Source organism: Pseudoalteromonas sp. NSLLW24 (assembly GCF_015864725.1).
GTDB classification, from domain to species: domain Bacteria; phylum Pseudomonadota; class Gammaproteobacteria; order Enterobacterales; family Alteromonadaceae; genus Pseudoalteromonas; species Pseudoalteromonas arctica.
In genome coordinates, this window is record NZ_JADYWQ010000026.1 from 1 (window position 1) to 41915 (window position 41915).

General features: G+C 38.3%; 36 protein-coding genes and 2 pseudogenes. 19 read left to right on the forward strand and 19 right to left on the reverse strand.

Going from position 1 to position 41915, the window contains the following annotated elements:
- Positions 1–162 precede the first annotated feature (162 nt).
- From I6E72_RS18595 to I6E72_RS18615, 5 genes are all read left to right on the forward strand, one after another.
- Positions 163–510 (forward strand): hypothetical protein, encoded by a 348-nt coding sequence (locus I6E72_RS18595; RefSeq protein ID WP_197113682.1) that lies wholly within the window; start codon positions 163–165, stop codon positions 508–510.
- 90 nt (positions 511–600) lie between these two features.
- A complete protein-coding gene (locus tag I6E72_RS18600; protein WP_197113684.1) occupies positions 601–1044 on the forward strand; it encodes a hypothetical protein in 444 nt (147 codons plus the stop codon).
- A gap of 74 nt (positions 1045–1118) precedes the next feature.
- The gene (locus I6E72_RS18605; RefSeq protein WP_197113686.1) at positions 1119–1643 is read left to right on the forward strand and encodes a hypothetical protein; all 525 of its coding nucleotides are present in this window, start codon (positions 1119–1121) and stop codon (positions 1641–1643) included.
- 273 nt (positions 1644–1916) lie between these two features.
- Positions 1917–2468, forward strand: a complete 552-nt coding sequence (locus I6E72_RS18610; RefSeq protein WP_197113689.1) for a hypothetical protein — start codon at positions 1917–1919, stop codon at positions 2466–2468.
- Between the two features lie 399 nt (positions 2469–2867).
- Positions 2868–3299 (forward strand): universal stress protein, encoded by a 432-nt coding sequence (locus tag I6E72_RS18615; RefSeq protein ID WP_008165663.1) that lies wholly within the window; start codon positions 2868–2870, stop codon positions 3297–3299.
- Between the two features lie 349 nt (positions 3300–3648).
- On the opposite strand, the gene I6E72_RS18620 is transcribed toward I6E72_RS18615, so the two are convergent.
- Both I6E72_RS18620 and I6E72_RS18625 read right to left on the reverse strand, forming a co-directional pair.
- Positions 3649–5232, reverse strand: a complete 1584-nt coding sequence (locus I6E72_RS18620; RefSeq protein ID WP_197113692.1) for a tetratricopeptide repeat-containing sulfotransferase family protein — start codon at positions 5230–5232, stop codon at positions 3649–3651.
- Between the two features lie 101 nt (positions 5233–5333).
- A complete protein-coding gene (locus I6E72_RS18625; RefSeq protein WP_197113695.1) occupies positions 5334–7748 on the reverse strand; it encodes a TonB-dependent receptor in 2415 nt (804 codons plus the stop codon).
- Between the two features lie 476 nt (positions 7749–8224).
- Between I6E72_RS18625 and I6E72_RS18630 the strand changes: the two genes are divergently transcribed.
- Together I6E72_RS18630 and I6E72_RS18635 are read left to right on the forward strand one after the other, a co-directional pair.
- Positions 8225–9319 carry an NADH:flavin oxidoreductase/NADH oxidase gene (locus I6E72_RS18630; RefSeq protein WP_169044644.1) on the forward strand — a complete coding sequence of 365 codons (1095 nt, stop codon included), beginning with the start codon at positions 8225–8227 and terminating at the stop codon, positions 9317–9319.
- A gap of 74 nt (positions 9320–9393) precedes the next feature.
- The gene (locus tag I6E72_RS18635; protein WP_007581814.1) at positions 9394–10590 is read left to right on the forward strand and encodes an MFS transporter; all 1197 of its coding nucleotides are present in this window, start codon (positions 9394–9396) and stop codon (positions 10588–10590) included.
- A 72-nt stretch (positions 10591–10662) separates the two neighbouring features.
- Here I6E72_RS18635 and I6E72_RS18640 read toward each other — a convergent pair whose 3' ends face one another.
- The 4 genes from I6E72_RS18640 to I6E72_RS18655 all read right to left on the reverse strand — a co-directional run bounded on the left by I6E72_RS18640 (position 10663) and on the right by I6E72_RS18655 (position 15247).
- Positions 10663–11526, reverse strand: coding sequence for an EamA family transporter (locus I6E72_RS18640; RefSeq protein WP_007375633.1), 864 nt, complete (start codon positions 11524–11526; stop codon positions 10663–10665).
- Between the two features lie 232 nt (positions 11527–11758).
- Positions 11759–12502 (reverse strand): FadR/GntR family transcriptional regulator, encoded by a 744-nt coding sequence (locus tag I6E72_RS18645; protein ID WP_024591884.1) that lies wholly within the window; start codon positions 12500–12502, stop codon positions 11759–11761.
- Positions 12503–12945: 443 nt separating this feature from the next.
- Positions 12946–13932: a Gfo/Idh/MocA family protein gene (locus I6E72_RS18650; RefSeq protein ID WP_197113698.1), complete on the reverse strand. Its 987-nt coding sequence runs from the start codon at positions 13930–13932 to the stop codon at positions 12946–12948.
- A 295-nt stretch (positions 13933–14227) separates the two neighbouring features.
- The gene (locus tag I6E72_RS18655) at positions 14228–15247 is read right to left on the reverse strand and encodes an AraC family transcriptional regulator (RefSeq protein ID WP_197113701.1); all 1020 of its coding nucleotides are present in this window, start codon (positions 15245–15247) and stop codon (positions 14228–14230) included.
- Between the two features lie 102 nt (positions 15248–15349).
- Between I6E72_RS18655 and I6E72_RS18660 the strand changes: the two genes are divergently transcribed.
- Positions 15350–16954 carry a GMC family oxidoreductase gene (locus I6E72_RS18660; protein WP_197113704.1) on the forward strand — a complete coding sequence of 535 codons (1605 nt, stop codon included), beginning with the start codon at positions 15350–15352 and terminating at the stop codon, positions 16952–16954.
- Between the two features lie 27 nt (positions 16955–16981).
- On the opposite strand, the gene I6E72_RS18665 is transcribed toward I6E72_RS18660, so the two are convergent.
- The 3 genes from I6E72_RS18665 to I6E72_RS18675 form a co-directional block, all read right to left on the reverse strand.
- Positions 16982–17797: a class I SAM-dependent methyltransferase gene (locus I6E72_RS18665; RefSeq protein WP_165721661.1), complete on the reverse strand. Its 816-nt coding sequence runs from the start codon at positions 17795–17797 to the stop codon at positions 16982–16984.
- 3 nt (positions 17798–17800) lie between these two features.
- On the reverse strand, positions 17801–18202 hold the full coding sequence (locus tag I6E72_RS18670; RefSeq protein ID WP_002960599.1) for a hypothetical protein: 402 nt from the start codon (positions 18200–18202) through the stop codon (positions 17801–17803).
- Positions 18203–18269: 67 nt separating this feature from the next.
- Positions 18270–18689, reverse strand: a complete 420-nt coding sequence (locus tag I6E72_RS18675) for a DUF3429 domain-containing protein (RefSeq protein ID WP_165725021.1) — start codon at positions 18687–18689, stop codon at positions 18270–18272.
- A 282-nt stretch (positions 18690–18971) separates the two neighbouring features.
- Between I6E72_RS18675 and ahpC the strand changes: the two genes are divergently transcribed.
- Both ahpC and ahpF read left to right on the forward strand, forming a co-directional pair.
- Positions 18972–19541, forward strand: coding sequence for an alkyl hydroperoxide reductase subunit C (gene ahpC / locus I6E72_RS18680; protein WP_007581822.1), 570 nt, complete (start codon positions 18972–18974; stop codon positions 19539–19541).
- Positions 19542–19695: 154 nt separating this feature from the next.
- Positions 19696–21270, forward strand: coding sequence for an alkyl hydroperoxide reductase subunit F (ahpF, locus tag I6E72_RS18685; protein WP_197113709.1), 1575 nt, complete (start codon positions 19696–19698; stop codon positions 21268–21270).
- Between the two features lie 130 nt (positions 21271–21400).
- On the opposite strand, the gene I6E72_RS18690 is transcribed toward ahpF, so the two are convergent.
- The 4 genes from I6E72_RS18690 to I6E72_RS18705 form a co-directional block, all read right to left on the reverse strand.
- Positions 21401–21661, reverse strand: coding sequence for a hypothetical protein (locus tag I6E72_RS18690; RefSeq protein ID WP_197113712.1), 261 nt, complete (start codon positions 21659–21661; stop codon positions 21401–21403).
- A 40-nt stretch (positions 21662–21701) separates the two neighbouring features.
- Complete coding sequence (locus tag I6E72_RS18695) at positions 21702–23723, reverse strand: GAF domain-containing hybrid sensor histidine kinase/response regulator (protein WP_197113715.1); 2022 nt, start codon at positions 23721–23723, stop codon at positions 21702–21704.
- Between the two features lie 541 nt (positions 23724–24264).
- The gene (locus I6E72_RS18700; RefSeq protein ID WP_007581825.1) at positions 24265–24486 is read right to left on the reverse strand and encodes a hypothetical protein; all 222 of its coding nucleotides are present in this window, start codon (positions 24484–24486) and stop codon (positions 24265–24267) included.
- Between the two features lie 9 nt (positions 24487–24495).
- The gene (locus tag I6E72_RS18705) at positions 24496–25266 is read right to left on the reverse strand and encodes an undecaprenyl-diphosphate phosphatase (protein WP_197113718.1); all 771 of its coding nucleotides are present in this window, start codon (positions 25264–25266) and stop codon (positions 24496–24498) included.
- Positions 25267–25502: 236 nt separating this feature from the next.
- Here I6E72_RS18705 and I6E72_RS18710 point away from each other — a divergent pair, with 236 nt between their 5' ends.
- From I6E72_RS18710 to I6E72_RS18720, 3 genes are read left to right on the forward strand one after another with little or no spacing between them, the layout of a single operon-like run.
- Positions 25503–25790 (forward strand): hypothetical protein, encoded by a 288-nt coding sequence (locus I6E72_RS18710; RefSeq protein WP_033026460.1) that lies wholly within the window; start codon positions 25503–25505, stop codon positions 25788–25790.
- On the forward strand, positions 25787–27382 hold the full coding sequence (locus I6E72_RS18715) for a PepSY-associated TM helix domain-containing protein (RefSeq protein ID WP_197113721.1): 1596 nt from the start codon (positions 25787–25789) through the stop codon (positions 27380–27382). Before I6E72_RS18710 ends, I6E72_RS18715 begins: the two co-directional genes overlap by 4 nt.
- Entirely contained in the window at positions 27379–27624 is a 246-nt protein-coding gene (locus tag I6E72_RS18720; protein WP_197113724.1) for a hypothetical protein, read from the forward strand. Before I6E72_RS18715 ends, I6E72_RS18720 begins: the two co-directional genes overlap by 4 nt.
- Positions 27625–27633: 9 nt before the next feature.
- On the opposite strand, the gene I6E72_RS19805 is transcribed toward I6E72_RS18720, so the two are convergent.
- Both I6E72_RS19805 and I6E72_RS18725 read right to left on the reverse strand, forming a co-directional pair.
- Entirely contained in the window at positions 27634–27753 is a 120-nt protein-coding gene (locus I6E72_RS19805) for a hypothetical protein (RefSeq protein WP_442960309.1), read from the reverse strand.
- Positions 27754–28022: 269 nt separating this feature from the next.
- Positions 28023–28729 (reverse strand): annotated as a pseudogene (locus tag I6E72_RS18725) (patatin-like phospholipase family protein); the annotation flags it as partial.
- A 166-nt stretch (positions 28730–28895) separates the two neighbouring features.
- Between I6E72_RS18725 and I6E72_RS18730 the strand changes: the two are divergent.
- Positions 28896–29768: an SMP-30/gluconolactonase/LRE family protein gene (locus I6E72_RS18730; protein WP_197113727.1), complete on the forward strand. Its 873-nt coding sequence runs from the start codon at positions 28896–28898 to the stop codon at positions 29766–29768.
- A 34-nt stretch (positions 29769–29802) separates the two neighbouring features.
- Here I6E72_RS18730 and I6E72_RS19810 read toward each other — a convergent pair.
- Together I6E72_RS19810 and I6E72_RS18735 are read right to left on the reverse strand one after the other, a co-directional pair.
- Positions 29803–29940: pseudogene (locus I6E72_RS19810) on the reverse strand (NfeD family protein); the annotation flags it as partial.
- 267 nt (positions 29941–30207) lie between these two features.
- Positions 30208–31647 carry a diguanylate cyclase domain-containing protein gene (locus I6E72_RS18735; RefSeq protein ID WP_197113741.1) on the reverse strand — a complete coding sequence of 480 codons (1440 nt, stop codon included), beginning with the start codon at positions 31645–31647 and terminating at the stop codon, positions 30208–30210.
- 383 nt (positions 31648–32030) lie between these two features.
- On the opposite strand from I6E72_RS18735, the gene I6E72_RS18740 reads away from it, so the two are divergent.
- On the forward strand, positions 32031–32924 hold the full coding sequence (locus tag I6E72_RS18740) for a cation diffusion facilitator family transporter (protein WP_007581834.1): 894 nt from the start codon (positions 32031–32033) through the stop codon (positions 32922–32924).
- Between the two features lie 84 nt (positions 32925–33008).
- Here the strand turns inward: I6E72_RS18740 and I6E72_RS18745 are convergent, their stop codons facing one another.
- On the reverse strand, positions 33009–37508 hold the full coding sequence (locus I6E72_RS18745) for an EAL domain-containing protein (protein ID WP_197113743.1): 4500 nt from the start codon (positions 37506–37508) through the stop codon (positions 33009–33011).
- A gap of 166 nt (positions 37509–37674) precedes the next feature.
- Here I6E72_RS18745 and I6E72_RS18750 point away from each other — a divergent pair, with 166 nt between their 5' ends.
- The 3 genes from I6E72_RS18750 to I6E72_RS18760 all read left to right on the forward strand — a co-directional run bounded on the left by I6E72_RS18750 (position 37675) and on the right by I6E72_RS18760 (position 40349).
- On the forward strand, positions 37675–38226 hold the full coding sequence (locus I6E72_RS18750; protein WP_154902941.1) for an isochorismatase family protein: 552 nt from the start codon (positions 37675–37677) through the stop codon (positions 38224–38226).
- A 148-nt stretch (positions 38227–38374) separates the two neighbouring features.
- Positions 38375–39841, forward strand: a complete 1467-nt coding sequence (locus I6E72_RS18755; protein ID WP_197113745.1) for a methyl-accepting chemotaxis protein — start codon at positions 38375–38377, stop codon at positions 39839–39841.
- Positions 39825–40349, forward strand: coding sequence for a DUF6436 domain-containing protein (locus I6E72_RS18760; RefSeq protein ID WP_154902939.1), 525 nt, complete (start codon positions 39825–39827; stop codon positions 40347–40349). Before I6E72_RS18755 ends, I6E72_RS18760 begins: the two co-directional genes overlap by 17 nt.
- A gap of 60 nt (positions 40350–40409) precedes the next feature.
- Here the strand turns inward: I6E72_RS18760 and I6E72_RS18765 are convergent, their stop codons facing one another.
- Complete coding sequence (locus tag I6E72_RS18765; RefSeq protein WP_197113748.1) at positions 40410–40967, reverse strand: TMEM165/GDT1 family protein; 558 nt, start codon at positions 40965–40967, stop codon at positions 40410–40412.
- 518 nt (positions 40968–41485) lie between these two features.
- Between I6E72_RS18765 and I6E72_RS18770 the strand changes: the two genes are divergently transcribed.
- On the forward strand, positions 41486–41887 hold the full coding sequence (locus tag I6E72_RS18770) for a hypothetical protein (RefSeq protein WP_197113751.1): 402 nt from the start codon (positions 41486–41488) through the stop codon (positions 41885–41887).
- The last annotated feature ends 28 nt before the right edge of the window (positions 41888–41915 follow it).

Sequence of the window (41915 nt, forward strand, 5' to 3'; positions counted from 1 at the left end):
CCGAGCAGGTAGCGCCTCAGTCCAACAAGCGATTATGCAACACAAACTGCGTGTCGCATAAATACTAAAGTGTTAGGTGCCGTAATGTTATCGAAGAATTCTATTATTTTTATTACCTTCTGCTTGTTTTTTAGTGTCTCGGCATCATCGTTAGCTAGTGACTTGTCCGGTACATGGAAACTAGAAATAAAAGACTCGACTAAAGAGTCTAAAGTAATTGCAAATGTGCGTTTTGAACATGATATTGCACAATCCTGTATATCTGGTGATTGGAGGGTTGTAACTCTAGTATCAATTGACGCCAGTGATGAAAAACTGTTTCCTATTGAGCAACCATTATCGTACCAAATAGAGGGAGAGGACATAACGATAGGTCGTAATCAAAGATGTGACTCATACCTTCACTTAAATGGTAAACTTGATACGTCAAATATCACTGGTGATTATTATGCTTTCGGATTGAAGCACAACAAATTATATGGACACTTTACATTAAGGCTTATCGACTGATGTTATCAGCACCTAACAAAAAAATTGAAGCGGATATTGGCAAGAGCGGCCAACACAGCTTAATTTGGTGTTAGGGCACCTATTTAAACTATGGATGAATTCTCTAAAGAAATAGAATTGAAATTCAATTCGCGTTTTCCAAAATGGAAGAAGTTTGGCCGACCAACTGAATATGAAGGAGTCACTGTTTTTGAGGCTAAAGTCCCTTGCCCAAGTGGTAAGGCTGAAGAACTCTTAATTTTGGATACTTTTAATGAAGAAGTAACAGTATCTTTTGACGCCTATCACGCCCATTTTGACGACTTTGGAAACAATGATGCTTATGATGAAGCTTTAGAGTTTATCCTTCAAGTTACTAGTGAAGAATGGGCAATTGTAAGTTACTGGTTAGATGAGCGATGGAATGGATCCTCTCTTTTAAAAGTAACAGAATTACCGCATGATAATTCTGACTATCCAGCAGCAAACATAATAAAAGTTAAATCATGGTTAGGTAACTTCGATAAGGAAATTAGATTTTCAGCTAAGAGTTAAAGATGCCCTAACAAACAAATAATGTGTGGGACGCGAAAAAGCCGCGCCCCATATTTGAGAAGTTAAGGCTATACATGCTTCCGAGTATTTTAAAAAAGTCAGACACTCGTTATCAAGGTGACTTGAATTGGGAGTCATACCTAATCCAGGTTGGTGATTTCGCTGAAACAATTGATCGCGATTTTCTTAGCTCTATTTGCTTGGAACACTTTGATAGATTTAATCGATGCTTCCCAGAATTTGACATCAACAAACACAGAGTAGAAAGGGTTTCATTCACGGCTGAGCAGATCTATAGCGAGGTTCGTTACGATGATAATAAGCCTCTAGATTTCTGGTATTTTCAAGTGGATGATTATTTGAATGGTACTAGCAGCCTTACTTATCCACCACTAGAGTATTGTCTTAAAAATAGAACATGGAGCTTTTCCCCAGTGGCTATTGATCATGCATTTGGTTGTGAGCTTGGTGGCTGTCGACTTGGGCATCCGTATCACCTTATAGAAGGGACACATAGAGTGAGCTTTATAAACAGACTACTAGAATTAAATATAATTGATGCTAGTTCAACTCACGAAATGCTTATTATCAGACCTTAACAAACAACTACATTACCCCCCCTCTTGTGCGGGAGTTACCAATATCCGCTCATGGCACTTTTACGAAGTTCGGCTGAGAGCATTGACTAATTATAATAACTAGTTCAGTGGTCGAATTTTTGTATGCTCATACATTCACGGAAATGAGCAACGCGCGCACGTTGTTCTATTTAGCTTTGTTCAAAGAGAAGTAGGAAACTATTTGATAGCAATATGTTGGGTAATTTGTTAAAACTATCTCAAGTATAAAAGTAGCGTGACACGAGCAGACATATGCGCGATCAGCTCACTAGGCTTACAGGAAAGCAAATGCGCGATATCTTCGGTCAGCACAAGCAAGACTTCAATGAAATTAGGCGCTTGTGTTTAATCTGTCATGGATTAGATTTAACAACAAGTAGTCTTTCATCAGAAAATTCTAGATTAGTCATGTCTAAAAATGTTGAAGATACTTTACATAATTTAGTGTCTAGCAATCTTCTTAGTCTAGTAATAGCAATTAGAGTAAATCTCTATCAAAATGCAATCAATCAACCAAATTTGGAATTACCAAATTCATCATGGTTATATTTCGATGATAAGTTAATAGAGAAACCTGCAACTCTTAAGCAGGTCTGCGATAAAATTATTCACGCAGATTCTTTTTTCAAAACAGTTCCACCTAGCGGACTTATTGATCCTGAGTATAAGATTGCGGTTCAATTTAAAGGCGTTGAATATAAAAAATCTTGGACATTAAATTTGGTCCTAGAGTGCTTTGTTGAAGACGTACTTTCTTTGCTTGATAGTATTGAGGAAAGTATGCCTAACGAGTCAATTAACTAGGGCAAGTAACAATTGGCTAGGTTTCACTACACAATTTTAGGCAACTGGTTATTTGGCCAGTTACAAAGGCGTTAAATGTCCGCTTATGGCACTTTTGTGAAGTTCAACTGTGAGCGAAAAACTGACTGTCAGCCCCAATTATTCCAAATATTGATTACCTTATAAAAGAAACAACAACGACAACCAGATTAATAAACCCCGCAATCACAGCCTAATCAATAAGCATAAATTGATGAGGTATTGTTACTTTTAGTGCCTTATTGTTATTTATTGATCGTAATCAATAGATAACCTTTTAATACTCACTACACTTAACTTGCTGAGATGGAGCCGAGTCTATTCTTATGGAGTTGGTAATATCATTGAAAAATATGATTTTAGATTGTGAAGGAGAATAATATGCGAACAGGTAATATTTTATGGCCTACGGATTTTTCTGATACTGCATCACATGCTTTGCAATATGCCATTGAAATGGCGAATTTATATCAAGTAGGCATTCGTATTTTACACATTGTTGATCAGCCTTCAGATAATGAGAACTATATGATCCTCGCGATAACTCCCCAAGAGTTAGCTAAAAATATGGAAGACGCTGCGGCGAGTAAAATGCATGAGTTATTAGGTCAGTTGAATACTGATTTAAAGATTGAAACGGTTATTCGACATGGTGATGCCATTAATGAGATTTTAGATGAGACTAATAGCGGTGATATAGGCATGGTGGTAATTGCCAGTCATGGAAGAACCGGACTTTCTCATTTTTTGAATGTTAACGTTGCAGAAACGATCGCCAATAAAGCTGATTGCCCAGTGTTAATAGTCAAATAAAATTGGCGCGTATCTCTTGTCCCGCTGCGCTCTTAGACGGGACAAAGTGGCCAGCACGTTGGATAAAAATGTGAGTTGTGTAAACGTCAATACACGGTTTAATTGCCCGAAAGTGAACTTTTCATACTGGGGCAGTACCTGTATGTATAACCTGGTCTTTTCCTCTTGAATTGACTGAATAATGAAGGTCCGCTTATGGCCACTCTCCAACCACTCGACAACATAAAATGTTGATAATAATTGGTAAGGTATTTTAATGTGTCGGATGGCGCTTCGCTTATTCGACCTACGCTAGCACAAAGCGGATTATCCCTAAGTCCATCCCTTTAACTCCCAAGCCATAAAACCATTACTCAATACTAATACCTTGTTTTAAAAGGTACTCTTCAATTTCATCAGTATGGGGCCTAAATGCTTTCCAGCGGCCAATTGCTTTATTATTAAGTGGTTGGCGTACTTGCATTTTACTTGCAGTAGAAACTGGTGCGGTGTTTAAGTGAAAATCTATACACTGTTCTTGCCACTCTAAGTTACAAAAGCTGACTAACTCTTTTATTTGTTGCTCGGGCTGTGCGACTAATTGTTCGTATTCTACTAATTTTATATTGCCGTGCAGGGTACTAAAGTGCTGCATTAGTTTGTAAAAACGGCTGTAAAATTTAGCGGTGTCGAGTAAATCGAGCGAGTACGCGTAGTAGGGGTTATTAATGGTAAATAACTGGCGATAGTTACCAATACACGTGTCCATAGGGTCGCGCAGCATGCAAATAATCTTAGCGTTTGGCAGTGCTTTGGTTATTAAGTCGATATAAAAAAAGTTAAACGGGAGCTTATCAATAAAGTGCTTATGGCTGCCTGTTATTACGCGTGTTGCGTTTAAATAGGTTGACCCAAGCTGATTAAAATCAAGCTCGTAGGCTTTACTGAGTGTTTGAGTGTCGAGTACATGCGGTGTTTGCGTTTGGCTTAGCTTTTTAACACTTAGGCCAAAGTCTTGTAATTCACCGGCTGATTGCACGTCGCTGTGGCTCGATAAAATACGCTCAACCAATGTGGTGCCAGAGCGGGGCATGCCTAATACAAAAATAGGCTCTGCCGTTGGGTTACCTTGCACTCGCGCTTGTGTGTGCTGTTCACTTAAGAGTTTAATATGTTCAAATAACTCAGTTGAGCTTTTATGATCAAACGGCTGTACAGCACGTTTTGCTACTTTACCTTGCTCTAACGCGGTAAAAGCCTCTGAAAACTCACCAAGATCTTGATACTCTTTTGCTAAAGCATGGCCAATATGCAGTTTTGCATCGGGGTGTGTTACTTGCTCAAACACGTTTTTTAAGCGTTCAATGTGGTTGTTTTGCCTACTTACTTTAGTTAAATCACTTAATGCAAAGTGACTTTGATGATGCAGCGGGTTAAGCGCTATGGCATTTTCAAAAGCGTGTTGGGCTTTATCAAATAGTCCTAAAAATTTAGCGCTTACACCGTAGTTATAATAAAGCGGGGGTTGAGCTTTGTTAGCTGCTGTAGCCAGTTTAATAGCGCACTCAAAGTAGTTAAGTGCTTGTTCGTGAATGCCTGCTTGAGTAAGGGCTACGCCGAGTGTGTCGGCATCAGGTGCTTTAGTTATTTGATTTAATGGCACCGAGAATGCGGTGTTTTTTGCTTTTTTTAATTCGCCAGTAAGTGCGTAACATTTAGCAAGTTGCGCGGTGTATTCAATACTTTGGCCAAGGGTGAGGGCTTTTTCGATGAGCTTTATTGCTTTGTGTATTTGCCCAACAGTTAAATTAACCATGGCCAGCAAAAAGTACCCATCGGCAAAGTCTGGTTTGAGTGTAACTAACTCCACTAGGGCTTTGTGTGCTTGCTCTATTTTACCTTGGTTTAGGGAGTGTATTGCGCTTTGATGAAGTTGCTTTAAATTTGGCTGCATGGTTTTTGGTAATTATTTTGTAAAAGAAAATAAAAAGGCTCAAATAAATTTGAGCCTTAAAACAGTGTTTAAAAAGTGAGACTGTTTAAAAGTCGCTTAAATTATATTTCAAATTTGTAGTTAAATTTAACACCTACCGTTAGCGGGCGATTAATGTAATGGCCGTAGTTACGTTGTATATCGGCGCCATTAGCTGATGTTATATCGGCATCTGAACGACGAACTGACGTAACTGCGTATTTGTTGAATAGGTTATCAACATATAGGGTAGTTGACCATGCATCAGCTGTTAATTTAGCTGATATATTACTTAAGCTGTAACCTGGTAGTGTTTCGCCGTTATCACGAAGCCCAACTCTTGAAAGCACGTCGCTTTGCGCGGTTAAACCGTAGTTAATATCGAGTGTTTTGTCGTTAAATACGTCTGTTTGATAGTTTACACCCATCGAAAATTGGTTTTCAGGTGAACCAGGTAAACGGTCGCCGTCTTCTGCGCCATCGGTACCATCAGCATTAAACAAAAATGGTGCATCTGATGTTAGCTCTGCTTTTGTATAAGCATAGGTTGCATAAACCGAGAACGAGTCAGATAAAATGGCACGGGTAGATATTTCAATCCCTTTTGCGTTAGCGCTACCTGCGTTAGATAAGTATGGTAGTTGGCCTACATTAGTAGCGCCTGCAATTTGTGCATCATCCCAATCTACGTTAAATAGCGCGGCGTTAAAGTGAAGTTGGCTTCTAAACCAGGTGCTTTTAAAGCCTAACTCGTAGTTTGTTGTTGTATCGGCATCGTAAAGCATTTCTTCTGAACTACCACAACCTGCTTGGTTAGCTGGTAATGGATCTGGACACGGTGCTAAACCATTTGAACCGCCGATTCTAAATCCTTCACTTACCGTTACATAGCCCATGACTGAATTTGTGAATTGGTATTTAGCATTAAACTTAAAGAGGCTGCCGTTATCGTCAGCTTCATTTTTTTCAAAGTTTAATGAAATAGCATCAGGTGCTGCGTCATCAAATAAGGTATTAAATAATGGGAAATCTACAGCTGACTCAGATTCAACGTCGTATTGGTATAAACGCATACCTAAAGTTACGTCTAGTTTTTCTGTTACTTGGTAGCCTATTTCGCCAAATAAAGCTGATTCTGTTATTTCGGTACGATCTACCGAGAAGTACTCAAGTTGATCTGGGCGAGACTGCGAAGCGCCAAAGTTTTCTACTGCAAAGTCACCAAAGCCAGGCGTAAACTCTTTACTAGAAGCATCCGTTTCTATTTTGTTGTAAAACGCACCAACAATCCAGTTTAAGTCGCTATCGCCTTGCGATACTAAACGTAGCTCTTGGGTGAAAGTGTCTTCTTCTTCAATCTCACGCGTGAAAGATGAAAACGAAGGAAACTCTTCATAGCCGTAATCAAGACGAATTAGTAAATCTGTTTGGTCGCGTTGGCCGTCGGCATCAAAGCTCGAAATACCCGTTGCCGATACTAGCTCAGCAAAACCTAAATCGGCTTTTAGTTCAAGGCTTAGTAATTGGTCTTTTTTCTCGCGAGGCTCTTCAAAGCGATAAGCTGATTCGTATTTACCTATTACATCGCTTAAACCGTTGTTTGCATTAAGGCTGTTGTAATGAACAATCGAGCGGCCTTCGCTGTCTTGGTTTTGGTAAAAGTAGTTAAGCGTACCTTCAAACGATTCATTTGGTTTAAAGCGAACAGAAATACGACCAGTAGTGGTGGTTTCGCCGTTGGCGTCTTTTACATTTTTAAGGTTGTTGTTAACTGCTGAGCTGTCGCTCCAGTCAGGATCTGGCAACGATACGCCAGGCTCACGTACTACATAACCGTAATCGATAAAACCCGGATCTTCATATACGTTTAAGCTGGCGCGTACTGCTAATTTATCTTCAATAATAGGAAGGTTAAATATAAACCCGCCTTCGCCACCTAAAGAGTCACTTTCTTTTGTTTGAAACAGGTCGCCGTAAACTTCAAGCGATGTAAAATCAAGCTCAGGCTGTTTAAGCATGTAACGAATTGCACCACCTAATGTACCTGCACCATAAAGCGTGCCTTGTGGCCCAATTAATACTTCAACACGCTCAATATCTACTAGGCGCATATCTACCGAAACCGGAATTTCGTTAATATAAGTAGATACTGTTCCGCCATCTGACGATGGACCAGATGAATTTGTATTTAAACCACGAACAATAATAGGCGAGCCAGAGCGGCCACCTTGATCGGTAATTGTTAAACCAGGGACCCAGCGTGCTACATCCGCAAGCTCATTGATATTTTGATCTTTCATAATATCTGCATCAAGGGCGGTAATATTTAGCGGTGCATTTTGCACAGAGCCGCTGCGCCTTGTTGCTGTAACTTCGATTACTTCGAGTGATTTGTTTTTAGCTGCAACTTCTTCTTGAGCAAGTGCGGCATTAGGCAATAAAAATACGCTAGAAACAGCGCTCGAAATAGCCAAGGTTAACAAGCTTGGTTTAAACATAAAAAGTGATCCCCAGTTCAAATGTTTTACATTAGTAAATTAAGTTAAGCAGTTTATCAGGGAGTGAAGTAGCTTGGAATATCTAAATTGAATTTTAATTCACTTTTATAGAATAAATATGGTTTGTATGTGGGGTTTTTATTTAGTTAATAGGCAATATAAGCAATAGCTTAGTGCTATTAGGTACAGTTAGGTTAAAAATCACACCCTTGTTTAAAGGTAAATAGTCATTCATTTTTTAAAGATGGCTTTATGACGTGTTCGTTAAACAAATTATTACATTAAAATTGATAGTTTATAATGTCATTAGTTATGCTTTTATCAGCACTATTAAAGTATGTTTTTATCCCCATTAAGAATGGTAGTCGTATTTATAAGTAACTGTGTAAGTTATTGAGTGAGCGTGTTTGATTGCCACTTCGTATTATATTTTTTATTTGTCCGCACTTTTTTGTGCGTGTTTTTAAGGATTAACAATGAGCCAACTATTTTCGCCTTTATCACTTGGGCAAGTAACGTTAGATAACCGTATTATTATTGCACCCATGTGCCAGTACTCAGCAAACAATGGCGCTGCTAGCGATTGGCACACTATTCATTTGGGCCAATTGAGTTTAAGTGGTGCAGGATTGCTAATTTTAGAAGCAACAGCAGTAAACCCAGAAGGGCGTATTAGCTACGGCGATTTAGGGCTTTGGAATAACGAAACCCAGCAAGCCCTAGGCAAAAGCCTAAAAGCAGTAAGGCAATATAGCCCTATGCCTATTGGTATTCAGTTGGCACATGCTGGGCGCAAAGCCTCTACAGGTAAGCCGTGGGAAGATATTGGCGCTATTGCACCTGATGACGTAAATGGCTGGCAAACCGTGGCACCTTCGGCAGTTGCGTACGACGATAGCAGCCCAGTGCCAAAAGCAATGAGCCAAGACGACATAGACTCATTAATTAAAGATTTTGTAAGTGCAGCTAAACGCGCTGATGAACTCGGCCTTGATTTAATCGAGCTACATGGTGCGCACGGTTACCTGTTACACCAGTTTTTGTCGCCACTTTCAAACAAGCGCGATGACAACTACGGTGGTAGCCTAGAAAACAGAATGCGTTTATTGCTTGATGTGTTTAAAGCGGTAAGAGCGGTATTTCCTAGTGAAAAAGCGGTAGGTGTGCGTATTTCGGCAACTGATTGGGTTGAAGGCGGCTGGGATTTAGATCAATCGATAGTGCTTAGTAAAGCGCTTGATGAACTCGGCTGTGACTTTATTCATGTAAGTACTGCGGGTTTAAGTCCTGAGCAACAAATACCAGTAAAACCTAATTTTCAGGTACCGTTTGCAACAGCCATAAAAGAAGCGGTTAAAATGCCTGTTATAGCGGTGGGTTTAATTACACAGGCGCAGCAAGCCGAAGATATTATTAGTGAGCAGCAAGCCGATGGTGTAGCGCTGGCGCGTGGCATTTTATATAACCCGCATTGGCCGTGGCATGCAGCTGCAGAGCTTGGCGCTACAGTAACTGCACCTAAACAGTATTTACGCTCAAGCCCACATGGGCAGCCATCACCAATAAAATAAAACGAAGCTTTTTGTAAAAACCCAACCCGCGTTTGCTGGTTGGGTTTTATTATTTTTATAAAGTAGAGACACACATGACCCAAACAGGCGTTTCAGCGCAACCACTTAGCAATACACTCGTTACTATTATTGCTTTGTGTTGCGGTCTTATTGTTGCCAATATTTACTACGCTCAACCTATTATTGAGTTGCTTGCCCCAGAAGTTGGATTAAGTGCGCACAGTGCTAGCCTTATCGTATCGCTTACACAAATAGGCTACGCTTTGGGGTTGTTTTTTTTAGTGCCATTAGCTGACTTAATTGAAAATAAGCGTTTAATGCTTATTACTTTAGCTGTGTCGTTTTTGAGTTTAGTGGGTACGGCACTTGCTGACTCACCTAATGTAATGCTTATTTTATGTTTAATGATAGGTATGAGCTCGGTTTCTGTTCAGGTGCTTATTCCGCTTGCTGCGCATTTATCGTCTGACGAGAAGCGCGGACAGGTTCTTGGCAATATTATGGCGGGTCTGTTGCTAGGTATTTTGCTGGCAAGACCTATATCGAGCTTAATAGCCGATCACTTTGGTTGGCGCGCTGTATTTTACTTTGCAGCAGGGTGTATGGTGTTTATTGCAGGCGTAATTTATTTTGCTATTCCAAGCAGGCAACCTACCCATAAAACAACGTATTTTAAGTTATTAAAATCGCTTAAACAGTTAATGATAAGCCAACCAGTGCTGCGCCAACGTTCACTTTTTCAAGCATTAATGTTTGCATCGTTCAGTTTATTTTGGACAAGCGTACCGGTTGTGCTTGCCCGTGAGTATGGTTTATCGCAATCAGAAATAGCATTGTTTGCATTAGTGGGTGCGGCAGGTGCTGTAGCAGCCCCTATTGTTGGTCGCTTGGCAGATAAGGGCTATACACATCAGGTATCGTTACTGGCCAAAGTAATTGCAGCAGTGTGCTTTTTACCAAGCTTATTTGAGCTACCTTACGGCATTATAGTATTGGCATTAACCGGTGTGTTTATTGATTTTGCTGTGCAGGCCAATATGGTATTGGGTCAACGTGCAGTGTATGCACTAGAGCCACAAAGCCGTGCGCGTTTAAACGCTATTTACATGACGAGTATATTTGTAGGTGGCGCAGTAGGCTCGCTTATTGCCAGCCCATTATATGAAGCGGGCGGGTGGACAGGTATTGCACTGGTTGCAACGGGCATGCCGCTTATTTCGTTGATTGGCTATTTGGTTACAACTAAAAAGCAAAGTAAGGCTGTGAGTTAAAAAATTACTGGATACAACACAATAAAGTCACCATGTTGCGTGGTGACTTTATTTAGGTTATTTGGTAGTTAATTAAGTAGTCTGTTTTTTTGCGTTTGAAAACGAGCTACCAACAGATGCAATAATTACAAGTAAAATAGCGAGCCACTGCCATAAAGTAAGCAATTCACCCAGTATAATAAACCCTGCGAGCGAAGCTATTGCAGGCTCTAAGCTCATCATTACGCTAAACCCTTGTGAAGGCATGTTACGCAGTGCAACCATTTCAAGTGTGTAAGGCAGTGCGCTTGATAAAATAGCAATACCAATACCCAGTGGGATAATTTCCCACGTAAACGCGGCGCTTTGCAGAATGCCGCCGTAAGGTACTAGCACTATAGCGGCAACGGTCATACCCAACGCAACAGTTGCTCCACCAGAGCTTTGTGTGCCCGTTTTTTTACCAAATAATATATAACCTGCCCAACATGCACCGGCACCAAGCGCAAGCGCTACACCCAATGGATCAAGGCTGTCTTGGCCGCTCATATCAGGAAGCAGAAGTAAAATACCGGCAATAGCACACGCAACCCAAAATAAGTCACGTTTGCGGCGTGATGAAAATAAGGCAACAGCAAGCGGGCCTGTAAATTCAAGCGCTACACCAATGCCTAGTGGAATGCGTTCAATGGCGTAATAAAACAAAATGTTCATGCCGCCTAAACTTAAACCATACACAATTATAGGAATACGATTACCAGAAGTAGGTAAGTGTTTCCAAGGTTTAAACACTAAGCAAAGTATAAAGGCAGAAAAACCAAGCCTAAGGGCAGTTGTACCTTCAGGGCCAACAATAGGAAAAAGCTGCTTTGCAAATGACGCGCCCGTTTGAATGGTCATCATAGCAAGCAGTACACACACTATAGCCAGTAAATAACTTTTTGAAGATGCTTGCATTTTTATCCTTGAGTTGAGTAACTCTATCAATTAGTTATGTAATGCAGGGAGTATAAAAGCTAAACCCGCCCGATATTAATGGCGGCATAGTATCTTTTTTTAAATTTATAGGTAAGTGTTTGCGACCAAAAATAGCGCAATTAAAAGTATATTAAATAGGGCGGGTAAATAAAGTAAGAGGTAAAGTTAGCAAACAGGCGTTTGCTAACTTTAATCAGTTGGTTAAAAGGCCTTAGTGGGCACTTTTATTAACTAAGCCATCAAGCGAGTAGAGGCCTCGTTTTTCATCATTTTTGCGTTTAATTTCTTCAAGTGCACGCGATTCTACAGCGTCAAATAAAGCATTAATTAAGCGGTTAAAATGTTTGTGCATTGCGGTGCGCGCTGCATTTGCATCATGCGACTTTAGGGCTGTATAAATAGCGGTGTGTTCATCCATAACGCACTCGTTATTGTTTTTACACACACTGCCATAGTCAGCAACAATTTGTGGGTTTGTTAAACGTAAATCCCACAAGTTAGACACTGCAAATTCAAGTGCTTTATTGCGCGTTGCTCTAGCTATAATTTCATGAAACTCACGGTCGGCTTGCTCAACATAAAGGCCTTTTTCCATGGCAATTAATGTTTTATTTAGTTGCTCTAGTTCTTCTTCTGTAATGCTTTGAGCAGCTAAAGCGGCAATTTCGCCTTCAATTAATGCGCGAGCTTGAGTAAGTTCAAATGCACTGATCTCTTTTGATTTTATAGATGCATTTTTTTGTTCTACTACGTAAACACCAGAGCCGGTTTTAACTTCAACTCGGCCACGTACTTCTAATGCGATAATAGCTTCTCTAATGGTAGGGCGACTTACATCAAACATTTCTGCAAGTTCACGTTCAGGTGGTAAACGACTCCCAGCAGAAAATTCGCCTTGATTTATTAAAGACTCAATTTTATCAACTATGCGCCAAAATAAGCGACGATTACCCATACTTTACCTTCATTACCTTAAGGAATAATGGCCTCTGGGGCCTAAAAGTCAAAACCAACTGTTAATACCAGAGGTTACCTCAAAATTCACTATTATGTCAAAATTCTAACGCGATGTTATGGTTAAAAACCACTATACACCAATGGTTGCATTCTTGTATTACCAATTTAGTTTAAAATAATGCAATTGGCTAGCTTGATTGGTAATGTTTTTATGTGTTAGGTTAGTTTTAAGGTTATTGAATAATAAATATTGGTAATAAACCGAATTTGGGTTGTTAGTGTTAAGTTTGTTGTAGAAGTATTTGATTGCCCATGGATGGGGATCGCTATTTTTAAATGTGTTTGTAAAGTGTGTTTTGTAAAATGTGTAGTTGTACGAGAGCTATTTAAGCTTTCTTCTGGGCGTTAACTGTCGTTGGTTAACGCCCATATTTTATTTAGTTAGTCGTTAGGGTACACAACCCCAAGCTGTTTGCGCGCTTCATCAAGTACGCTCATTACGTTACTGGCTAAAATATGTGTATTAACGGGTGACTCAAGAATATTTTGCTTCACTAATGCCATAAAATGTTCAACTTCGTATTTCATAAAGTGCTCATCAAACGGCTGGGATATAATCTCTACCTCACCATTATTAGCAATAAACTCCACCTTTTTAAGTTGCGATACGGCTTCTATACGTATGCGTCCAAGTTCGCCTTGTATTTCGGTTATGTTGTCGCCTTGCGATATTTTAGAGTAACTAATAACGGCTTGTTTATCAGCGTAGCTTAGTAATACATCCCCCGCACCATCAACACCTGTATCAAGTAATACGCCACTGGCACTTACGCTTTGCGGCGCTCCCCAAAGTGCAATTAATAAATACAGTGGGTAAATCCCTAAATCAACCAAAGCACCGTTAGCAAACTCGGGTAAAAATGTATTTGGGCGTTCGCCATTTTTATATTTATCGTAACGTGATGAATATTGACTGTACTGGCCAATATATTTACGTGGAGTGCCAATTTTTACCATTGCCTGTTGCAGCCGTGCAAAGTTAGGCAAGTGAGTGGTCATCATGGCTTCCATGTAAAGGCGCTGATGCTTTTTTGCTGTAGCTATAATGCTTGCAAGCTCTTTAGAATTAGCAGCTGATGGTTTTTCGCCAAGGACATGTTTACCTGCTTCTAGGCACATAACGGCATATTGCTTATGTAAGCTGTTAGGGGCGGCTATGTAGACAGCATCAACATTTTGATCTTGGCATACTTGCTCGATTGAGGTGAAAATTTTTGCTTGTGCATTTTGTGGGTGTTTGGCTAAAAATGCTTCGCCGCTTGATACTGCGCGCGAGCACACACCATATAAATTAAAATCGTTTAACGTATTTGCAGCGGCTAACAGTGTGTCGCTAATAAAATTGGTGCCAACAATAACAAAGTTCATGCTCACTCCTTAGCTTAAATAAAAAATAATAAGAGCGTTTAGTTTAACATTTTTTTAGTCCTATATGCTTTAGGGCGTGTTGATCTTTGGTGGTTGAATTTGCAGCAGTATGTTTGGTTTTTAGGCAAGGCAGAGCCTATGTAGTGTGGTTATTCCCCATAAATAGGCGATAACGCAGCATAAAGGCCAAACATGCGCTGCCCTATGGGTTCTTTCTAGGGACGATTGACTCTTTGTTGCTCGATTTTTACTTAGCCCACTAGGTTACAAACCTCGCGCCGCGATTAAATCGCCCCTAGATTGAACAAATTTCAATCCACAAAGTTCGACACGCCCTAGGAGAACATCCAAACCAGCGTTTAACATTAACACTTAGCGTTGCTTGCTCCTGATACCCTAAAAGCTCAGATATGGTTGAGATTGTAAATTGGTTTTGCGCTAAATAGTGTGCAGCTAAAGCGCGACGAGTGGCATCTTTAAGTTTTACAAAGCTCGTATTATGTTTGATAAGTTCTCGATGCAGAGTACGCGGGTGCATACCCAGCGCAGCTGAAATAGTTTGGTTACTACATTGATAAATAGGAAGCATAGGCCTAATTAGTGCACTAACTTGGTTGGGTAATGGTTGTGTGTGTTCTTTGTTTTTTGCCAAGAAGCTTAGCGCTGCTTGTACTTTATTTAGTTCAGGGTGATCAAGCTTAAGAGTTAAATCACTTTTTGAGATTACAATACCAGCGCTGTTGCGATGCTCTACAACGTTACAACCAAGGTAAGTGTTATAGGCACGAGTATTAGTACTTAATTTTTTTGGCAAAAATATATTAATTGGTTTGCAGCGGTTATTACTCAGCTTTTTAATAACAGCCAATGCTAAACCAATGGTTAGCTCAATCACTTGGTTAATGTTCGGTAATGGTTTTAAATTAATTTCGAATGATAAAAACAAGCTTTTATCATTCTCTAAAGGGTGCGAGTTTAAGCTAAGTGCAGGGCTGTGCAAGTGAAGGTATTTAATAACCCAATTAAGTGCATCACCTAAATTAGTACTACTTTTAGCTGCTATTGCAATATGCCCTAAAATATCAAAATTTTGTCTACTTGCGAGCTTAAGGCCAAAACTAGAACAATTGAACTTACAAGCACAGTATTCTAATAGCTCAGCGTAATCTCGATAAGGTAAATATTGGTTATCGAGATTTTTAAAGTCAACGTTATTAATATTATAGTTTTGCATTATTTCATGCGGATCGCCGCCAAATTCGCTAATTAGGGTGTCTATACCTTGTAATGACGTGGCTCTGATTAGGCTGCTCATGGTTAACCTCAAATAAACGATGTCTAAAAATATCAAGTTTTGTTGAATTTTTCTATGCACTATTACTGTTAAAGCCGTTTAAAACTTTTATTAAGGTACACCATGAACAATACAACATTTGATTACATTGTGATTGGCGCAGGTAGTGGCGGCTGCGTTATGGCATCGCGATTGTCTGAGGATAAAAATGTAAGTGTGTGCTTAATTGAAGCTGGCGGCAGTGATAACAGTGTATTTGTGCAAATGCCAGCAGGCATAGCAGCGGGTGTGCCTTATGGCATAAATAGCTGGCATTACAATACGGTGCCACAAAAAGAGCTTAATAACCGATGTGGTTTTGTGCCGCGTGGCAAAGTACTGGGTGGGTCAAGCTCGACTAATGCAATGGTTTACATAAGAGGTAATAAGTACGATTACGACCAATGGGCTGCTAATGGCAACACGGGGTGGGATTTTGATAGTTTACTCCCGTACTTTATTAAAGCTGAGAACAATAAAGCGTTTATAAATAATGAACTGCACGGGACAAAGGGTCTGCTACATGTACAAGAGCTAAATAACCCAAGCGATGTAAACCAATACTTTTTAAATGCCTGTGCTGAGCAGGGCGTTAATTTAAGCGACGATATAAATGGCAAAGAGCAAAGCGGCGCACGTCTATCGCAGGTAACTCAGCGCAATGGCGAGCGTTGTAGTGCAGCAAAAGCGTATTTAACACCGTATTTAAACCGCCCAAATTTAACGGTATTAACCCATAGCCACGTTAATAAAATAAATATAACCAATAAGATAGCGCAAGGCGTGCAAATAGAGCGTAATAAAGAGGTTATTAATTTACGTGCTAAAAAAGAGGTAATACTTAGTGCTGGCGCTATTAATTCGCCGCAAATATTAATGCTTTCAGGTATTGGCCCAAAAGAGCAGTTAAGTGCACATAACATTAATGTTCAGCACGTACTTGAAGGTGTTGGCGCTAATTTACAAGATCATTTAACGGTAGTGCCACTTTATAAATCAAAAACAAGTAAGGGTACATTTGGTATAAGTCCGTTAGGCATTGCCAGCATTATAAAAGGCTGTGTTAACTGGTTTAGTAAACGAGAAGGGCGATTAACCAGTAACTTTGCAGAGTCGCACGCGTTTATTAAATTATTTGAAGGCTCGCCAGCGGCTGATGTGCAACTAGAGTTTGTAATTGGGCTGGTGGACGATCATAGTCGTAAATTACACACTGGGCATGGTTACAGTATACACAGCAGTATTATGCGCCCCAAAAGCCGAGGTACTATTACATTAGCTGATAACAACCCGCGTAGTGCTCCACTTATTGACCCTAATTACTTAAGCCATCCAGATGATTTAACTGTAATGCTTGCTGGTCTTAAAAAAACACTCGCTATTATGCAAAGCAAAGCTTTTGATAACATATGCGGTAAAATGGTCTACCCGCTTGATATAAATAATGATGATCAGCTAATTGAGTTTATACGCCAAACTGCAGATACCGAGTATCACCCAGTCGGGACATGTAAAATGGGGCAAGACTCAATGGCAGTGGTGGATACTAATTTACGAGTACACGGGGTAAGCAATTTACGCGTAGTCGATGCGTCGATTATGCCTACTATTATTACCGGCAACACAAATGCGCCGGTAATTGCGATTGCTGAAAAAGCGGCTGATTTAATTAAACGCGAAAATGTATAATTAAATAAACTGTAGTAGGGCTATTAATTAGCTATAAAACTCATTTAGCCATTGTTGCCAATCGCTTTCCAGGTGCAGCATTTGCTGATGCTTTTTAGCGTTTAGATGCTTGGTTTCGTCCTCGCTTGCCATATAGGGTCCAACGCGGCAAAGGGGGCAATGGTTAGATGTTAAGTATGCAGGTTTGGTAAGACGTGAGCTTAATTCGCTAGTATGTGTATCAATACTTTTTGGGCTGAAAACGTAAGTTATGCCGCTGGTGTCTTTTACGTGTTTATCGCGGTCAACATTACGAATTTTATAACCTTCAAAATGGCTAATATCAAATGGGATTTGGCCTAAATAATCAGCGTTTAAACCGTTATTTAAACTCCCTTCTATATTCCATTCTCGATAAGGTTTTACATCCTTTGAAGTGATATAACACAGCATTGGACCATTTTTATCAAGCGCGTATTCGTTAGCGTATTTAATAAATTGATGCAGCAAAGCGCGGTTTAATACGTTCATACTGGTTTGGCGCGTGTTGTTTTCAAATGCTTCACGGCCAACAAACGCAGGTATAAGCGGAAACTGAAAAATAACCACGTCAAAGCTGTGCTGGTTTTCACTTAGAGTTTGCCAACACGCGGGATTTGTTACATCAAAACTATTAAGTACCTCAACGTTATGCGCTTTTAGGTTACCAAGTGCATTGTGCTGATACTTTTTCTCAATAGTAGTTTGGTCATCGTAAGTGGATGCAACCAAAGCTTTTGGCGATAGATGAGTGTAAATAGCGTTCGAAAACGATAAATCGCCATCGCCTACGGTGAGTATTCGCCATTGAGGATTTAAATACATATTTTATTTAGCGTTTATGTTTGTAGCAGTATTATTTATATCGCTATTTGTTTGTGAGTCTTTTGCTAGTAAACGATGAAACGCAAGTCTGGTTTTTAACCCTTCAATTGCGATTTGTTTAATAATAAGATTAAAGGTAATTAAAATGGCAAAGGCAATATGAATAGGGCCGTGAGTAAATCCTGCATCTGTATCGTAGAGTGTTAAACCGAATAGCAAAAATAAGACGACTAAGAAAATTTCGAGTAATTGACTTGAATAAAAACTTAAACGACCTTCGCTTTTATGATCTTTTTTAATGCGAATAGCACAAAAAAATGGGATCACTTTGATTTTAAATGCAGCGTTTTTTTCTACGTAGTTTTCGCCAAGTTCGTCGAGTTGTTGGCGTAGTTGGTCAATCATGGTGTGTCCTCAAATAGCAGTGCGCGGATATTACCTTATTACCACGCAATATTTAAGTTTACAGCTGCTATTTAGGGTAAATACTCATACCAATAGTCAGAATGTGACAAACAAACACAACAGAGGTAAGTACTACACGCATTTTTTGATAATCTTTATGATAGGTTTGCCATTGCGGCGTGGCTTTTTCAAATATAAGTACTAACCAAAAACTAGCACCTAGCCAAGCCAGTGCCCACTCTACAGGTAAAAATGATAAAAATGGAACTGGGATAACAGGTAATACCGCTTTAATTGCATTGCTATAGCTTTGCTCTCCGGCGCGCCACAAGCTACCTGCCATAAATGCTAAAATGGCGATACTGTAAAAAGTAAAAAACTCTAAGTTAAGGCTATTACTGCCAAACATAAGTGGCCAACCCACACACCCTAAAAACGGGATTAAGCCTAAGTAACCTAGTTGTATGTGGTTAAAAAATTTTTCCATTACGGCGTGCCTTATATTTAATGACTTATTTGAAGCGCGGCTATTGTAGCAGTATTGCGATTAGCGATCTTAATAATTCGCCAGCGTTTACAATCCAAATAATGCTTACGATAAAAGAGATTATATAGTTCAATCCAAAAAACCGATTGTTTTAATCTAAACAATCAATTTTATTTAATTATCCATTAGCCTTATTGTATTAACCAAGCCAACGCAGAAGGTCGTTTTAAACGAGAGCGTTGATTACTTTTTAAATACATTAAATATAGATGAGGAAATACCATGAGCACTTCATTAATCAATACTAAATTACAACCATTCAATGCAACCGCTTACCACAACGGTGACTTTGTAGAATTGTCTGAAAAAGATGTTCTAGGTAAATGGTCAATCTTCTTCTTTTACCCAGCAGACTTTACATTTGTATGTCCTACTGAACTTGGTGATGTTGCAGATTATTACGCACAACTTCAAGAAATGGGCGTAGAAGTTTACTCAGTATCTACTGACACTCACTTCACTCACAAAGCATGGCACGATACGTCAGACACAATTGGTAAAATTACTTACCCAATGATTGGCGACCCAACAGGACGTATTACTCGTAGCTTTGGCGTAATGATTGAAGAAGAAGGCTTAGCACTTCGCGGAACATTTGTAATGAACCCAGAAGGCGAAATTAAAATTATCGAAACTCACGATTTAGGTATTGGTCGAAGCGCTAAAGAACTTGTTCGTAAAGTACAAGCTGCACAATACATTGCAACTCACGACGGTGAAGTTTGTCCTGCATCTTGGCAGCCAGGTGAAGACACACTTGCACCTTCATTAGACCTAGTGGGTAAAATCTAAGTATAGATTTATTCCTACTATAAGGGCAGGTAACTGCCCTTAAATCAACGAACATCCGTTTGTTGGTGCCTCCTATATCAAAATACTTGTTTAAGCACATGCATTATTTGGCATGGGAGGCTTGCTGTTTAAATTTTCCTAAAAGGGTTAAGCCATGTTAGATAACAACATAAAAAATCAATTAAAAAGCCATTTTGAATCGCTTACTCAACCTGTTGAGCTGCTTATTGCCTTGGATGACAGCAAAAAATCAGCAGAAGTAGAAAGCTTAGCGAACGATTTAGCCTCACTGAGCGATAAATTTACGGTAATAAACAACCCCGACACAAGCGCACGTCGCCCGTCAATGGTTGTACATTCACCTATTAAAAACACTCATATTACGTTTGCAGGCGTACCTATGGGCCACGAATTCACAAGTTTAGTGTTAGCGCTTTTACATACTGGCGGACACGCAAGTAAAGCCAAAAGTGAAGACATTGAACAAATACAATCGCTTACTCAAGAACTTAACTTTGAAGTATATATAAGTTTAAGTTGCCAAACGTGCCCGCAAGTAGTCCAAGCACTTAATACTATGGCAGCGACAAACAGCAATATTAAAGCGACCATGATTGATGGCGCATTATTTCAAGATGAAGTAGAAGAGCGAAATATTTTAGCTGTACCGGCTGTATATTTAAATGGCGAACCATTTAGCCAAGGTGCACTAAGCCTTACCGACATACTCAATAAAGTAGATAGCAAAGGGGCACAGCGCCAAGCTGAATCGCTAAGTAAAAAAGATAAATTTGATGTACTTGTAATTGGTGGTGGGCCTGCGGGCGCATCGGCTGCGATTTACTCAGCACGAAAAGGGTTAAATACAGGTATTGTTGCCGACAGATTTGGTGGACAAGTTGCAGATACATTAGCAATAGAAAACTTTATTTCGATTAAGGCGACTGAAGGGCCAAAATTGGTTGCCCAGCTTGAAGAGCACGTTAAAGAATACGATGTAGATGTAATGCATAATCAGCGTGCAGCGGCACTTGGTTATAACAATGGCTACGAAATTACACTAGAAAATGGCGCAGTACTTAAAGCTAAGTCGCTCGTACTTGCCACTGGTGCACGCTGGCGCGAAATGAACGTACCAGGGGAGCAAGAATATCGCGGCCATGGTGTGGCATATTGCCCACATTGTGATGGCCCTTTATTTAAAGGTAAACCTGTTGCCGTAATTGGCGGTGGTAATTCAGGTATAGAAGCAGCAATCGATTTAGCTAATATTGTGCAAAGCGTTACGGTACTTGAATTTGCAGACACACTACGTGCTGATGAAGTGCTTATTCGTAAAGCTAAAAGCATGGCTAATATTACCATTATCAAAAGTGCACAAACTACCGAAGTACTTGGCGATGGTAAAAAAGTAACTGGCTTAATGTACACAGATAGAGTGTCGGGAGAGAGCAAAGAGCTTGAACTTGCCGGTATATTTGTACAAATAGGCTTAATACCAAATACCGAGTGGTTAAAAGACAGCGACCTTGAATTAAGTAAATTTGGTGAAATACTGATTGATGCTAAAGGCGCAACGTCACTACCAGGAATTTACGGCGCGGGGGATGCAACCAATACTCCGTTTAAACAAATTATTATTGCAATGGGCAGCGGTGCAACAGCAAGTTTAGGTGCATTTGATTATTTAATTCGTCACTCTGAAGAAGCTGATCAAAGTGCTGCTTAACATTATTTAATAAAAAATTTAGTAAAAACTCTCTTGATATAACAGCAAGGCTACACCCATAGCTGTTTGTTAACCCAAGCCGCCCTTCTCCAAAGGCGGCTTTTTTAATACTTAAGAATTAGCACACGATTTAATCGCACCCACAGCCAGAATCACCGCCGCTACAATTTGTATGAGAATGCGATGAGTTACTGCTAGAGGAAACTGATGAGTCACTGCCAGTATAAGCTGATGATCCACGTGATGGCTTAGCACTGATAAATGTAACTAACAGCAATACGCCTGATACGATAACTATTGTTATTGATGAGCTCCATTGCCCAGTGGAAACGACTTTAAATACTGCAACAATAAGTACTGTTAGTAATATAGTTCTAATTATGTTTTTCATTTTATGTTCTTATTTTTTACCAGTGGCAGTGCAGTAAAAATTAGCTGATTTTTACGGTATGCTCAAGCGCGTTAATAACTGCCTTTTCAAGTATGGGTAGTTTAAACGGTTTTGATATAAACATATCCATACCGGCTTGTTTGCAGGCAAGTTTGTCTTGTGATGAAGTGTTAGCTGTTATTGCTACTATGTAAGTTTTTTCATGCGAGCAGATGTTTTCTGATCTAAGCTGCTTTGTTGCCTCAAATCCATCGAGTATGGGCATAATGCAGTCCATAAAAATAAGGTCATAATGCTTTTGGCGACATTTTAATACAGCATCTTGGCCATCAACTGCAGAGTCGGCTTTAATATTAAGTTTGCCTAAAGAAGCATGAAGTACTAACCGATTGATGTCGTTATCATCGACTACAAGCACTGATAGTTCACTGCCGTTGATATCTAACGTTGATTTAAGGCTTTCTTGTTTTTGTTCTGTCCCTTTCTCAATAGGAATATTTACTAAAAACGTAGTGCCTTTATTAGGTGTACTTTTTACCTTTATTTTTCCGCCCATATATTCAACAAGCTCTTTTACTATTGCAAGGCCAAGGCCTGTTCCACCTTTTGAATTCTTAGCATCTACTTCTTGAGAAAAAGGAGAAAACAGTGATTCTAAAAAGTTTTTACTCATTCCTCGGCCTGTATCAGACACTTCAATATTTAAACTTAGCTTATTTTTTATTTTAGAAAGGCTGGTGTTTAATGTAACTGAACCATTTTCAGTAAATTTAAGTGCATTACTCAGTAAATTAGAAGCAATCTGGCTAAGGCGTGTGTTGTCGCTAAACGCCCAGCAGTTGTCATCAATTGTATTATTTACTTGTAGCGTTACATGCGTGTTTTTAAATAGAGGTGTATACAAAGAAGTTAAATCGGTAAAAATTGTTTTTAGTAAAAAGTCAGTAGGCTCAAGCTTTAGCTCACCATGATTAATTTTAGAAAAATCGAGCACTTCGTTAATAATACTAAGTAAAATATCGGCGCTTCTAAGTCCTATTTTAATTTTTTCAGCGCGAACTTCTTCACTGTGTTCATCAACTAATGTGGTTAGCATACCTGTAATGCCATTCAGTGGGGTTCTTAATTCGTGGCTGATTTTGGCAAATAGCATGCTTCTGTCTTCAAGTAGGCGCTCTGCTTGAGCTTGCTTTTGTTTAAGCTCTTCTCGAAGCTTGACTGACTCGGTTACATCTTGGCAGGTGCCAAATAATCGGACACATCGGCCTTCATCAAATTCGGCCTCACCAAAGGTAGCCACCCATAAATGTTTATTTTTAGCGGTTACTATTTCTAGTTCTAAATTCCATTTTTTGCCTTTTTCTATGGCTAATTCTACCGCGCGAGTAATGCCTTCACGACTTGGACCTTCTTTATAAAACTCGACTGCAGAATTCATTTGCGGTTGAAATTGTTCATCCACCTCATGTATGAGGTATGTTTGCTCGCTCCAGGTAATTTTATCGGAGACTAGATCAACCTCCCACGTACCTATATTTGCTACATTCTCTAACTTTAATAAAGTATTACTATTTTTTATGAGTTGTTCTTTAGCTTGAGTGCGAGCAAATTCCGATCCAAGCCATTGTGCAAATAACTCAATATAATCATAGGCTGCATCATTAAAAGCTGGAGAGCTGTTTATGGATGAAAAGTTAACGGTACCAAATATTTTTTCACCAATTTTTATTGGCGCGCCAATATAAGACTCTAACTGAAAGTTTATATAACAGGGGTGGTTTGCAATTGCGCTTTGAGATGCTTTATGAAAGGCAAGTGCAGAGCCTGCAGCGAGCGTATGTACGCAATAGGTGCCTTGTAATTCAAACACGGTACCGGGTAAAAGTGAGTTGTCAGGGGTTTTGGCATATAAAACGGTGTAGCTGTTTTCATCTACTTTACTAATAATACCTAGCTCAAGGTCAAATACTTCTAACCCAAACACTAAGAGCTTATTAATTTTATTTTCAAAATCAAGAGATTGATTAGAAACTATATCGTGAAAACATCGTAAAAAATTCAAAAGAAAACACCCCGTAAGCTTTTGTTCAATTTATATAATACATAGGCCAATAAGGGCATTGGTATTAATTTAAAATCCAGTTTAGCAGTTTTAATTACTAATAACTAAAATTGATACGTATTAAATTTTATAACCTTATGTTTTTATGAACTAAGTTAGTGGTTTATTAATAGTAGTAGGGCCTGTTGACCTTTCAGGATTAAAAATTGTTCAATCTAGGGGCGATTTAATCGCGGCGCGAGGTTTGTAACCTAGTGGGCTCGATAACTGCTCCTGCGTTATTCTACTGGCTTACATCCATGTAAGAATAAGTAAAAACCGAGCAACAAAGAGTAAATTGTCCCTAGGCAGAACCCAAAGGGCAACGCATGTTTGGCATTTATGCTGCGTTATCGCCTATTTATGGGGAATAACCACACTACATAGGCTCTGCCTTGCCTAAATACCAAACAGTCTGCTGCAAATTTAACCTCGAAAGATAAACAGGCCCTTGTATATAGCGCAACATGCCGCCGAGCATATAATACTCAGCGGTATACTTTTAATACGTTGAATTTGGGGTATATTGCGGGTTGATATCGCCGCCTACTTCCTCTGGGTCAACATCGTTAATAAGCAGTGTTTCACGTACAGCTTCAATGTGATCAAGTACGCTTTGGTAGCGCTCGCCATATTCATACTTTGTCACTTCAATCGCTTTAGGCATGTAAGTAAAAGCTATTTTTAAGGCGTGGAGTGCTTCTTCGTTTATTTTTTCGCTCATAATATTCTCTTATGTGTAGGCTATAGCTAATAAAATAACACCAAATACGATTCGGTAAAGACCAAAACTAACAAAAGTGAAATTTTCTAGAAAGCGTATGAATAGTTTAATAGTAAAATAAGCAACTATAAAAGATGTTAAAAAGCCAACTGCAAGGGCAGTTAGGTCATCTAAGCTAAACAGTTGGTAATGTTTAAGTAAGTCGTACCCTGAGGCTGCTGCAAGTACAGGTAAACCAAGTAAAAATGAAAATTCAGCGCTGGCTTTTCGGTTTAAACCACACAACATGGCACCAACAATAGAACTTCCAGCACGACTAGTCCCTGGAATTAACGCAAATACTTGTGCTACGCCAATCCAAAGAGCTTGTTTATAAGTAACTTGGGTTACATCGGTAGTTGTGCAGCGAGTCTCTTTATAACTGCGCTCTAATAGTAAAAAAATCACACCGCCTACAATAAACATAACACCTACTACTGGTACGCTAAACAGTGTTTTTATTACATCACTAAATATAAAACCAATAATACCCAAAGGAATAAATGCAATGGCAACTTTCACCCATAAATTGAAATGTTTAGGGCTAAACTTGTCTTTATAGTTGGCTAGTACCGCTAAAATGGCGGCAAGCTGGATAATTACTTCGAAGGCGAGGTTAGCGTCTGTTGATTCAATGCCTAACCACTTTGACGCTACAATTAAGTGCCCAGTTGATGATATGGGTAAAAATTCTGTTATACCTTCAATAATACCTAAAATAATCGCGTTAATTATATCCACGGTTTACTGCTTCCTGAAAAATTAAAAAGCCCGAACTCGGCTTAACTGAAATGACGCATTACTGCGTACCTAAATTGCGAGGCGTAGCATAAAAGCTCTTAAGGTAAACCAACAGTGTTTTTAGACTTAATTTGTTTAATAAATTGCATTAAGTATTAAATGCACAATATAATGACAATTGTTATCATTTGCATGTGCTGTTTTGTATATGTTTGGGCAAATTTATTGAGCGAATAATGAATAATAAAAAAACGTTTACAGCTACACGGCGAAGGCACTTAATTGCGTGTGTATTAGCGCTAGTTACAGCGGTAATAATGATTCCGGGTATGACAACCTATTTACCGTTTCAAATGAATGAACAAATATTACTGCCTATTTTACTCTTTCCTATTATTTGGACTGCGTTGTTTATTTATGCGTATTTGGCGCAAAAAGCATGGCAACCTTTTGTAGTAATGATTGCATTGTGTGTATTACATGGTTTATTGAGTTTTTGGGCGTTAACGCAGGGGCAGGGATGAAGTCGATTACTTTAAAAAAGCTATTTTTATTACATAGTTGGGTAGGAATTATTACTGCGGTACTGCTATTTATTGTTGCATTTAGTGGGGCGTTAGCAGTTCTGTCGCGACCTGAGTTAAAAATATGGGCTAACCCAGAACTGCAATCAAGCCAACACGTTGCCAGCGCGCAAATTAACCGACTAGTAAACGAATACCATAAAAAAGTACCTAGTGAATTTGGCGAAAACATTCATGTGTTTTTACCAAGTGGGCATAACTTTCATTTGTTAACGTTGGTATTTGAATCCCACCATGGCGATGAAAATTACGACCAAGAGGTGGCCAGAGTATTTCAATTTCATCCCGATACGCTGACGCTGGAAAATACTTACTATGGGCCTAGTAAAGAGTTTTACGCCAATAAAAAAACGGATGCGCCAACTTATATAGGTGAGTTTCATGCAGATTTGCATTTAGGGCGACCAATTGGGTTAATACTCACTGGGTTTTTAGGTTTAACGCTTTTAGTAAGTGCAGTGACAGGCTTGTTTATTCATCGCAAATTGATAAAAGAGCTCTTTACGTTTAGGCGAGATAAAGGATTAGATATTGCAGTAAGCGATGCTCATAAGGTTATAGGTATTTGGGGCAGCGTATTTAACATTGTGATTGGTTTTACAGGATCATTTTTAGGGCTCGCGACCATTATTTTACTACCAGCAGCTGCGTTTGTGAGCTTTGGTGGCGATCAAGATAAGTTAATAGAAACGTTTACTGCTATTCCTGAGCCTGTAGTTAGCCACATTAAACAACCTACAAAAATAGACACTATTTTAGAGCATGCTCATAGTCGTTACCCTGAAGCAATAATTAGGGATGTCACAATAATGGCGCATAACGATGCGAATGCGCAGGTATATTTGCGTTTGTTAGGTGGCGAGGCTGTTGCTTCTCAGTTACTGCATTATCAGGGCAATGGTGAGTTTGTACAGTCGATGAGTAGTTTTGGTGATATTTCAGGTGTTTCGATAAAAGTAATTGAGTTGATGTTTCCGCTGCACTTTGGGAACTTTGCAGGGGTGTTTGTAAAATTACTTTGGGTATTGCTTGGCTTAAGTACTGCGCTTTTACCTATTTCGGGCATGATGATGTGGCTAACAAAGCGTACACGTGGCAGTAGCCCTTCACTGAGTATGCAGGCATATGCACGCTGGAATCGTTTTATTATTGGCAGTTGTGGCGGTTTGGTATTAGCAAGCTTTGTGCTATTTCCTGTGCAAGTTGTACTTAATTATACCGTTATTGGTGTGGCGCAAAATAGCTTTTTTGGACCCGTGTTTTTTTATACGTGGTTGGCATGGGTACTCTTAAGCGTATTGCCCATAGGTTATAAAAACTACTTTAAGCTGACACTTTTACTATGCGGCGCTTCGCTTGCTTTGGTGCTGCCACTTAATATTTTACTTGGCGTTAGCAATGTTATTAACCTTAATAGCTCGCTTGTCGCGGTAGTAGATATAAGCTTTATGGTGGTGGGTATCGTGTGTATGTTTGTTGCCTTAAAAATAAAAAACACACAAAAATTACAAGTTGAGGTACAACCCGCATGAACGAGCTACTAATTACAATTGCGATGGTGAGTTTACTACTCATGATGCTCAATATACGAAAAAACACACTTACATTAGCGACTAAAACATTTTTAAGTGCACTGCTATTTGGTTTAGCGCTGATATGTTTTATGAGTGTTTACGGTATTTTAGGCGGTGCAATATGCACCGTTGTGGGAGCAATGTTAGCTGGTTTACTAACCGCAGTTATTGCGGGTAAAGCACCGCAATTATTAGGTTAAATAATGCAGTTATTTAGCTAAAAAGGCCTTAGCAGTATCAACTCCCATGTTGTAACCACTATTAAGTATTTCAAACTTTTTAGTGGTACGCCCAATTTTAAAATTAGCCGGTGGTGCAATGATATTGATTTTTCAGTCACTAGGCCGTGTTGATCTTTGGTGGGTGAATTTGCAGCAGTATGTTTGGTTTTTAGGCAAGGCGGAGCCTATGTAGTGTGGTTATTCCCCATGAATAGGCGATAACGCAGCATAAATACCAAACATGCGCTGCCCAAAGGGTTCTTTCTAGGGACGATTAACTCTTTGTTGCTCGGTTTTTACTTAGCCCACTAGGTTACAAACCTCGCGCCGCGATTTAATCGCCCCTAGATTGAACAAATTTCAATCCACAAAGATCAACACGCCCTAGGTGGATTCATAATAAAATCGATAGACTTATTATAAAAATCAGCCCTGTTTAAGGTCGTTTGAATTAATGCGGGATAGTTTTTATACATTTTTTTAGTGAGCCAAGGTGCCTTACTTGGTTTTTTACGATAGCCTAAACATTGAGACAAAATAACGGTGATTTCGCGTGCACCCATTTCGTAAGCTTTTATTACAGGAATTGAATCAGCAACACCGCCATCGCTATGTCATTAATAATAGGGTAGTCACGATATGCAATGGGTATAGCGCATGATGCTTTTAATTGATGCACCATATCGGCGCTGGTGGCTTTTAAATAGTGTGCTTTGCCTGATTCGATTGCCGTAGATACAATATAAAACTCGTGTGGAGTTTGTTCGAATACCTCTGTATGAAGACGTATTTCGCGAATCGTTTCTTGCCATAACCAATCTAAATCAAATAAATGACCACCTTTAATAAAGCGCGCTAAATTAATAAATTCAGGACGGCATGAGTAGTCAGTAATCACTTTATAATTTCGCATTGGTTGTTTGCATAAAAATGCGGCTATATTAGTTGCCCCGGCTGAAACACCAAAATAGCGTTCAAACGGCTGATATTGCTGTTTTAAAAACTCATCAAGCACACCTGCGGCAAATATACCGCGCATTGCACCGCCTTCAACGACGAGTGTGTTTTTATTATTGTTGTTCATGGTCAATCCTTTTTATTAAATTTGATGTTATCAACTCAGTCTAAAAAATGCGATAGAGATTACTAAATGTGTTGATAAATTAAAGCCAGGTACACATCGCGAAATCAACTGTTTTCTGGTAAGGTTAGGGTTACAAGGCTTTGTTAATAATAAAGAATAAGTATTTATGTTTGACCCTAGCGTAACCATTTTTGAAAGCACACAGAATCAGCTTGCAGAAAGTCCTCTTTGGCACCCTATGCTGAATACTTTTTTTTGGGTCGACATAAATAAAAAATTACTTTTAAGCAAAAAAATACACAGCGAAAGCCAACTAAAAACAGTTAATATTCCCGATACACTCAGTGCAATAGCGTGGATTGATGAGCAGCACTTGTTGCTAGGTACAAGTACTGGTTTATACAAATACCATATTAATTCGAGCACTCGCCACCTTATTTTTAATATTGAAAATACACAACTAAATCGGCGTTCAAACGACGGCCGCGCTGATCCATGGGGTGGTTTTTGGTTAAGTACAATGGACGTAAATGCTAAAAAAGGTGACGGTAAAATATACCGTTATTATAAACACCAGCTTAAAGCCGTTGTAAGTGGTTTGAGTATCCCAAATGGATTGTGCTTTGATAAGCCACGTTTGCGCGGTTATTACTGCGACTCTTTAACGAGTTGTATTTATGTATTAGATTTGGATGAGCAAACTGGCGAACCTTGCTCTGAGCCACGTGTTTTTTATCAATTTAATAATACTGATGTTGACCCCGATGGCTGCGTAACCGACCAATTAGGTAATTTGTGGCTAGCTGTGTGGGGAATGGGGTGTGTTATGTGTTTATCCCCTGGCGGTGAGCTAATTAAAACAATAAAGCTTTGTGCAATAAAACCGACATGCACTGCATTTGGCGGTAAAAATGCTGAATTGTTACTTGTGACATCGGCATTTGATGAATCGATTAATAATACTGTTACTGAACAAGGCGCTGTATTTAAAATCTCAGGCATAAAAAACGGGCAGTTTGAGCCGCCCGTTTTACTGTAATTTATTATACACAGTGCTTGTTTTAAAGTGATAGTTAGCTTTTAGGCTTAACCCACATAACACCCACTTCTTTTTTGGTTACTAAAACCTCAGTACCGGCGCTAATTGGTTGCTCACTTTTGAGTTTCCAGCTAATACCTGAATATTGATGTGTAGTTAAATCTTGTTCTGTACCTGGGGCCTCATTTCAACGCCATACGTTGCTTTGTAAGCGACAATCACTGATAAGTAAATTAACTCCATCAACAATTAGTGAGGTGTTATATTTAGTGATATCTGATTATTACTCCAAAGTACTCTATGAAGAAGGCGCAGTTTTGTGTTAATAATTAAACGCTGAGTGGTTGTATTGTTTATAATTTCAGCGTGTATAGATTATCACTACAGCGAACTTTTAACCACTAAAACTCACTGTAGCGCGCCGACTTAGTCGGTTTTTTTAAAAACTGGCTATTTTATTTCTGCCTGTTTCTTTTGCGTTATAAAGGGCTATGTCGGCGTTAGTTATAACTTCTTTAGGTGTTGTTTTTTGATTGGGTATAAGGCTATAAAATCCGATACTCAAAGTGAGGTATTTACTGGCACTTGAAAAGTTATGTTCAATTGCAAGTTCTGCAATTTTTTCCTGAATAAGAACAGCATATCTTTGGCAGTGATCTGTGTCGACTGCAGGTAAAATTATCGCAAATTCTTCACCACCGAAACGAGCGGCTAAATCACCTTCACGTTTACAAAGATCATGCAGCGCCTTGGCAACTTTTTTTAACACTTCGTCACCTAGCTGATGCCCATAGTTATCGTTATAACGCTTAAAAAAATCAATATCACACATTATTAAACTAATGGGTTCTTTATTACGTGCGCCGCGCTTAATTTCGCATTTTAAAGTTTGATCAAAACAGCGTCGGTTAGCAATGTTTGTAAGGCCATCAGTATTAACTTGTTTGTTAAGTTTATGATTGGCATTAATGAGTTGCTGCTGAGCTTGTTGTAGCTCTTGCTTGTAATTTAAATTTTTGAAAGCATTAGCAAGCATTTCACCTACTAACCTTAAGCGAATAAGGTCTAAATCAGTCCAGTTTCGCTTTTGAACAACGCAATCACAGCCTATAAAGCCAACGAGCTCTTTGTCATAACGTAGACCAATGCAAAGTACTGATTTTATTTTTTGTCGCTGGAAAATTGTTTTTTCGCTCATTGCTTGAATGGGTAACGACGTTACATCGTTAACTCTAAATAAGTGAGTACGTGCCATCAAACTAAAAAAATATGGGAGATCGCTTTTCGGAAGGTTTTGTAAGTCCTCTTTAAATGCTTGTATATCATTATTGACCCATTCGTGGGTGTTATTTATGGTTTTACCATCCTCGGCAAACTTAAAAAGATAACTTCTATCTGCGTGGCAAACGGTACCAATAGCTTTTAATGCGTAGTTGATATGCTTATCAACGTCGTCGTTTTGAATATCAATTAAGTCAGTTGATATGTTCGAAATAATATTATCAAAATCATATTGTTCATCTACATTATTATTCAATACATCGATTATAATAATGGAGCTTGAGTTAGGTAATTTTGCAAATTTTACATTGAGTAGCAATTTAGATACCTGTTTTGATAAAACAAACTGGCATTGGTTATTTGCAGTGAAATAATTAAAGAATAGCTCCTCGACTAATAGTTCTTTTTTACTGTGATGATTGGTTAAAGTGATGTGTGAAAAATCAATTTTATTAAAATGTGATTTATTTCTTAAGCCAAACAAGTCCTGTGCTTGGCTGTTAACTTTAAATATATTTTCATTGGCATCATAAAGTAATACACAAAACGGCAGTAACTCAAAGTTTCGCCATATTTCATTTGATAGGTTATTACTCACTCAACTCTCCATGTGTTTAAGCCACAATTAAATTGTTATCTATTGTATTTTTATTGTTTTTACTTGGGCGTGTTAATCGTCCTTAGATCGAGCTCAAAAGGCAGCGCATGTTTGGTATTTATGCTGCGTTATCGCCTATTTATGGGGAATAGCCACACTACATAGGCTCTGCCTTGCCTAAAAAACAAAAATACTGGTGTAAATTCAACCACCGAAGTTCAACAAGCCCTACTAATTATTAGCACATTTTTTTTGATTTACTAAGTTTTTAGTGCGTTTGAGGGCAGTACGTATTATAATTGATACTGTATATCATTACCCTTTTCTACTCTAAGCCATCTTTGGTTTATTTGCACTTTAAGTATAGGTTATTCAAGCATTTCATGACAGAAATCACTACACACCAAGCTTCTCGTCGTCGGTTACTTATTGCGCTAGCAATTACGTGTTCGTTTATGGTAATTCAGGTTATAGGTGCTTATTATTCTAATTCGCTTGCTGTACTTGCCGATGCGGGGCATTTGTTTGTTCACAATAGCTCGTTATTCATCGCACTGATTGCATCAAGTCTCGCTATTCATTTTGCTAAAACTTATAACGATGGTCATCAAAGAGCCGAGCTTTTGGGTGGTCTGGTGAACGGATTTTTATACCTAGCAATCAGTTTAATTATTTTGTATGAAGGTGGTGAGCGCTATATACACCAGCATGAAGGAAATGAACTGGCTATTAATAGTTATTTAATGTCGGTTATTGCTGCTATTGGTTTTTTATTTCATGGTGCTGCTGCATGGGTTTTATATAAAGGCCGCAAAGCGAGTATTAATGTTTACGCGGTATTTTTACATTCATTCTTTGATTTGATTTCGACAGTATCGACATTTGTAGCTGGTATTCTTATATATTTTACGGGCTGGGTTGTTATCGATATTTTATCGAGCATGTTAATCGCCTCTTTCGTGTTGTTTACCGGTGTTAAGGTCATTATTAGTTGTATAAAAGGTTTACGCTTAAATAAGGCCAAACTTCCTAAAGTTGCAGATATTGAAAGTGAGATTACAGATATGGAGCATGTTCACAATGTCCATAACGTCACTGTAACGCGTAAATATAAGGGTGTAGTAGTCGGGGCGCACGTTGTACTTAAAGAGCATTGTACTATTGAAAAACACGATGAAGCATGTCGTATGAAGGTAGAACAACTGTTAGCTGAAAAATTTAATGTACGCAATAGTGTATTACAAATAGAAAGCCACGAATGCCATCACATCCATTAGTAGCATTTAATTAATATAAAAGCGTGTAATAATGATTAGCACGCTTTTAATGTTTTAAATCAAATCAAATCAAATCAAATCAAATCAAATCAAATCAATGATATTGCTAAAACAATCGCTTTTACGTAAGTCTTTAGCATCCATTGGCCTTGCAAAGTAATAACCTTGCAGTACAGTACACCCAACCTCGGCTAAAAAGATCATCTGTTCGCGCGTTTCTACTCCTTCTGCAATACAGTAAAGATCTAGGTTTTCGGCCAATAAAAGAATGGTCTTAATAATTGACTCATCCCCTTTATCTATACCAATACTGTTTACAAAGCTTTGATCTATTTTAATAACATTAATAGGAAATTGGCTCAAATAGGTGAGTGACGAGTAACCAGTACCAAAATCATCAAGTAGTAATTTAAACCCAGCAGCTTTTAAGTTTTGTAGCTGCTTGGCTGCTTTGAGTTTATCTTCTAGTAAAATACTCTCTGTTATTTCAAGTCTTAATTGTCTTGGATGAACTTGAGAGTCCGCTAATATGGACATTAACCGCTGGGTTATGTTTGTTTTTAAAATGTGTTTAGGCGATAAGTTTAAAGATATATAAAACAATGGGTTTGCGCTGAGTATAGGTGCAATTTCAATAAGAGCTCGTTGCAATGCTTGCTCAGTAAGGAGTTCTATTAAACCGGTTTCTTCTGCTACCGGTATAAAAAGTGCTGGGGATACCAACTGTCCTTGATTTTTCCAGCGCATGAGTAACTCCACGCCATTTATTGTTTTTTCTTCTATGTCGATAATGGGCTGATAGTGATTAAAAAATCGGTTGTCTTTTACTGCATCTTTTAAATCATTTTCGAGCAGTAACTTTTGTTTTATCAGCTCATTCATTTCATCGCTAAAAAACTTAAAGTCGTTTCTCCCGCCTTGTTTAGCGTGCATCATGGCTACATCGGCATTACGGATAAGTATATCGGTGGTTACAGCATCAAATGGGTATAGAGCTACGCCAATACTTGCTGAAATATTAATAGAGAAGTCTTCAATAATTACTTTATTAGCTAACTCATTACTAATTTTTCTTACTGTATCGCGAAGAGACTGAAGCGATTTTATATTTTGAATCAGCACTAAAAATTCATCACCACTTTGACGGCCAAGTTTTGCGTTTACGCCAAGCATACCGTTTACTCTTTGGGTAATATTACAAAGTAGCTTATCGCCAACTGCGTGGCCAAAAGAGTCGTTAACAGGTTTAAACTTATCTAAATCAATAAATAATAATGCGCATTGTGTATTACTTTCATTGGCATGTTTAATCGCGTCTTCAATATTTTTATACATTAAACTACGATTAGGTAGATGCGTTAGAGGATCAAAGTTAGCCAAATAGCGCAATTCGTTTTCAGCACGTTTTTGCTCGGTTAAATCTGTAATAACCACCACATAATAACTTGCAGTATCTTTTGTAACTGCTGTGGCACTTATATGAATTGGATGTTCGTTACTTTTTGCTGTTTTTATATAAGCATCACTTTGCCAGTTTTCTGTCGGTTTTAATTTTTTTAAGATACCAGCAAACTCTTTACACTTATCTTTACCAATCGCTTTTATGAATAATTTAGGACTAATTTTAGTGGCTACTTTTTCATTTGAAAACGTTTCAATAAAGCTGTTATTCGCAGAAAATGGCATTAAATGCTTATCGAGTATAAGTAACCAGTCGTTTATTTGGCTAAACGCTTCACCTAAAATTTTTGCTTGTTGCTCATTAGCACGTTGCTCAGTTATGTTGGTATATATGCCAGAAACATATAAAGGCTCATTTGTTTGAGGGTTATAAATAACTTGCCCTGTATCTTGATACCACAGCCAGTGCCCTTTTTTATGTTGTAAACGATAGGTTGCTTGCCAATTTTGCTGTTTTTTATATTTGAAATAGTTTTCCCATTGGCTTTCAAAACGACGTCGGTCATCTGGGTGTATTAGCGCTAAAAATTGTTCTATGTGTACGCGTACAGGCAAGCCTGTATAGCCTAATTCACTTCCTCTGAGCGTACTTACGGAAGCATCTTTAAAATTATAATCCCACACGCCACTTTTGTTATTTTTAAGCGCGAGTTCTGTTTGCTTTTGCGAATGAATAGTCGCTCTATGGGCTTGTTCAATTGCAACTTGGCGGCTGCGGTATTGCCAAAAAATAAAAAACAACACGGCTAGCATTAAGGTTATATAGGCGGCAATAGCAAAGGGCGACTTCCATGGAGCATAAGCTACGTTGATGTTAAGCGTGGCTGGTTCGCTTGTAACAATACCATCGCGATTATGTGCTGATATTTTTAGTGAGTAACTACCCGGTTGGAGCTTTGTGAAAAATACTTGATTAGATTGTAAGTCTTCATATGTAAGGGACGTAGGCCCTAAAAGGGTAACTTTATAATACGCTTTGTCTATATTGGGGTAAGAAAAGTTAGAAAAACTAACCGTCAACCCCATATCTTCATGATCTAGCTCAAGCGGTTTGCTAAGGTATTTATGAGGGTGATAATTGAGCTCCTTAGTAAAGAGGCCTATATCAGTAATGGCTAGATTGCTTTTTTTCAGTTGTTCTTTTTCATTAAAGTCTACAGGGTTAAATAGTAGAGCTCCGGCATTGCTGCCAAAAATTAACCTGCCATCATTTAATGTTGTTGCTGCAATTTGTGTGAATTGGTTTATGTTCAACCCGTCTTTCACTGAATAACTCACCACATTAAGTGTATCTAGGTTTATTTGGTATAAACCATTGTTACTACTTACCCATAAAAAACCATTTTGATCAGGAAGTAATGAATAGATAGAGTCAGTATTAAATGAATTTTTTAATCCTATGTAGTGTTTTCTCTCATAAGTAACTGGGTCAACACCAAGTAAGCCTTCCTGGGTGGTTGCCAACCATAAAGTATTCCGTTTTGAGTCTAAGTAAAAGTTTTCTACAGTATAAAAAATATCTTCTTTAGGATTAAAAGACTGAAATATAGTCGTTAACGTTTTCGTTTTTTCGTTGTACCTAAAAAAACTTTTTGATGTACCAAGCACAAACTCTTCAGGATGTGTGTCGAGGTGTTTATAAAAAGCGTAAGAAAATAAAGGGTCGACTTGCTCTTTGAGTCCCTTAATAATTCTTGTTTTTCCGGTTGTTTCATTAAAAAGATAAAAGTTATCATCAGACATAAATGCATATGTGTCTGCAGATAATTGGGCAAAGCCAAATAAGTTTGATCGGTTAATTACATCATTCTCTGTGTCTTGGTTTTCAATAACTTTACCTGTTTGCTTATCAAAAAGTTTGAACCCGTTGAAAGTAACAAGCCAAAGAAACTGATCATCTCCAATCGAAGACGCAAAAATATCAAATACCGCAGATGCTCCATATATGGCTTTTGAGTCGGTCGAGCTTAAATATACTTTACTTTTATTTGTAACTTTGTCGTAGCGCGCAATACCATCTTCGGTCCCTAACCATATAATATTATTTTTATCTTGATAGGCAGCATGAACAGTATTATTCCCTGGTAAAAAAATATGTTTAAACCGTTGAGTTTTGACTGGCCAAGTAAACACCCCTTGGGTTCTAGATGCGAGCCAAAGCACGCCGGACTTATCAATCATTAGATCGTTGATTGAGTTTTCACTAATATTAAACTTACTTTTTTCATAATTTAATATGAACTCTAGTTCTTTGGTTTCGCGGTGATAACTGAACAATCCACTTTCGGTTGCTACAAACTCCCCGTAAACAGTATTGGCATAATCCCATATATTATAATCAGGGATTAAAGTTGTAATATTTGCTGCAGATATATTTTTGTTATTATCGAATGCTAATTGATACATGCCTTCAACAGTACCAACAAGTAATCCTAATTCATTATCAACACTTAAGAATTTGACGTTTATATTATCTATCGTATTTTTTTCAGGGGGATGAAGAGGGATTTTTACAAGTTCTGAATTATCTATATTTGCCGTGTATAAGCCATCATTTGTACCAATATATAAAGTATTTTTATATATCGTTAATGACCTAATATAGTCACCTTCATTTGGTAGAGCTAGTTTAAGTGCAAAGCGTTTGCTCGTCTCATCAAATGTATATATTTGACCATCTATGGCGAAGTAAAAAGTATTTTGTTTTTGGGTCATCGCGGAGATTGGAGAAAACATCTTTTGTTCTTTATCTATTTGACCTGAATAGATTTTTTCGGTTTTTAAAGTGAGGGGATCTATTATAAACGCACCAGAAAGATCAGTTGAAACGATAATTTTTCCGTCTTCGGCTTTAAATAACGCATAAATATAGTGTTTATCTAAGCCAAAGCCACCATTAAAAGTTTTTACTTTATACCCGTCAAAGCGATTTAAACCTTGTTGGGTAGCTATCCAAATATAGCCAATTTCGTCTTCTTGTGTCTGCAAAACGTAACTTTGCGAGAGACCTTCGTCAGTAGAAATACGTTGTAATTGTTGAGCATAGTTCTGTGATGCAAAAGTATATTGAATGCATAGTAAAAAAATAATGGTGATATGAAAAAAAAGTTTGCTCAAACGCACTTATAAACACTCTCAGTGGAGGATAGGATGATACTTAGCTAGATAGTAAATATAGCATAAGTTTTTATTTTTTAATTACAAATAATATACGTAAAGTTAAAATTTCTATTTTCAAATAGTGAGCTAATCTAAATAGATAACAGTTAATGTTCATGAGGAGAGTATAGTGGTTTTATCTAATATTGATGTAAAAAACAGCGTATTATTAATAATAGACTTACAAGAGTTGCTTGCTCCTGCAATTAAAGATTTTCCGAATATTTTAAAAAGTACATTGCAGTTAGCGCAGGCAGGTATTATTCACGACGTCCCGGCCTTAATAACTGAGCAATATGTCAAAGGGTTGGGCGAGACTAATCAGCAAATTAAAAATACCTTACCTAATGCTATGTATTTTCATAAAACGTACTTTAGTGCATGTGCAGAGCTTGGCTTTGTTGATAAGTTAAAAAGCCATGATAAAAAGCAGGTTGTTGTTGTGGGCACTGAAGCGCATGTGTGTGTTTTACAAACATGCTTAGATTTAATAGAAAATGGTTTTGAGGTTATTGTCGTACACGATGGTATTGGCTCGAGAAATCCGCAACATAAAAACTTGGCAGTTGAGCAATTACGCCAAGCGGGTGCGGTAATTTCATGCGCTGAAATAGTTATTTTTCAATGGACAAAAAAAGCAGCAACGCCTACGTTTAAAAAAATACTCCCTATAATTAAGTAGACCACATGTATATCATGTAAATTAAATGTATTAATTTTTGGTGTGTCGGTAGTTTATTATTGTGTTCAGTGAACTGAAACTCGTTTTTACACGTATATTGCAGACTGCTTTATAAAACAACAATGCAAACAACAATTTTAAGGTTTTTATGTCTAGTATTGGCCGGTTATTTACAATTATTTTCAGTCTTTTGTTTGTCGAGTCTATCGCTATTGGCTTGTATTTCGACACATTAGCGCAGGCCTTTATGATAGGTTTGCCATTGTGTTTATTACCTATATGGCTTTTAAACACACAAGGGGACAGCCCTGTTACCCCGCATGTCGTAGCTGCCGCCATAATGATGTTTTCTTTTTTGCACATACAACAAACTTTTGGGTTGATTGAAGTCCATTTTGAAATATTTATTTTAATGCCCATGTTAATTGTTTTTGTACAATGGCGAGTGTTTATTACTGCAATTGTATTCGTGGCAGTTCATCATTTGTCTTTTTATTATTTACAAACTCAAAATACAGGGTTTTACGTATTTGACCCTGATAGGCTTGCTTTTACTACGGTGCTTATTCATGCTGGATACGCAATAGTTGAGGTGCTAGTTGCAGGCTATATTGCCATAATGTTGCAACGCGAACGTCGTGCGAGTCTATCTTTAAGTTATGCGACAGAGCAAATAATGAAAGACCCTGAAAACATAAAACTCTCTCTTCGCGCTGATGACACTAAAAGTGAGGCAGTAGCAGGGTTTAACACGTTACTAGATTACTTATCGGATGTTATTAAGCAGGTACAAACTCAATCAGAATCACTGCAAAAAAACTCACAAGAGCTTATACATGTTCATGATCAGTTGGCGGGTGGTGCAGTGCAGCGTACACAACAAACTGATGATATTGCTAATTCTGGCGCTCAAGTTGCTAATGGTTTTAAACTTGTAGAAGAAGAAAGTGAGGTGCTAAAGCGTCAAGTAGACCATATTACACAAGCTGCCAGCAACGCATTAAAAGAAGTTCTTCAAACAGATGCTAAAAGTAGAGAGCTGTTAACACTACTTAACCATACTGAAGAAAAAATAAACCTCTTAGTGGCAGCGGGTGATGTTATTTCAGGTCTTCTAAATGAGATATCAGGTATTGCTGAGCAAACAAACTTACTTGCTTTAAATGCCGCTATTGAAGCTGCCCGTGCAGGCGAACATGGTCGAGGTTTTGCTGTTGTTGCTGATGAGGTAAGATCTTTGGCTAACCATAGTAAAGCAACAACAGATAAAATTAGTCTAACATTAAAAGATCTTGTTAATAATAGTAAAACGTCAACACAATCAATGAGTCAGTGTGTGAGTTTTGTAGTTGATTTAACAAGTATTAGTGCTGCAATGAAAGAGAATATTTCAGCAATGAGCGAGCAAATAGCCGCAGTATCTTCAAGCTCTGATTCAGTTGCACAAGTTGTAGCTGAGCAGGCCGGTAATACTGAATTAATAGCAAGCAGTACTGATACTATGCGCCAAAATCAGTACCAAGATACGCAAATAGTGCAGCAGTTAACCGCTAAGGTGCAGTTAATTGATGTAAGTATCGATATGTTAGAGCAAAGCATTGCCAAGTTTAGATAAATCTAACTCTTTCGTATTTTCGCTTATAACTACATGGCTTATTTGTGTTGTTGCAGGGTTAGTTTATTTTCAATTAGAGCAGCTTAAACCGTTTGATAGCTCAAAAGTTTTATTGCAAAAACACTGGTTTAATAACTTTAAAAAGCAATTGGATTGGGTTGATACTGGTGAGCCGTCTTTAGTGCTTATAACAGAAAAAAAATGCGGGTGTACTATACAAGCTAAGCCGCATATTTCATCGTTAACCTCTTTTGCTGCCAATAAAGCTATGAAGGTTGTACAAGTTGAATTAACACCAAAGCTTAAACACGTTATTCCGGCAACGCCTGCCGCCGTTATTATTAATAAAGATGGTGAGTTTGTTTATGCTGGGCCGCTCTCTGAAGGATTAGCTTGTGCCCAAGGAAGTGGTTTTGTTGAAACTGCGGTCACTAATTTAGCCGCAGGTTTTAACTCTAACCTTTTAATTACACAAACCAAGGGATGTTACTGTGTAAATAATGCATAAATAACGTATCGATAAACTAAAGCTCGCACTTAAATCAACAGTTGCGAGCTTTAATATTGATTAAATTGTAACTAAGCCATAAATACCTAATGACACAAACACACAAGCAGCAATAGCACGTACGGTGTTTAAAGATATTCTTTTTAGTAATGCATTACCAGCGTATATAACAGGGACATTAGCAATTAGCATACCTAACGTGGTTCCTACCGTTACCCAAAACACAGACTGATACTGTGCGCCTAACAACACCGTCGCTATTTGTGTTTTATCACCAATTTCTGCAATAAAAAATAATACAAAAGCGACTAAAAAAGCTCCGTAGCTATCATATTTACTACTTACAGCTTCGTCCTTGTCTGGAACTAATAGCCAAAGTCCAACTACAACAAAGCTTATGTTTACAAGCCAAGGTAAATATTCAGAAGAAAAACTATTACTTAACCACTGCCCAAACCATGCTGATAAACCATGATTGAGTAAGGTTGCGGCTAAAATACCAAGAATAAGCGCGCCTTTATTACGAAAGCGGGCGGCTAACAGGAGTGATAAAAGCTGGGTTTTATCGCCTATTTCGGCAAGTGTGACAGTGACGGTTGAGGTTAAAAAAACTTCCATTATTGATTCTTACAGGCGGGAATACTAAACCAAGGCAAACAACTATCTCCCGCCATGAGGATAGTGTCTACCTAGGTCTCGCCGATAACGCTTGCTACAACATTACAAACTTACCATGCACTTGAGGTGCAATTATGTTGATAAGTTTACTCATTACTGAGCGGGCTACTCCCCTAAGAGGCGGGCATTATTCCACAAAACTTTTGCGTGGTAAATATTAAGAATCGAATATAGTTAATTTATTCGGGAGTAATAAAGTTAGCTTTTGGCAATTAGTTGATAGTCAGGAAAGAGCGATAAGCGGTCGGTTAGGGTTAATTATTATTAGCTAATAGATACTATGAGGAAACTTTTCCCTTTTACATAGTGAAATAAACTTCAACAATCATAATGTTTATAGTTGGCAATAGATTACACTATTTGCTATTAATATAAGTTCATTAAATAAGGATGTTTTCGCGCTAAAATATGGGAAGTGTACTCTGATAAAGTTGTTATATCTCAAAAGGAGTTGAGTCATGCGGATTTATTGTTTAGCTCTATATTTCTTCTGTTCGGCTGTGTTTGCCACTAGCTGCTATATTACCGAAGAGCAACGCACTGAAAATAGCATCAAATATCAGGATCAAGTCGAAATCGAGATAACACTTTCAGATTCAGATTACTCAGTGATGATATCAATTCCTTCTCAAATAGGTGAACTCCCATTTCAAGGAGTCTTCCTTGTTACTGATAGCCTAGAGGACCCAACATTTTTCACTCAGCTTCAACCTTTCGAAGAAAATGGAAAAAATGTAGCCTGGTACACAATAAATACTGGTTTAATTCGCCGTCACTTTATCGTGGCTAGCTTCGGTGAGTGTAGTATGGATGATGAGATGGACGCTCCCCAAAACGGCGTCAATGCGCCAAACTGGTAATTGAACTCACTCAGTTAAAAGGGAACGT

What these genes read in the sequence shown, in the direction of transcription:
- I6E72_RS18600 (WP_197113684.1), top strand. Translation starts at nt 601, where the DNA reads ATGGATGAATTCTCTAAAGAAATAGAATTGAAATTCAATTCGCGTTTT.
- I6E72_RS18605 (WP_197113686.1), top strand. Translation starts at nt 1,119, where the DNA reads ATGCTTCCGAGTATTTTAAAAAAGTCAGACACTCGTTATCAAGGTGAC.
- I6E72_RS18610 (WP_197113689.1), top strand. Translation starts at nt 1,917, where the DNA reads ATGCGCGATCAGCTCACTAGGCTTACAGGAAAGCAAATGCGCGATATC.
- I6E72_RS18615 (WP_008165663.1), top strand. Translation starts at nt 2,868, where the DNA reads ATGCGAACAGGTAATATTTTATGGCCTACGGATTTTTCTGATACTGCA.
- I6E72_RS18620 (WP_197113692.1), bottom strand. Translation starts at nt 5,232, where the DNA reads ATGCAGCCAAATTTAAAGCAACTTCATCAAAGCGCAATACACTCCCTA.
- I6E72_RS18625 (WP_197113695.1), bottom strand. Translation starts at nt 7,748, where the DNA reads ATGTTTAAACCAAGCTTGTTAACCTTGGCTATTTCGAGCGCTGTTTCT.
- I6E72_RS18630 (WP_169044644.1), top strand. Translation starts at nt 8,225, where the DNA reads ATGAGCCAACTATTTTCGCCTTTATCACTTGGGCAAGTAACGTTAGAT.
- I6E72_RS18635 (WP_007581814.1), top strand. Translation starts at nt 9,394, where the DNA reads ATGACCCAAACAGGCGTTTCAGCGCAACCACTTAGCAATACACTCGTT.
- I6E72_RS18640 (WP_007375633.1), bottom strand. Translation starts at nt 11,526, where the DNA reads ATGCAAGCATCTTCAAAAAGTTATTTACTGGCTATAGTGTGTGTACTG.
- I6E72_RS18645 (WP_024591884.1), bottom strand. Translation starts at nt 12,502, where the DNA reads ATGGGTAATCGTCGCTTATTTTGGCGCATAGTTGATAAAATTGAGTCT.
- I6E72_RS18650 (WP_197113698.1), bottom strand. Translation starts at nt 13,932, where the DNA reads ATGAACTTTGTTATTGTTGGCACCAATTTTATTAGCGACACACTGTTA.
- I6E72_RS18655 (WP_197113701.1), bottom strand. Translation starts at nt 15,247, where the DNA reads ATGAGCAGCCTAATCAGAGCCACGTCATTACAAGGTATAGACACCCTA.
- I6E72_RS18660 (WP_197113704.1), top strand. Translation starts at nt 15,350, where the DNA reads ATGAACAATACAACATTTGATTACATTGTGATTGGCGCAGGTAGTGGC.
- I6E72_RS18665 (WP_165721661.1), bottom strand. Translation starts at nt 17,797, where the DNA reads ATGTATTTAAATCCTCAATGGCGAATACTCACCGTAGGCGATGGCGAT.
- I6E72_RS18670 (WP_002960599.1), bottom strand. Translation starts at nt 18,202, where the DNA reads ATGATTGACCAACTACGCCAACAACTCGACGAACTTGGCGAAAACTAC.
- I6E72_RS18675 (WP_165725021.1), bottom strand. Translation starts at nt 18,689, where the DNA reads ATGGAAAAATTTTTTAACCACATACAACTAGGTTACTTAGGCTTAATC.
- ahpC (WP_007581822.1), top strand. Translation starts at nt 18,972, where the DNA reads ATGAGCACTTCATTAATCAATACTAAATTACAACCATTCAATGCAACC.
- ahpF (WP_197113709.1), top strand. Translation starts at nt 19,696, where the DNA reads ATGTTAGATAACAACATAAAAAATCAATTAAAAAGCCATTTTGAATCG.
- I6E72_RS18690 (WP_197113712.1), bottom strand. Translation starts at nt 21,661, where the DNA reads ATGAAAAACATAATTAGAACTATATTACTAACAGTACTTATTGTTGCA.
- I6E72_RS18700 (WP_007581825.1), bottom strand. Translation starts at nt 24,486, where the DNA reads ATGAGCGAAAAAATAAACGAAGAAGCACTCCACGCCTTAAAAATAGCT.
- I6E72_RS18710 (WP_033026460.1), top strand. Translation starts at nt 25,503, where the DNA reads ATGAATAATAAAAAAACGTTTACAGCTACACGGCGAAGGCACTTAATT.
- I6E72_RS18715 (WP_197113721.1), top strand. Translation starts at nt 25,787, where the DNA reads ATGAAGTCGATTACTTTAAAAAAGCTATTTTTATTACATAGTTGGGTA.
- I6E72_RS18720 (WP_197113724.1), top strand. Translation starts at nt 27,379, where the DNA reads ATGAACGAGCTACTAATTACAATTGCGATGGTGAGTTTACTACTCATG.
- I6E72_RS18730 (WP_197113727.1), top strand. Translation starts at nt 28,896, where the DNA reads ATGTTTGACCCTAGCGTAACCATTTTTGAAAGCACACAGAATCAGCTT.
- I6E72_RS18740 (WP_007581834.1), top strand. Translation starts at nt 32,031, where the DNA reads ATGACAGAAATCACTACACACCAAGCTTCTCGTCGTCGGTTACTTATT.
- I6E72_RS18755 (WP_197113745.1), top strand. Translation starts at nt 38,375, where the DNA reads ATGTCTAGTATTGGCCGGTTATTTACAATTATTTTCAGTCTTTTGTTT.
- I6E72_RS18765 (WP_197113748.1), bottom strand. Translation starts at nt 40,967, where the DNA reads ATGGAAGTTTTTTTAACCTCAACCGTCACTGTCACACTTGCCGAAATA.
- I6E72_RS18770 (WP_197113751.1), top strand. Translation starts at nt 41,486, where the DNA reads ATGCGGATTTATTGTTTAGCTCTATATTTCTTCTGTTCGGCTGTGTTT.